General features: G+C 68.6%; 57 protein-coding genes and 1 pseudogene (2 of these 58 running past the window's edge). 32 read left to right on the forward strand and 26 right to left on the reverse strand.

Translation table 11 applies throughout. The features are described from left to right. Both G1H10_RS19485 and G1H10_RS19490 read left to right on the forward strand, forming a co-directional pair. Nucleotides 1-745, forward strand: the 3' portion of a protein-coding gene (locus G1H10_RS19485) for an ABC transporter substrate-binding protein (RefSeq protein WP_163740828.1). It extends 677 nt beyond the left edge of the window; only the last 745 of its 1,422 coding nucleotides appear in the window; its start codon lies beyond the left edge, outside the window; its stop codon occupies nucleotides 743-745. Between the two features lie 561 nt (nucleotides 746-1,306). Further along, the gene (locus G1H10_RS19490) at nucleotides 1,307-1,561 is read left to right on the forward strand and encodes a Smr/MutS family protein (RefSeq protein WP_163740830.1); all 255 of its coding nucleotides are present in this window, start codon (nucleotides 1,307-1,309) and stop codon (nucleotides 1,559-1,561) included. 141 nt (nucleotides 1,562-1,702) lie between these two features. Here G1H10_RS19490 and G1H10_RS19495 read toward each other — a convergent pair whose 3' ends face one another. Then, a complete protein-coding gene (locus G1H10_RS19495; protein ID WP_163740832.1) occupies nucleotides 1,703-2,080 on the reverse strand; it encodes a cupin domain-containing protein in 378 nt (125 codons plus the stop codon). A gap of 59 nt (nucleotides 2,081-2,139) precedes the next feature. Between G1H10_RS19495 and G1H10_RS19500 the strand changes: the two genes are divergently transcribed. Beyond that, nucleotides 2,140-2,610, forward strand: a complete 471-nt coding sequence (locus tag G1H10_RS19500) for a MarR family winged helix-turn-helix transcriptional regulator (protein WP_163740834.1) — start codon at nucleotides 2,140-2,142, stop codon at nucleotides 2,608-2,610. Nucleotides 2,611-2,628: 18 nt separating this feature from the next. Here G1H10_RS19500 and cobA read toward each other — a convergent pair whose 3' ends face one another. The 3 genes from cobA to G1H10_RS19515 all read right to left on the reverse strand — a co-directional run bounded on the left by cobA (nucleotide 2,629) and on the right by G1H10_RS19515 (nucleotide 6,653). Beyond that, on the reverse strand, nucleotides 2,629-3,867 hold the full coding sequence (cobA, locus tag G1H10_RS19505) for a uroporphyrinogen-III C-methyltransferase (RefSeq protein ID WP_163740836.1): 1,239 nt from the start codon (nucleotides 3,865-3,867) through the stop codon (nucleotides 2,629-2,631). A 277-nt stretch (nucleotides 3,868-4,144) separates the two neighbouring features. Continuing rightward, nucleotides 4,145-4,840 carry a phosphoadenylyl-sulfate reductase gene (locus tag G1H10_RS19510; protein ID WP_163740838.1) on the reverse strand — a complete coding sequence of 232 codons (696 nt, stop codon included), beginning with the start codon at nucleotides 4,838-4,840 and terminating at the stop codon, nucleotides 4,145-4,147. Between the two features lie 148 nt (nucleotides 4,841-4,988). Next, complete coding sequence (locus G1H10_RS19515) at nucleotides 4,989-6,653, reverse strand: nitrite/sulfite reductase (RefSeq protein WP_163740840.1); 1,665 nt, start codon at nucleotides 6,651-6,653, stop codon at nucleotides 4,989-4,991. Between the two features lie 602 nt (nucleotides 6,654-7,255). On the opposite strand from G1H10_RS19515, the gene G1H10_RS19520 reads away from it, so the two are divergent. Continuing rightward, nucleotides 7,256-7,642: a hypothetical protein gene (locus G1H10_RS19520; protein ID WP_163740841.1), complete on the forward strand. Its 387-nt coding sequence runs from the start codon at nucleotides 7,256-7,258 to the stop codon at nucleotides 7,640-7,642. Nucleotides 7,643-8,203: 561 nt separating this feature from the next. On the opposite strand, the gene G1H10_RS19525 is transcribed toward G1H10_RS19520, so the two are convergent. Beyond that, entirely contained in the window at nucleotides 8,204-9,853 is a 1,650-nt protein-coding gene (locus G1H10_RS19525) for an acyl-CoA dehydrogenase family protein (RefSeq protein ID WP_163740843.1), read from the reverse strand. A gap of 105 nt (nucleotides 9,854-9,958) precedes the next feature. Between G1H10_RS19525 and G1H10_RS19530 the strand changes: the two genes are divergently transcribed. The 4 genes from G1H10_RS19530 (at nucleotide 9,959) to G1H10_RS19545 (ending at nucleotide 12,396) form a co-directional block, all read left to right on the forward strand. Further along, nucleotides 9,959-10,147 carry a hydrophobic protein gene (locus tag G1H10_RS19530; RefSeq protein ID WP_163740845.1) on the forward strand — a complete coding sequence of 63 codons (189 nt, stop codon included), beginning with the start codon at nucleotides 9,959-9,961 and terminating at the stop codon, nucleotides 10,145-10,147. Nucleotides 10,148-10,248: 101 nt separating this feature from the next. Continuing rightward, nucleotides 10,249-11,130, forward strand: coding sequence for a manganese catalase (locus G1H10_RS19535; protein WP_163740847.1), 882 nt, complete (start codon nucleotides 10,249-10,251; stop codon nucleotides 11,128-11,130). 73 nt (nucleotides 11,131-11,203) lie between these two features. Continuing rightward, complete coding sequence (locus G1H10_RS19540; RefSeq protein ID WP_216853448.1) at nucleotides 11,204-11,941, forward strand: alpha/beta fold hydrolase; 738 nt, start codon at nucleotides 11,204-11,206, stop codon at nucleotides 11,939-11,941. Next, on the forward strand, nucleotides 11,938-12,396 hold the full coding sequence (locus G1H10_RS19545; protein ID WP_163740851.1) for a four-helix bundle copper-binding protein: 459 nt from the start codon (nucleotides 11,938-11,940) through the stop codon (nucleotides 12,394-12,396). The genes G1H10_RS19540 and G1H10_RS19545 overlap by 4 nt, the downstream gene beginning before the upstream one ends. A gap of 47 nt (nucleotides 12,397-12,443) precedes the next feature. On the opposite strand, the gene G1H10_RS19550 is transcribed toward G1H10_RS19545, so the two are convergent. Beyond that, complete coding sequence (locus G1H10_RS19550; protein ID WP_163740853.1) at nucleotides 12,444-13,826, reverse strand: hypothetical protein; 1,383 nt, start codon at nucleotides 13,824-13,826, stop codon at nucleotides 12,444-12,446. Between the two features lie 15 nt (nucleotides 13,827-13,841). Next, complete coding sequence (locus tag G1H10_RS19555) at nucleotides 13,842-15,107, reverse strand: SDR family oxidoreductase (protein WP_163740855.1); 1,266 nt, start codon at nucleotides 15,105-15,107, stop codon at nucleotides 13,842-13,844. A 249-nt stretch (nucleotides 15,108-15,356) separates the two neighbouring features. On the opposite strand from G1H10_RS19555, the gene putP reads away from it, so the two are divergent. Next, nucleotides 15,357-16,928 carry a sodium/proline symporter PutP gene (putP, locus tag G1H10_RS19560; RefSeq protein ID WP_163740857.1) on the forward strand — a complete coding sequence of 524 codons (1,572 nt, stop codon included), beginning with the start codon at nucleotides 15,357-15,359 and terminating at the stop codon, nucleotides 16,926-16,928. Here the strand turns inward: putP and G1H10_RS19565 are convergent, their stop codons facing one another. Beyond that, entirely contained in the window at nucleotides 16,929-18,104 is a 1,176-nt protein-coding gene (locus G1H10_RS19565; RefSeq protein ID WP_216853449.1) for a PucR family transcriptional regulator, read from the reverse strand. Between the two features lie 171 nt (nucleotides 18,105-18,275). Here G1H10_RS19565 and G1H10_RS19570 point away from each other — a divergent pair, with 171 nt between their 5' ends. The 8 genes and pseudogenes from G1H10_RS19570 to G1H10_RS19600 all read left to right on the forward strand — a co-directional run bounded on the left by G1H10_RS19570 (nucleotide 18,276) and on the right by G1H10_RS19600 (nucleotide 25,626). Beyond that, the gene (locus G1H10_RS19570; protein WP_163740861.1) at nucleotides 18,276-19,202 is read left to right on the forward strand and encodes a proline dehydrogenase family protein; all 927 of its coding nucleotides are present in this window, start codon (nucleotides 18,276-18,278) and stop codon (nucleotides 19,200-19,202) included. 111 nt (nucleotides 19,203-19,313) lie between these two features. Further along, nucleotides 19,314-20,927 carry an L-glutamate gamma-semialdehyde dehydrogenase gene (gene pruA, locus G1H10_RS19575; protein WP_163740863.1) on the forward strand — a complete coding sequence of 538 codons (1,614 nt, stop codon included), beginning with the start codon at nucleotides 19,314-19,316 and terminating at the stop codon, nucleotides 20,925-20,927. 150 nt (nucleotides 20,928-21,077) lie between these two features. Further along, complete coding sequence (locus G1H10_RS19580) at nucleotides 21,078-22,019, forward strand: pseudouridine-5'-phosphate glycosidase (RefSeq protein ID WP_163740865.1); 942 nt, start codon at nucleotides 21,078-21,080, stop codon at nucleotides 22,017-22,019. A 98-nt stretch (nucleotides 22,020-22,117) separates the two neighbouring features. Beyond that, nucleotides 22,118-22,666 (forward strand): hypothetical protein, encoded by a 549-nt coding sequence (locus G1H10_RS19585; protein WP_163740867.1) that lies wholly within the window; start codon nucleotides 22,118-22,120, stop codon nucleotides 22,664-22,666. An 857-nt stretch (nucleotides 22,667-23,523) separates the two neighbouring features. After that, nucleotides 23,524-23,961: a DUF4383 domain-containing protein gene (locus tag G1H10_RS19590; protein WP_174264510.1), complete on the forward strand. Its 438-nt coding sequence runs from the start codon at nucleotides 23,524-23,526 to the stop codon at nucleotides 23,959-23,961. A gap of 177 nt (nucleotides 23,962-24,138) precedes the next feature. Next, complete coding sequence (locus G1H10_RS19595; protein WP_216853450.1) at nucleotides 24,139-24,333, forward strand: hypothetical protein; 195 nt, start codon at nucleotides 24,139-24,141, stop codon at nucleotides 24,331-24,333. Next, a pseudogene (locus G1H10_RS35080) lies at nucleotides 24,324-24,593 on the forward strand (hypothetical protein); the annotation flags it as partial. The gene G1H10_RS19595 and the pseudogene G1H10_RS35080, both read left to right, overlap by 10 nt. Before the next feature lie 76 nt (nucleotides 24,594-24,669). After that, complete coding sequence (locus G1H10_RS19600) at nucleotides 24,670-25,626, forward strand: carbohydrate kinase family protein (RefSeq protein ID WP_163740871.1); 957 nt, start codon at nucleotides 24,670-24,672, stop codon at nucleotides 25,624-25,626. Nucleotides 25,627-25,728: 102 nt separating this feature from the next. Here the strand turns inward: G1H10_RS19600 and G1H10_RS34045 are convergent, their stop codons facing one another. Then, a complete protein-coding gene (locus tag G1H10_RS34045; protein WP_281354306.1) occupies nucleotides 25,729-26,199 on the reverse strand; it encodes a DUF5994 family protein in 471 nt (156 codons plus the stop codon). 339 nt (nucleotides 26,200-26,538) lie between these two features. Here G1H10_RS34045 and G1H10_RS19605 point away from each other — a divergent pair, with 339 nt between their 5' ends. Both G1H10_RS19605 and G1H10_RS19610 read left to right on the forward strand, forming a co-directional pair. After that, on the forward strand, nucleotides 26,539-27,120 hold the full coding sequence (locus G1H10_RS19605; protein ID WP_281354307.1) for a DUF5994 family protein: 582 nt from the start codon (nucleotides 26,539-26,541) through the stop codon (nucleotides 27,118-27,120). Nucleotides 27,121-27,256: 136 nt separating this feature from the next. Beyond that, the gene (locus G1H10_RS19610; protein ID WP_216853451.1) at nucleotides 27,257-28,183 is read left to right on the forward strand and encodes a fatty acid desaturase family protein; all 927 of its coding nucleotides are present in this window, start codon (nucleotides 27,257-27,259) and stop codon (nucleotides 28,181-28,183) included. Between the two features lie 182 nt (nucleotides 28,184-28,365). Here the strand turns inward: G1H10_RS19610 and G1H10_RS19615 are convergent, their stop codons facing one another. From G1H10_RS19615 to G1H10_RS19645, 7 genes are all read right to left on the reverse strand, one after another. Beyond that, nucleotides 28,366-29,253 (reverse strand): NAD(P)-dependent oxidoreductase, encoded by an 888-nt coding sequence (locus G1H10_RS19615; protein WP_163740876.1) that lies wholly within the window; start codon nucleotides 29,251-29,253, stop codon nucleotides 28,366-28,368. Then, complete coding sequence (locus G1H10_RS19620) at nucleotides 29,250-29,963, reverse strand: SDR family NAD(P)-dependent oxidoreductase (RefSeq protein WP_163740878.1); 714 nt, start codon at nucleotides 29,961-29,963, stop codon at nucleotides 29,250-29,252. Before G1H10_RS19620 ends, G1H10_RS19615 begins: the two co-directional genes overlap by 4 nt. Next, the gene (locus G1H10_RS19625) at nucleotides 29,964-30,881 is read right to left on the reverse strand and encodes a cupin domain-containing protein (RefSeq protein ID WP_163740879.1); all 918 of its coding nucleotides are present in this window, start codon (nucleotides 30,879-30,881) and stop codon (nucleotides 29,964-29,966) included. Then, a complete protein-coding gene (locus tag G1H10_RS19630; RefSeq protein WP_163740881.1) occupies nucleotides 30,878-32,239 on the reverse strand; it encodes an amidohydrolase family protein in 1,362 nt (453 codons plus the stop codon). Before G1H10_RS19630 ends, G1H10_RS19625 begins: the two co-directional genes overlap by 4 nt. Nucleotides 32,240-32,370: 131 nt before the next feature. Continuing rightward, nucleotides 32,371-33,351, reverse strand: a complete 981-nt coding sequence (locus G1H10_RS19635; RefSeq protein WP_163740882.1) for an alpha-ketoacid dehydrogenase subunit beta — start codon at nucleotides 33,349-33,351, stop codon at nucleotides 32,371-32,373. After that, nucleotides 33,339-34,316: a thiamine pyrophosphate-dependent dehydrogenase E1 component subunit alpha gene (locus G1H10_RS19640; RefSeq protein WP_163740884.1), complete on the reverse strand. Its 978-nt coding sequence runs from the start codon at nucleotides 34,314-34,316 to the stop codon at nucleotides 33,339-33,341. The genes G1H10_RS19635 and G1H10_RS19640 overlap by 13 nt, the downstream gene beginning before the upstream one ends. Further along, complete coding sequence (locus G1H10_RS19645) at nucleotides 34,313-35,647, reverse strand: M24 family metallopeptidase (RefSeq protein ID WP_163740886.1); 1,335 nt, start codon at nucleotides 35,645-35,647, stop codon at nucleotides 34,313-34,315. The genes G1H10_RS19640 and G1H10_RS19645 overlap by 4 nt, the downstream gene beginning before the upstream one ends. Before the next feature lie 169 nt (nucleotides 35,648-35,816). Here G1H10_RS19645 and G1H10_RS19650 point away from each other — a divergent pair, with 169 nt between their 5' ends. Beyond that, the gene (locus G1H10_RS19650; protein WP_216853452.1) at nucleotides 35,817-36,557 is read left to right on the forward strand and encodes a helix-turn-helix domain-containing protein; all 741 of its coding nucleotides are present in this window, start codon (nucleotides 35,817-35,819) and stop codon (nucleotides 36,555-36,557) included. Nucleotides 36,558-36,738: 181 nt separating this feature from the next. On the opposite strand, the gene G1H10_RS19655 is transcribed toward G1H10_RS19650, so the two are convergent. Together G1H10_RS19655 and G1H10_RS19660 are read right to left on the reverse strand one after the other, a co-directional pair. Continuing rightward, a complete protein-coding gene (locus G1H10_RS19655) occupies nucleotides 36,739-37,515 on the reverse strand; it encodes a nucleotidyl transferase AbiEii/AbiGii toxin family protein (RefSeq protein ID WP_163740887.1) in 777 nt (258 codons plus the stop codon). 94 nt (nucleotides 37,516-37,609) lie between these two features. Further along, nucleotides 37,610-38,149, reverse strand: a complete 540-nt coding sequence (locus tag G1H10_RS19660; protein ID WP_163740889.1) for a type IV toxin-antitoxin system AbiEi family antitoxin domain-containing protein — start codon at nucleotides 38,147-38,149, stop codon at nucleotides 37,610-37,612. A gap of 371 nt (nucleotides 38,150-38,520) precedes the next feature. Here G1H10_RS19660 and rsgA point away from each other — a divergent pair, with 371 nt between their 5' ends. Both rsgA and G1H10_RS19670 read left to right on the forward strand, forming a co-directional pair. Beyond that, a complete protein-coding gene (gene rsgA, locus G1H10_RS19665) occupies nucleotides 38,521-39,672 on the forward strand; it encodes a ribosome small subunit-dependent GTPase A (RefSeq protein WP_216853453.1) in 1,152 nt (383 codons plus the stop codon). A 111-nt stretch (nucleotides 39,673-39,783) separates the two neighbouring features. Further along, complete coding sequence (locus G1H10_RS19670; protein WP_376778643.1) at nucleotides 39,784-40,620, forward strand: NAD-dependent protein deacetylase; 837 nt, start codon at nucleotides 39,784-39,786, stop codon at nucleotides 40,618-40,620. Here the strand turns inward: G1H10_RS19670 and G1H10_RS19675 are convergent. The 3 genes from G1H10_RS19675 to G1H10_RS19685 all read right to left on the reverse strand — a co-directional run bounded on the left by G1H10_RS19675 (nucleotide 40,617) and on the right by G1H10_RS19685 (nucleotide 42,975). Beyond that, the gene (locus G1H10_RS19675) at nucleotides 40,617-41,312 is read right to left on the reverse strand and encodes a thiaminase II/PqqC family protein (RefSeq protein ID WP_163740893.1); all 696 of its coding nucleotides are present in this window, start codon (nucleotides 41,310-41,312) and stop codon (nucleotides 40,617-40,619) included. The two genes, G1H10_RS19670 and G1H10_RS19675, sit on opposite strands and share 4 nt — an antisense overlap. 67 nt (nucleotides 41,313-41,379) lie before the next feature. After that, nucleotides 41,380-42,342, reverse strand: a complete 963-nt coding sequence (locus tag G1H10_RS19680; protein ID WP_163740895.1) for a threonine ammonia-lyase — start codon at nucleotides 42,340-42,342, stop codon at nucleotides 41,380-41,382. A gap of 57 nt (nucleotides 42,343-42,399) precedes the next feature. Next, entirely contained in the window at nucleotides 42,400-42,975 is a 576-nt protein-coding gene (locus G1H10_RS19685; protein ID WP_163740896.1) for a DUF488 domain-containing protein, read from the reverse strand. Nucleotides 42,976-43,109: 134 nt separating this feature from the next. Here G1H10_RS19685 and G1H10_RS19690 point away from each other — a divergent pair, with 134 nt between their 5' ends. From G1H10_RS19690 to G1H10_RS19720, 7 genes are all read left to right on the forward strand, one after another. After that, nucleotides 43,110-43,946 carry an NAD-dependent epimerase/dehydratase family protein gene (locus G1H10_RS19690; RefSeq protein WP_163740899.1) on the forward strand — a complete coding sequence of 279 codons (837 nt, stop codon included), beginning with the start codon at nucleotides 43,110-43,112 and terminating at the stop codon, nucleotides 43,944-43,946. 105 nt (nucleotides 43,947-44,051) lie between these two features. Then, entirely contained in the window at nucleotides 44,052-44,873 is an 822-nt protein-coding gene (locus G1H10_RS19695) for a winged helix-turn-helix domain-containing protein (protein ID WP_163740901.1), read from the forward strand. Continuing rightward, nucleotides 44,863-45,876 carry an ABC transporter ATP-binding protein gene (locus tag G1H10_RS19700; RefSeq protein WP_174264511.1) on the forward strand — a complete coding sequence of 338 codons (1,014 nt, stop codon included), beginning with the start codon at nucleotides 44,863-44,865 and terminating at the stop codon, nucleotides 45,874-45,876. Before G1H10_RS19695 ends, G1H10_RS19700 begins: the two co-directional genes overlap by 11 nt. Further along, nucleotides 45,857-46,594 carry an ABC transporter permease gene (locus G1H10_RS19705; RefSeq protein ID WP_163740902.1) on the forward strand — a complete coding sequence of 246 codons (738 nt, stop codon included), beginning with the start codon at nucleotides 45,857-45,859 and terminating at the stop codon, nucleotides 46,592-46,594. Before G1H10_RS19700 ends, G1H10_RS19705 begins: the two co-directional genes overlap by 20 nt. A gap of 195 nt (nucleotides 46,595-46,789) precedes the next feature. Beyond that, on the forward strand, nucleotides 46,790-47,884 hold the full coding sequence (locus tag G1H10_RS19710; protein WP_163740904.1) for a M48 family metalloprotease: 1,095 nt from the start codon (nucleotides 46,790-46,792) through the stop codon (nucleotides 47,882-47,884). Nucleotides 47,885-47,986: 102 nt separating this feature from the next. Continuing rightward, nucleotides 47,987-48,715, forward strand: coding sequence for a winged helix-turn-helix domain-containing protein (locus tag G1H10_RS19715; protein WP_163740906.1), 729 nt, complete (start codon nucleotides 47,987-47,989; stop codon nucleotides 48,713-48,715). A gap of 85 nt (nucleotides 48,716-48,800) precedes the next feature. Beyond that, on the forward strand, nucleotides 48,801-49,214 hold the full coding sequence (locus G1H10_RS19720) for a GbsR/MarR family transcriptional regulator (protein ID WP_163740908.1): 414 nt from the start codon (nucleotides 48,801-48,803) through the stop codon (nucleotides 49,212-49,214). A 9-nt stretch (nucleotides 49,215-49,223) separates the two neighbouring features. Here G1H10_RS19720 and G1H10_RS19725 read toward each other — a convergent pair whose 3' ends face one another. The 5 genes from G1H10_RS19725 to G1H10_RS19745 all read right to left on the reverse strand — a co-directional run bounded on the left by G1H10_RS19725 (nucleotide 49,224) and on the right by G1H10_RS19745 (nucleotide 53,199). Next, a complete protein-coding gene (locus G1H10_RS19725) occupies nucleotides 49,224-50,498 on the reverse strand; it encodes an RNA polymerase sigma factor (RefSeq protein WP_216853455.1) in 1,275 nt (424 codons plus the stop codon). A gap of 1 nt (nucleotide 50,499) precedes the next feature. After that, a complete protein-coding gene (locus tag G1H10_RS19730; protein WP_163740910.1) occupies nucleotides 50,500-50,895 on the reverse strand; it encodes a YciI family protein in 396 nt (131 codons plus the stop codon). A gap of 38 nt (nucleotides 50,896-50,933) precedes the next feature. Further along, nucleotides 50,934-51,320, reverse strand: a complete 387-nt coding sequence (locus G1H10_RS19735; RefSeq protein WP_163740912.1) for a VOC family protein — start codon at nucleotides 51,318-51,320, stop codon at nucleotides 50,934-50,936. 299 nt (nucleotides 51,321-51,619) lie between these two features. Further along, a complete protein-coding gene (locus tag G1H10_RS19740) occupies nucleotides 51,620-52,162 on the reverse strand; it encodes a GNAT family N-acetyltransferase (protein WP_163740914.1) in 543 nt (180 codons plus the stop codon). A gap of 68 nt (nucleotides 52,163-52,230) precedes the next feature. Further along, the gene (locus tag G1H10_RS19745; protein ID WP_163740915.1) at nucleotides 52,231-53,199 is read right to left on the reverse strand and encodes a glycoside hydrolase family 113 protein; all 969 of its coding nucleotides are present in this window, start codon (nucleotides 53,197-53,199) and stop codon (nucleotides 52,231-52,233) included. A 137-nt stretch (nucleotides 53,200-53,336) separates the two neighbouring features. Between G1H10_RS19745 and G1H10_RS19750 the strand changes: the two genes are divergently transcribed. The 3 genes from G1H10_RS19750 to G1H10_RS19760 form a co-directional block, all read left to right on the forward strand. Further along, nucleotides 53,337-53,828, forward strand: a complete 492-nt coding sequence (locus G1H10_RS19750; protein WP_216853456.1) for a DUF1579 domain-containing protein — start codon at nucleotides 53,337-53,339, stop codon at nucleotides 53,826-53,828. Nucleotide 53,829: 1 nt separating this feature from the next. Continuing rightward, the gene (locus G1H10_RS19755; RefSeq protein ID WP_163740917.1) at nucleotides 53,830-54,300 is read left to right on the forward strand and encodes a pyridoxamine 5'-phosphate oxidase family protein; all 471 of its coding nucleotides are present in this window, start codon (nucleotides 53,830-53,832) and stop codon (nucleotides 54,298-54,300) included. Nucleotides 54,301-54,502: 202 nt separating this feature from the next. After that, nucleotides 54,503-54,933 carry the start of a metallophosphoesterase family protein gene (locus tag G1H10_RS19760; RefSeq protein WP_216853457.1) on the forward strand. Its footprint extends 1,240 nt past the window's final position, so the window shows 431 of its 1,671 coding nt (coding positions 1-431); it begins with the start codon at nucleotides 54,503-54,505; its stop codon lies beyond the right edge, outside the window.

Genomic DNA, 54,933 nt, shown 5'->3' on the forward strand with positions numbered 1-54,933 from the left:
CTGGGCCGGCGAGAACGTCGCGCCGCCGTCGACGGTGCTGGCCGTCGGGTATCCGGGCGACTACGGTGGCGACTCGGCCGCCGGCGTCGAGGCCTGGGCGATGGCCAACGACGCCGAGTTCGGCGGTTTCGTGGAGACCGCGCCGGACGCCGTCGTCGGATCGCAGGACGCCGCGATCGGGCAGGTTGTGGGTAGCGGTGCGGATGTGGTCGTGCTGGCGGTCGGTCCGGCCGAGGCGGCGTCGATCGTGGGAGGTTCGCTGGCCGAAGGCTACGAGGGTCTGTTCCTGGGATCGGTGCCGACCTGGGATCCGGCGTTGCTGGACTCGCCGGCCGGGGAGGCGATGGTGGCGGCGTATCGTCACATCGCGCCCTGGGAGGGCATCGACGGTGAGACGCCGGCACACGAGGCGATCCGCGAATCGCTCGGCGACGACCTGCCGGCGAACGAGGGCTACATCTTCGGCTGGGTCTGGTCGTATCCGATCAAGGCGGCGCTGGAGGCCGCCGTGGAGAACGGAGACCTGACCCGGGCCGGTGTGCGGGCTGCTGTGGACGGCTTGGAAGTCGACTACGAGGGCATCCTCCCGTCGGCGACGTTCGGCGGCGAGGCGAACGAGACCGCCGTGCGGACGGCCGTGATCAATCAGCCGGATCCGGAGGGCTCGCTGGGCGTGTCGCCGTTGCAGGTCGGCGTGACCGGTGCGACGGCGGACGCCTACGAGTACACCGCCGCCTGCGCCTAGAGCTATGCCAGCGAAGCGTCCCCTGTGATTACCACCCTTGGACCGGCCATACGGCGGCTAAGGGTTGATGATCACGGGGGGAGAGCGCCCGAGGTGAGCGGCTGGCGTGGGCCGTATCCGTCCTCGATGACGGCGGCCGGCGTCGACGGGGTCCCTGCCGAGGGTCGACGGGTCTTTGCTGGCCGCGGCCGGGCCCTTCCGGCCGTGGTCGGGTCTTGGCAGCCGTGGTCGGGTCTTTGCCCACGTCGAAAGGTGTGCCGTGTGGTCCGTTGTGTGATGTGCGGCCGTTGACTCGGGTCGTGTCGGCGGTTGTGGGGTGTACGACCGCTCAGAGCGGTCAAAACCTGCACGACTGTCGGCACGACCCGCGCGGCGGGCTCAAACACGGCTGTTCTGCACACGGCCGGCCACACGACTGTGGGGAAGCGGCCGTGTGTCGCACGGCAGGCTACACGGCTGATCACACGACGGGGTTGTGCGGCTGATATCACTACGGCAGCCCGCACGAACGCGAGCACCATGGGGTTGCGGCCGACACGGGGACGGCGTCACGATCGGGGAGTGAAGCTCAAGCTCGACCTGCATGACGTCTACAACCGTGGCGACGAGATCGATCGACAGTTGCGCGCGGTGATCGACGAGGCCGTGCAGCGCAAGGCGAAGTTGGTCGAGATCATCCCCGGTAAGGGCTCCGGTCAGCTGAAGAAGAGGGTGCTGCGGTTCCTGCAACAGAAGGAGATCAAGGCGCTGTACCACCGCGTGGAGAAGGACTCGGACAACTTCGGCCGAGTCTTCGTACACTTCCGCTGGAAGTGAGCCGCTCGCTCGCAGTCGCTGCCCCGGAGAGTTCTGTGTACTAGCGGCGGAACGTTTGTGCTGCCAGAGCAGCCACAACCTTCCGCCGCTGATCGGAGCTCGCGAGGACGGTCGGCGTGGCCGGGCACGCCGGGCCGGGTGTCACGCCATCCACGGTGGAGTGCCGCGGTCGGTCCCGTCCGGAAGGCTGGCCCGGGCCGCGCGGGCGCCGATGACGATCGCGGTGAGTCCAGGACCGTCCGGAGTGCTGACGCGTCGCTGCGCGGTTCCGGGGATGACGATCGTCTCGCCGGCTTCGACCACGGTCTCAGCGCCGTCGACCTCGAAGGACGCGCGTCCGTCGACGACGGTCCACGTCTGCTGCGTGTCGATGACGTGGACCGGACCCGCCTGGCCCGGCTGCATCTCGACCTGCCAGACCGGCGTGTCGGCGTTCCCCAAGGTCGGCGAGGCCAAGGTGGTCATGGTGGCCCCGGGGGTCTCGGTCCGGCGTGTGTCCGCGTGGCGGATGACGAACATGGCGACGCCTCCTATAATAGACAACATGGTTGTCGATATAGTTAACCAGGTTGTCCATCATGTCAAGTGACCCTCCCGGTTACGAGCTCCCGCTGCGGTTGTTCGCGGCCTTCCGCCTGCTCATCGACGGGCTACACGACGAGCTGGCACGGCAGGGTCACCCTGATGTCCGGCCGGTGCACGGCTTCGCGCTGCAGGCCGTCGGGCCGGACGGGGCGACGGCGGCGGAGATCGGCCGCCGGCTGGGGGTGTCCAAGCAGGCCGCCGGCAAGACCATCGACTCGTTGGAGCGGCTGGGCTACGTCACCCGCGAGCCCGATGTCCAGGACAGCCGCCGGAAGGTGGTCCGTCTCACCGACCGGGGCCGGGACTGCCTGGCTCGGTCGGCCGCGATCTTCGACCGGTTGCGCGACGAGTGGGAGGCGGTGTTGGGCCGGGACCGATTGCGGTCGTTCGAGGATGACCTCAGCCGGCTGACCGACGCGCGGCCCCTCCGCGTCGACGTTCCAGGCTGGCTCGGGCACACATAGGGGCCTACGCCCGGTGGTTCATCCGGAGATCTGAGCGGCGAGAGCGGCGACGTCGCCGACGACGACCACGGCCGGGGGTTTCGCGCCGACCGCGGCCGCGCGTTCCGCGATGTCCGCGAGCGTGCCCGAGGTGAGCCGCTGCCGCGGGCCGTATCCGTCTTCGATGACGGCGGCGGGCGTGGCCGGGTCCTTGCCGGCCTCGATCAGATGCGCGGCCGTGTCGGCCAGCAGTGACACGCCCATCAGCAACACCAGCGTGCCCTGGCCGGCCGCGAGCGGCTTCCAGTCCAGCCCTTCGTGGCCGGAGATGACGGTGAACTGCTTGGATACCCCGCGGTGGGTGACCGGGATGCCCACCGCGGCCGGGACGGAGACCGCACTGGTGACGCCCGGCACCACCTCGACGGGTACGCCCACCTCGCGGCAGGCGATCGCTTCCTCGCCACCGCGGCCCAGCACGAACGGGTCGCCGCCCTTGAGCCGCACGACCCGTTTGCCGGCGCGGGCATGCTCGATGAGCAGCCGATTGATCTCGTCCTGCGGGACGGGATGGTTGCCGGGCGTCTTGCCGACGTCGATCACCAGCACATCGTCATCGAGCGCGTCCAGCAGCGCGTGCGGCGCGAGCCGGTCGATCACCACGACGTCGGCCTCACCCAGCAGTTGCCGGCCGCGCGTCGTGATCAGTGACGGATCGCCTGGGCCGCCGCCCACCAGCGCGACGCTGCCGGTGGTGGCGCCGCGGTTGTGCCGCAGCGGTAGGCGGCCGGTCTCCAGCGCTGTCTGGACGGCGTTGCGGACCGTGCGCGCCCGGCCGGGGTCACCACCACCGCTGACGGCGACGATGAGGTCGCCGACGCGGGCGACCGCGGGTGTCCACGCGGCGGAGGCGGCGGCGTCGTCGGCGCGTACACACCAGATGCGGGCGGCCTCGGCATCGGTGGCCGCCGCGTCGTCGACGGCGCGGTCACCGGTGGCGGTGTGCACCAGCCACGCGTCGTCGAGGTCCTCGGCGCGATACTGCCGCGGCTGCCAACCGGCGCGGCCCTGTTCCACCAGGGCGGCGAGCGGTTCACACAGCGCGGGGGCCACGACGAGCAGGTCGGCACCGGCGTCGGCCAGCGGCTCCGCTCGCCGCGCCGCGATCGGCCCACCGCCCACCACGACGACGCGGCGGCCGGCGACGTCGAGCGTCAGCGGATATCGTGAGCTGGCTTGCGCCGAACCGGCCGTCGACGTCGCGCGATCGCTGCCCATGAGACTCCTTCAGAGCGTTGTCCACCGGCGCGACGGGAGCCGCCGCACCGACGCCATTATCTCCCGTGCGATATCCCCCCGGTGCCGAGCGTGCCCGGCGCGGCCGTGCCCGCGGCAGTTGTGCCCGTGACAGCCCGGCCGAAGCGCATCCCTCGGCGGGCTTTGCAATGCACACATATACGCAACCCTCACCGTTGCGTATATGTGTGCATTGCAAAGGCGGGCGGTGGGTCGCGTCTTCGGGCTCGTGACGGTGCACGAGCGACGACGCGCCGAGCTAGACGTTGATCCCGCACTCGGTCTTGGCGGAGCCGGACCACCGGCCGGCGCGCGGATCCTCGCCCGGTGCCACCGGGCGTGTGCACGGCTCGCAGCCGATCGACAGGTAGCCGATCTGCTTCAGCGGATTGATCAGGATGTCGTGCTTGGCGACGTACTCCTCGACATCCTCGTCGGTCCACGCCGCCAGCGGGTTGACCTTGACCTTGCGACGCTTCGGGTCCCACGCCACCACCGGCGTGTCGGCCCGGGACGGCGACTCGGCGCGACGCACGCCGGCGGCCCAGGCGTCATACGGCGCCAGCGCCCGGTCCAGCGGCCAGACCTTGCGGATCGCGCAGCACAGGTCCGGGTCGGTCTGGTACAGCTTGCCGTACTCGGCCTCGTGTTCCGGCACCCGCAGCGGATGGGTGACCGTCTCCACGTCGATGTTGTACGCCGAGGCGATGGCATCCCGGGTGCCGATCGTCTCGGCGAAGTGGTAGCCGGTGTCCAGGAAGAGCACCTTCATGCCCGGCACCGCCTGCGACGCCACGTGCGAGAGCACCCCGTCGGCCATCGACGACGTGACGACGAACTTGTCGCCGAACGTCTCGTGCGCCCAACGGATGATGGTCCCGGCCGGCGCCCCTTCCAGTTGGCGCGCGGCGTCGAGCGCGAGCTCTTCCAGCGGCTCGGCAGCGGTGACGGTCATCAAGCACCCCTTCGTGTGGACAAACCCAGCAACTTCACGGAGAAGACGCGTAGACAAGAGCGACATTCCCACGCCCCGTGTTCCTCGACCGGGAAGAGATCTTCCTCACTGCAGAACGGGCAGTGCAGGATGGCCGCTCGTGTCTCGCTCACTGCAGGTCAGCCTCCTCGGCTCGGGCCGCCCACTGGGCGAAGCGCTCGCCCTCGGAGCGCTTCTCGACGAACCGGCGGACCACCCGCTCGACGTAGTCCGGCAGCTCCGCCGCGGTGACCTTGTGGCCACGCAGCTTCCGGCCGAAACCGGCGTCCAGGCCGAGCCCACCGCCGAGGTGGACCTGGAAACCTTCCTCGCCCTTGACGATCTGGCCCTTCAGCCCGATGTCGGCGACCTGGATGCGGGCACAGGAGTTCGGGCAGCCGTTGACGTTCAGCGTGATCGGCACATCCAGCTGACCGTTCAGGTCGCTGAGCCGGCTCTCCAGCTCCGTGACGGTGTCCGCCGCCAGCCCTTTGGTCTCGACGATCGCGAGCTTGCAGTACTCCAGGCCGGTGCAGGCCATGGTGTTGCGCCGGAAGACGCTCGGCCGGGCCTGCAGGCCGAGCGCGTCCAGGTCGGCGATGAGCGGCTCGACGGCATCCGCCTCGACGTCCAGGATGACGAGCTTCTGGTGCGGGGTGGCGCGGATCCGGGCGGAGCCGTGCGCCTCCGCGGTGTCGGCGAGTTTGGCCAGGGTGGTTCCGGAGACGCGGCCCACCACCGGGGCGACGCCGATGTAATAGCGGCCGTCCTTCTGCCGGTGCACGCCGACGTGGTCGTACGGGTGGTCTGGAACCGGGGACGACGGACCGTCGATGAGCTTGCGTCCCAGGTACTGGTCGGACTCCAGGACTTCCCGGAATGTCTCCGCACCCCAGTCGTCGACCAGGAACTTCAGCCGGGCCCGGTGCCGCAGCCGGCGGTAACCGTAGTCCCGGAAGATCCCGGTGACGCCGGCCCACACCTCGGGCACCTCTTCCAGCGGGATCCACGTGCCCAGCCGGACGGCGAGCTTCGGGTTGGTGGACAGGCCGCCGCCCACCCACAGGTCCAGGCCCGGGCCGTGCTCGGGGTGGTTCACGCCGACGAACGAGATGTCGTTGGTCTCGTGCACGACGTCGGGCAGCCCGCTGATCGCGGACTTGAACTTCCGGGGGAGATTGGAGAACTCCGGCGAGCCGATGTAGCGGCGCTGGATCTCGTCGATCGCCCACTGCGGATCGAGCACCTCGGCATCGGCGATCCCGGCGACGGGCGAGCCGAGGATGACGCGCGGGGTATCACCGCATGCCTCGGTGGTGGACAACCCCACCGCCTCGAGTTTCTCCCAGATGGTGGGGACGTCCTCGATCCGGATCCAGTGCAGCTGGATGTTCTGTCGGTCGGTGACGTCGGCGGTGTCGCGCGCGTACGTGGTGGAGATGTCGGCGATGACGCGCAGCTGCTCGGTGGTCAGGGCGCCGCCGTCGATGCGGACCCGGAGCATGAAGTACTCGTCGTCCAGCTCGTGTGGCTCCAGGACGGCGGTGCGCCCGCCCGGAATTCCGGGGCGGCGCTGCGTGTACAGCCCGAACCAGCGGAACCGGCCGCGCAGATCCTGCGGGTCGATGCTGGCGAAGCCGCGCTTGCTGTAGATGTTCTCGATGCGCGCCCGGACGTTCAGGCCGTCGTCGTCCCGTTTCGTCCGCTCGTTGGGGTTGAGCGGTTCGAGGTGGCCGAACGCCCACTGCCCCTCACCGCGGGGTCGGCGCGGGATGGTTACCTGGCTCGATGGCATAAGAAGATCTCGTCCTCGAGGTCGGGGACGCACGTACGCGCGGGTCAGATCGACGGTGACCTATCAGCCGACACGTCCGAGCGCCCGGAACAGTCAACGGGCGGCGGTCAGCAGGCCAGACACATCATGCTGGAGACACGTCGGTAGTCCACGTGGCGACGGACCACGAGGTAGAGCATCGACGCGCGCAACATGTCTGTCATCCTCGCATGCCTGGATCCGTACGACGACCGTCTGTCCATCATCTGGACCGTTGTCTCACATTCTGGCGTGCCTTATGGACCTTCTGAGGCAAGCTTATGCGCCCAGTTGTCGAGGGTGTGGAAGGCGCCTCTCGTGGCGTGTGGTCGGCGGTCTCGGTAGAGGAACGCCCGTGTGGGCGCAGATCCGTCGCCATATCGGCCGCGCGGATGCGACCGCGCGCACCGCGTGTCACCTCCGGTATCGCATGTCACCTCCCGTACCGCGTTGGCGCACTTTTCGGGGCATATGCGTGACGGGAGGTGACACGCGCGACGGTAGGTGACACGGCGCGAGAAGTCGGCGGCGGTCACGAAGCGTCGACACCGGCAATCGGGACAAGATCGACTATCATCCCTCGGGTGCGTATATCTCCGCTGCTGCTCGCCATTCCTGTGCTCGCCCTCACTGCGTGTTCGGAAGTCTCCGACGCGATCTCGGATGGGATCTCGGACCGCGCGAACTCGATGGCGTCTCAGGCCCTCGAGGATGGAATCCGGGATCAACTGGCCGGCGCCGGGATCGAGCTGGCCGGCGACCCGGATTGCTCGACCGACCTCACCCAGGACAACCTCACGCTGACCGGGACGGCGGATTGCTCGGCCACGACGGCCGACGGCCAGGCGGCGACGGCGACGTTCGACGGGACCTTGTCCAGCTCCGGCTGCTCAGGCACGGTGACCATCGCGGTGGAGGGGCGGACCGTCGTCGATTCGCAACGAGTTCCGAACTGCTCGATCAGCCTGTAGGAGGACGCGGAACCGAGACCTCCTCCCGTACCGTAGGGACATGTCCGACGATCATGACGGCATGTCCGCCGCCGAGTTCGGCACGGCCTTCAAGGGTCGGCCGCCAGCGACGACGACGGCGGTGGTGGCATCGACCGCGGCGACACGCTGACAGTCACCGACCGCCACCTGGCCGATGCCCTGTATGAACTGGTGGTGGACGGCGGTGCGCTGACGCGGAGCCTACTGGGCGCGAGCGGCGTAGATGAGGGACCGCCGAGCGCGGGTAACCATGGAGCACAACCGCGGAAGCACGCCTATTCGGAGGCGTGTCCGGTGGCGGGCTCGGAGGGCCGCTCGGCGTCCTGATGCTGGCAGTCGCACCAGGACCGGTCCTTGGCCAGCGCCGGGCAGTCATCGTGCTGCCCGTTGCCGCACGCCGCGCAGATCATCTCCGTGTCACCTGTCCGTTGCGCATCCCGTCGTGTCGTTGTCCAGATCATTGTCGTCCTGAGCGCAGGTTCCGCGTGCCGGTGATTCGTCGGCGCCAGATCTTACCTACCTTCAGGACGTGTATACCCATCATGTGGCCGGGGCGGCCCGATCCACGATCACCCGGGCCTCGACCGCCGGCGGCAGCAGACCGAACACTCCGTGCGCACCGTCCAGCCGGGTGGCGCAGAAGGCGTCCGCGACCGCCGGCGGCGCATGTCGCACCAGCAGCGACGCCTGCAACAGGGCTGCCATCCGGGCCGCCAGCACCCGGGCCAGGCGGCTGGCCGTGTCCGCGTCGGCGGCCGCGCTGTGCAGCAGCGTCTCGGTGTCGGCCAGGGCGGTGCGGAGCAGGGTCGCGTTGGTCGGCCCGGCGTCGTCGGCGACGTCCACCTCGGCACGCCAGGCGGCGAGCGCCTCCGGCTCACGGGAGATCGCACGGAGCAGGTCCAGCGCCTGGATGTTCCCCGCGCCTTCCCAGATGGAGTTCAGCGGCGCCTCCCGGTACAGCCGCGGCATCCCGCTCTCCTCGACATAGCCGTTGCCGCCCAGGCACTCCAGCGCCTCGGCGACGACGTTCGGGGTGCGTTTGCAGACCCAGAACTTCGCCAACGGCAATCCGATCCGCCGCAGCGCCCGCTCGTGCGGATCGTCGGCCCGGTCGACCGACGACGCGAGACGGATGGCCAGCGCCGTGGCGGCCTCGGACTCGACGGCGAGATCGGCCAGCACGGCCTGCATCAGCGGCGCGTCGTCCAGCTTGGTGCCGAACGCGCTGCGGTGCGCCGCATGCCAGCAGGCCTCCGCGACGGCCCGGCGCATCAGGGCGGCCGAGCCGAGGGTGCAGTCCAGGCGGGTGGCCGCGACCATCTCGATGATCGTGGCGACGCCGCGTCCTTCCTCGCCGAGCCGCCGGCCCCAGGCGGCGTCGAGCTCGATCTCCGCTGATGCGTTGGCCCGATTGCCCAGCTTGTCCTTCAATCGTTGCAGCGCGATCGCGTTGCGTGTGCCGTCCTCCAGCATCCGGGGCACCACGAAGCAGGTGAGCCCGCCGGGAGCCTGCGCCAGCATGAGGAAGACGTCGTTCATCGGTGCGGAGCAGAACCATTTGTGGCCTGTCAGCCGGTACCAGCCGTCGGTCGCCGGAGCGGCCGCCGTGGTGTTGGCTCGGACGTCCGAGCCGCCCTGTTTCTCCGTCATCGCCATACCCGCCAGCGCGCCCGCCTTCGCCCCGGCGGGGCGCAACCCGAAGTCGTAGGTGGTCGACGTCAGCCGCGGCTCCCAGACGGCCGCGAGCTCCGGGTCCATGCGCAACGCGGGCACGGCCGCGTACGTCATCGATATCGGACACATATGCGCGGCCTCGACCTGGCTCCAGATCAGGAAACCGGTGGCGCGGGTGGCATGCGAGCCGGGGACTGAGCTGCCCCAGCCGCCGCTCTGCAGGTGATGGTCGACGGCGGTTTCCATCAGACGATGCCACGACGGGTGGAAGTCGACCTCGTCGATGCGGTGGCCGAAGCGATCGTGGGTGCGCAGCGCGGGTGGGTAGGCGTCGGCCTCCCGCGCCCACCGCTGCGCCTCGGCCGACCCTGCCTTGGTTCCCAACGCGTGCATGCGGACCAGCTCGTCCTGATCGCCGTGCCGGTTGAACGCCTCGACGAGCGCGGCGTCGGCGGCGAAGACGTCGTAATCGGCCAAGGGAGGCGGCTGGTTGGTGACCTGGTGGGTGGTGCGCACCTCACCACCGTAGCCCGACGGGACGCGGCCGGACAGCGTCAAACGCCAGCTGGTGGGTACCGGCGGGGGAGAACTGATCGCTCATTGAGCGGATCTGGAGGAGAGATGTTGAAGATCGCGCTGTTACTGCTTTTGCTCGCGCTGCTCATCGGCGGATTCGGGTTGGCGATCGAAGCCGTGCGCTGGATGCTCATCATCGCCGTCGTCGTGCTGCTCGCCAGTGCGGTCGCCGGCTATGTCGGGCAACGCGGAAATGCGAAGAACACCTCCGACGGGCCCGGGCCGACGCCGTAGAGGCGTCTTCGTCTCTGGGCGCAAGAACTTCGCATATGGGTCGTAGTCGGACGGCGCGGGCGGGGTAATGCTGGCGGAACGTTACGCCAGAGGAGGCAAGGATGTTCTTTCACCGGCAAGAGCTCCAGCATCGTGCCAAGCCCGACCGCCCGGACGCGGTCTATGCGCGCAAGCTACAAGAGGTGCTAGGCGGCCAGTACGGCGAGATCACCGTGGCGATGCAGTACGGGTTCCAATCCTGGAACGCGCACATTCCCGGCAAGTACCGGGACCTGCTGTTCGGTATCGGTGCCGAGGAATTCGGTCACGTGGAGATGCTCGCGACCATGATCGCGCAGCTGCTGGAGAAGGCGCCGGTCGGCGTCACCGAGGACGCCGTCCAGGACGACCCGACGGTCGCGGCCGTGGTCGGCGGCATGGACGTCCAACACGCCATCGTCGCCGGCGCCGGTGCGCGGCCGGTGGACAGCAACGGCAACCCGTGGTCGGCGGCCTATGTCACCGCGAGCGGCAACATGCTCGCGGATTTCACGGCGAATGCCAACGCGGAGATGCAAGGTCGGCTGCAGGTGTCGCGGCTGTACCACATGACCGACGACGCCGGTGTGCGCGACCTGCTGTCATTCCTGATCGCACGGGACACGATGCACCAGAACCAATGGATCGCGGCCGCGCGCGAACTGCAGGAGGAAGGCGTGGAGGAACTGCCGGTGCCGAGCAACTTTCCACGTTCCGACGAGGACAGCGAGGCGGCGTACCAGTACATCAACTTCTCGAACGGCGAGCACGCCGGTGAAGGGTCGTGGGCACGGGGTCCGACCCCGGACGGGGACGGGGAGTTCAGCTACCTGGACGAGCCGCCGGCCGGCGAGCCGATGCCGTCGCCCACCAAGCCGGATTCCCGGTTCTACGGCACCACCAACCTGCCGAACGTCGCCGAGAAGGCGGCAGGCAAGGTCCAGGACAAGCTCAATAAGGAGTAGCGAACTGCAGACGGGCATGGCGGGCGACGCGGATTGGGGCGGGCCGGAATTCACTGAGACCGCTGGAACGCGCATGCATGCAGCCGTCCTCGGACCGTCCGGTGCCGAGCCGGTGGTGTGCGTGCACGGGTTAGGGGTGTCGCACCGGTACTTCGGTCCGTTCGCGCGCAGTCTCGCGCACGAGGTGCGGGTCGTCGCTCCGGACCTGCCCGGATTCGGGCGCACGGCGGCGCCGTCACGGCACGTGCTGGATGTGCGGGAACTCTCGGAGGCACTGGCGAAGTGGCTGCGGGCGACCGGCCGCGCGGGGGCGGTGATGGTGGCCAACTCCGCGGGTTGTCAGGTGGTGGTCGATCTCGCGGCGCACGCGCCGGACCTGGTGGGGCCGGTGGTGCTCAACGGGCCCACGGTCGACCGGCACGCGCGTTCGGTGCCGCGGCAGATCGTCCGGCTGATCGCCAACGTACCGCTGGAACGTCCGTCACTCGGACTGCTCGTGGCCCGCGACTACCTCTCGTGTGGTCCACGCCGGGTGTGGGGCACGTTCCGTTGTCTCCTGGACGATCCCGTCGAGGGAAAGCTTCCGGCCGTACAGAGCCGGGCCGTCGTCGTCCGGGGTGCTCGAGATCCGGTCAGCTCGCGCGCCTGGGCCGCGGAGGTGGCCGGGCTGCTGCCACGCGGAAGCCTGGTAGAGGTTCCGGGCGCCGGGCACACGTTGAACTACTCCGCGCCGGAGGAACTCGCCCGCATCACCCGTGAGCTGATGCGTGACGCGGGTAACCAGACAACTCAGATGAAGGAGGAGTCATGACCTACACCCGACAACTGATCGACACCTACCCGGCCGAGATCAACCTGGACCGGGCTCAGCTGGCCGAGGTGATCGACGCACTCAGTGCGTGCGCGCAGGCGTGCTCGGCCTGCGCCGATGCATGCCTGTCCGAGAGCGCGGACGCGCTGCCGCGGCTTGCCCGTTGCATCCGCGACAACCTCGACTGCGCCGACATCTGTGCCGCCACCGCCGCGGTGCTGACCCGGCAGACGGGTTACGACGCGCGGGTCACGCACGCTCAGGTGCAGGCGGCCGCGCAGGCCACCAGGACGTGCGGAGACTCCTGCGCTGAGCATGGCGAGACACATGCGCACTGCCGGGTCTGCGAGCAGGCCTGCCGGGAGACGGAGCAGCTGCTCAAGGATCTGCTTCCGCAGGTCGAGCCGTCCGGACAGGGGCCGTCGCGGCCCAGCCAAGCCGCGCCGCAGACGTGAGCGTCGCGTTGCGGGGGTGAGCGTCGCGCTGCGGGGGTGAGCATCGCTCAGCGCCAGCTGACCCGGCCGTCCGCCGCATAGCCCTCGACGAACGTGTCGATGTCGTCGACCCGCAGCGGGGAGGGGATCGGGAAACGGCCGGGCAGCTCGGCGAACGCCGGCTGGAAGCGGAGGCTGCTGCCCAGATCGGCCGGATAGGACCGTTCATCGACGCCGATGATCTCGCCGTGTTCGCGCGCATGCTCCTGGATGAGCTTCCGCCAGCGGTCGATACCCACCACGCCGGGGGAGCGGAGCCCTTGCGAGAACAGGTTGAGGTGGATGGTCCGGTACGGCTCCGCGTCGGCGAGATAGCCGGCGAACTCCTGGTAGCTGGGCTCCATGTTGAATCGCAACCAGAACGGAACGACGCCCAACCGCAGGACCCACATCGGGTCCCACTGCACATAGCACTCGGCGAGCAGTCGATCGGTCGGCCGATCCAGCCGCCCGTACCACCAGCGGTGGAGATCGGCGACGAGCGGGCTGAACTCCTGTGGTTCCTCCGCCACCAGCCGCCGCACCGTGAACCCATGCGTGTCGGCGAGTTCTCGGACCTCGGCGGACAGCGCGTCGTCGAATCCCCATTCAGCCTCCGCACGGCGCGCGTCGCTCTCGGGTGGTTCCCACACCCGGTACTCCGAGCCTTCCGCGGCCAAGTACTCGGCGATGCGTCCGCCACTGTTGTGGTACTCCTCCTCGCTGACCCCGCCAAGACAGCCGAACTGGAAGTAGGCGCGCTCGCCGACCGCGCGGCTGCGCCAGGTGCGCGTACATTCCACCTGGATCACGGTGCCGCCCGGGGCGAGCCGTTCGGCGATGAACCGGCGGAGCCGGTCGCCCAATCGGGCGCGCTTGAGCCGCATATAGGCCATGCCCTGCAGCATCGGCCGGTCCTGTGCCGGATCGTGCATGTGGTAGACGCTGATGTCCGGGTTGTTCCGGGCCAGCAGCCGAGTGATCGGAGCCAGCCGGTCTATGGCGTCGGCTGGATCGTCCGGATGGGTGGCCCGGTCCCGTACCGACACCAGGGTCGTCTGCGGTAGGTAGGGTGCCCCCAGCGCCGCCGCCAGATGCAGTACGGCGCCGCTCGCGGAGCCGATGACGATGACCGGGTACGGGCCGGGTCCGTACTGCTCGGTGATCCAGTGCGCGATGTCCTCGGATCGGACGTCGTGCACCCGGTGCAGCGGTACGCCTTGCTGCAGGCCCATGCCGATGTACGCCCGGCGGCGCACGGCGTAGGGCAGCTTCGCCGCGACGTCGGCGAGCAGCGGCGAAGCGGGCCCGACCGACATGGCCCCGTGGTCCCTGCCCCGAAGGAAACGCCCGAGGGCCCGGACCATGTTCACGCCGGAATCGAAGTCGGTGTGGAATCTGGCGGCTCGCATCCGCCGCATGGCCGGCTACCCGCGTGTCCGGCTCAGCCGGCCAGGAATATCGCGGATGCGTTGGGTCACCGGCCTTCGTAGCGGCTTGCCGAGGCGCGAACGACGGAGGGCGCCGGCGCCTTCGCGTCGCGCACGATCAAGCGGCGAGCGTCCGGGCCGTATGCGATCGAGTGTCGAGCGCCCGGGGCGTATGCGATCGAGTGTCGAGCGCCCGAACCTTGAGCGGCGCAGCGGCGAGCGGCGGAGTCTGGGCGGGCTGAACGTGGAACCGTTGATGGTCCGGCCATCCAGACGGGGCCGGCCGGACTGTTGCCGGGAGGCCAGTTGCCGCACGGCCACCACGGCACCGCCCGCAGCCGCGGCCGTGGCGAGCCGCCGCACGGCCGTCCGTCGGCGGCCGTGCCATCCGCCCTCGGCATGGCCATCGCCGGGTTCGGCGTCGTACAGGTTGCCCGACGTCTCGCCCGCGGGGTTCTCGCGGGACAGATGCGCCCGATCCACCATCACACCCATGGCTCGCTCGACCGTGCCGGGCGCCACCTTGTGCTCCATCACCATGCTCCTCGGCACGGATCCGACGGTGACCTCCCTGCGCGGGAACCGGACCAGGTTCACGATCGCCCGCGCCACCCGTTGCGGCGAGTAGACCGGAGGCATGGCCACCGCCTCCCGGCCGGTGTAGTTGGCCGCGTGGTGGAACAACGGTGTGTCGATGGTCCCCGGCATCACGGTGCAGATGTGGATGCCGGAGGACCCCTCCAGCGCCAACTCTTGACGCAGGCTGGTACTCAGCGCGTTGATCGCCGCCTTGGACATCGAATAGGCGTGCGTGTACGGCTGCGGCACGGCGGCGACCACCGACGAGACGTTGACCAGCACGCCCCGCCCGGTACGCCGGAAGTGCGGCAGGGCCGCCCGAGCACCGTGCACGTAGCCCATGATGTTGACATCGAGCAGCCGCTGGATGTCCTCCAGCGGGGTCTCCGAGAACGGACCGAAGACCGTGACGGCCGCGTCGTTCACCCAGACGTCCAGCGAGCCGAACCGCTCGACGGCCGCCGCGGCGAGATCCTCCACCGCCGAGGCGTCGGCCACATCGCACGGCACGGCCAGCGCGTCCGCCCCGTGCGCTTCACACTCCGCCCTGGCCTGCTCCAGCGCGTCCGCGTTGCGCGCCGCCAGCACCACGGATGCACCGGCGCGGGCCAGTGCGATCGCCGTCGCCCGTCCGATCCCGCTGGAGGCTCCGGTCACCACGGCAACCGTGTCCTTGACCCTCATCTGCCCCCTCCTTCCGTCTCGTCGGCACCACTACCCGCCCGAGATCACGCCAAACAAGACGGCCCGTCCAGCGTGTTTGACATCTGTCACGGCACGATCCCCAGCGTTTGCGCACATGTCGGTCGTGGCCGCCGCGCCTTCTCCCTACACTCCTCGGAATGTTCGTCCGCGTCCGGACGCGGAGGACGAGTTCGTGCCCCTGCCCGTACATCGGCGCATCACAGCGGCGCCCATTCGAACGAGGCCTACATGATCAACGTCAGCGCACCGATCGTCACCACGTTCGTCGTCTACCTGGTCGCCATGGTGGCGATCGGCATCTGGGTCTATCGCCGGACCCACGATTTCACTGACTTCGCCCTCGGCGGCCGCAGGCTCAACGCACCGACCGCGGCGCTGTCCGCACAGGCCAGCGACATGTCCGGCTGGCTGCTCCTGGGGCTTCCGGGTGCGGTGTACGCCGCCGGGATCGGAGCGACCTGGATCGCCGTCGGACTCGCCGTCGGCACGTACCTGAACTGGAAGTTCGTCGCACCGCGGCTGCGCACCTACACCGAGCGTGCCCGCAACGCGGTCAGCCTCTCCGCGTATCTGGAGGAACGGTTCGAGGACCGCACCCGGCTGCTGCGCATCGTGTCGGCCGCGGTGATCGTGGTCTTCTTCACCGTGTATGTGGCCAGCGGTCTGGTCGCCGGCGGGGTGCTGTTCGAGGAGATGTTCGGGATGGACTTCGAGCTTGCGGTGACCGTCTCCGCTGTGGTGATCGTGGTCTACACGTTCCTGGGCGGTTTCCTGGCGGTCAGCCTGACCGACGCGGTTCAGGGCACGCTGATGTTCCTGGCCCTGCTGGCCATACCGATCATCGGGATCGGACTGCTGGGTGGGTTCGGAGCGCTCACCGACGCGCTCGACGACGAGAGCCCGGACCTGCTGGACATCGGGGCCGAGGCCAGCTTCGCCGACGGCACCTGGGCCGACGGCGGCTCGCTGAGCGTGGTGGCCGTCGTGTCTCTGGTGGCCTGGGGGCTCGGGTATTTCGGCCAGCCGCACATCCTGGCCCGGTTCATGGGCATCCGCAGCGTCGCCGACATCCCGGTCGCCCGGCGGATCGGCACCAGCTGGGTGGTGGTGACGCTGGCCGGCGCGTCCCTGGTCGGCCTGGTCGGCATCGCCGAGCTCGACGAGCCGCTGGCCAACCCGGAGACCGTCTTCATCGCGCTGACCGAGCAGATGCTCGACCCGTGGCTGGCCGGCATCATCCTGGCCGCGGTGCTGGCGGCGATCATGTCGACGGCGGACAGCCAGCTGGTGGTGTCCTCGACGGCGCTCACCGAGGACTTCTACCGGGCCTTCCTGAACCGGGAGGCGTCGAACACCACGCTGGTGTGGGTCGGCCGGCTGACCGTGACCGGGGTGGCGATCGTCGCCTACGTGATCGCCCTGGGCGGCGGGGCGGTGCTGGAGATCGTCTCGTACGCCTGGGCCGGCTTCGGAGCGGCGTTCGGGCCGGTGATCGTGCTGTCGCTGTTCTGGCCGCGGATGACCTGGGCAGGCGCGATGGCCGGCATGGTGGGCGGCGCGCTGACCGTGGTGCTCTGGGAGTACATCGACCCGCACACCGGACCGTTCGAGGGCATCTACGAGATCATTCCCGGCATCCTGGTGGCGACGGTGGCGGCGCTGCTGTTCGGCCACTACGTGGGTACGCCGCCGCAGCGACGCTGGGCCGGGGCGATGCAGGATCCCTCGGACGACGAGCCGGCGCGCCTCGCCATGATCATCGAGGATGTGCGGGGTCATAGCCCCGCGGATCCTCGATGATCATCGGCTCGTCAGCAGCGGGGCGAGGGTCAGCCCGAGGTGCAGCAGCAGCTGCTGATCGCCTCGGGCCAGGTCCAGCCCGGTGACCTGCTCGATGCGTTCCAGCCGGTAGTAGACGGTCTGCCGGTGCACGTTCAGCGCGGCGGCCGTCTGTTGCACGTTGCCCGCATGGTCGAGGTACGCGCGGGCGGTGGCGATCAGGTCGCCGTCGCCGTGGTCGAGCAGGCGCAGCACGGCATGGTCCAGCACCGCTCCGGCCAGCGTGGAGTCGGAGCCGCAGCCCAGCAATCGATAGACCCCGAGCTCCGGCCAGCCCGCCACCGGCCGCAGCGCCGGAACGGCCTGCGCCACCCGGGCCGCCAGCCGGGCTTCCTGCCAGGAGCCGCGCGCGTGGGCCAGGTCGGGCCTGGGCGCACCGATGCCGGCCACCAGCTCGGCGCTGCGAGCGGTCGCATGCGACTCCACTGTCGAGACGAGGAGCCGCTCGGCGACGTCGCGGGCGGGCGTGGTGCCCGTGTCCTGCGGCGAGGATCCGGGGGAGCCGACCGGGACCAGCAGCGTCGCGTGGTCGTCGGCCGTCGACACCAGCACCGACCGGGGCAGCTGGGAGAGGTTGACCGGGAACGGGCCGGCGGCGGCCACTCGGAGCTCGACGACCGCCACCGGCGTGCCGCGGGTGATCAGGCCGTCGTCGTCGATCTCACCGGCGGCGCGGTCGGCGATCTCCGGGTCCGCGGAGAGCAGGTCTCGCAGCTTGTAGCCCAGATCGTCGCGGACCCGGGCCTGCTGCGCCAGCATGGCACCGGCCCGGCCGGCCAGGTCGAGCAGCTCGGGCAGGGCGTCGTCGTCGATCTCTTCGTCCGGGTCGAGCAGCCAGAGGTATCCGTAGGTCACGCCGTGCCAGCGCGCCGGCAGGCACAGGCGGCCGAGCACGCCGTGCTCCGGCGACGACGGGATGCGGACCGGCACGTCCGAGTCGGCGATGCCGAACTGCTCGAACCAGCTGCGCACCTCGGCGGTGGACTGACGGCGCAGGATGGTGTGCTGGCGGACCTCGTCGATGCCGTCGTCGTGCGAGCCGAACGCCACCAGGTTGAAGCGCCGGTCCTCCAGCGTGGCCGGCTTCCGCAGCACCCGGGATACCTCGTCGACGATGTCCTGCAGTTCGGGTCTCATCGCCGTCCTCCAGTGCGCCATCGTGCCGGGATCCGCGCTGGCCAGCGCCCCGACGTCCAGACCAGTTGTACATCTGTACAACCCGGCGCCGCAACGCCGTGGCAGCTGTCCGCTGTGCGCACGCGCGACGGCTGCGTACGTTCGCCCTCTAGCGTCGTAGAAGGAGGTCATGTGCTCGGTCCCACGCTGCTGGCGGCATCGCGCAGCGCACGCGTGAAACGCCTGGTCACCAGCGCGCCGGTAGCGCGACAGCTGGTCGCTCGGTTCGTGGCGGGGGAGGCCGACGACGCCGCGGCGGACGCGACGCGCCGGCTGATCGGCTCCGGCCTGGCCGTCACGATCGACCGTCTCGGTGAGGACGTCCTGGACGCCGGCCATGCGCAGGAGACACAGGCCGCCTACGTCCGGCTCCTGAACCGGCTCGCCGAAGACGGGCTCGCCGCCGGCGCGGAGGTGTCGCTGAAGCTCTCCGCCGTCGGGCAGGCGCTGCCGGGCGACGGCGAGCGGGTGGCGCTGGACCATGCGCGGGCGATCTGCGCCACGGCGCAGCGTGCCGGGACGACCGTCACCGTGGACATGGAGGACCACACCACGGTGGACTCCACCCTGAGCATCGTCGGCGAGCTGCGCGCGGACTTCCCGTGGGTCGGTGCGGTGCTGCAGTCCTGCCTGCGTCGCACCGAGGCGGACTGCCGTGCGCTTGCGGTGGCGGGCTCGCGGGTACGGCTGGTCAAGGGCGCGTACGCCGAGCCGTCGTCGGTGGCGTACCCGGCCAAACACGACGTCGACCGGGCCTACGCGCGGTGCCTGCGCATCCTGATGGCTTCGCCGGCCTACCCGATGGTCGCCACGCACGACCCGCGCATGTTGCGGCTGGCGGATGCGCTGGCCAGCCGGTACGGGCGCGGGCCGGAGAACTTCGAGTACCAGATGTTGTACGGCGTCCGCCCGCGCGAGCAACGAAAGCTGGCCGCATCCGGTGCGCGGGTCCGGATCTACCTGCCCTACGGCGCCGATTGGTATGGGTACCTGATGCGCCGGCTGGCGGAGCGGCCGGCCAACGTCGCCTTCTTCGCCCGTTCGGCGCTTAGCCGCTAGCGCCGCATGCCCGGAGCTCACGCGGACCTGGAAACCGCTGGACCTGGAGCCCGCCGGGACCGTCCGAGTCTCCCTCGCACCATCCACATCCGCCGACGAAAGGAACGCCAGATGGACGCCGTCACGCATCCGCCGATGCCGGTGAACGAGCCGGTGAAAACCTACGCACCGGGAAGCGCCGAACGCACCCGGCTGGAGGCGAAGCTGAAGGAACTGGCCTCCGAGCAGCTGGAGCTGCCCGCGTCGATCGGCGGCGAGTGGCGCCCCGGCGGCGGCCCGGAACAGTCCGTCGTCCAGCCGCACGACCATACGCACGTATTGGGAACCTACCGGTCGGCCACCCACGACGATGCGCGGTCGGCGATCGCCGCGGCCGCCGAGGCGGCGCCGACGTGGCGGGCGATGAGCTTCGACGACCGCGCCGCCGTCCTGCTCAAGGCGGCCGAGCTGCTCTCCGGCCCGTGGCGGGACATGCTCAACGCCGCCACCATGCTCGGGCAGAGCAAGACGTTCGTGCAGGCGGAGATCGACTCGGCGTGCGAGTTGATCGACTTCTGGCGGTTCAACGTGCACTTCGGCCGGCAGATCCTGGCCGAGCAGCCGGCGGCCAACGCACCCGGCGTGTGGAACCGGCTCGACCACCGGCCGCTGGAGGGGTTCGTCTACGCGGTCACGCCGTTCAACTTCACCGCCATCGCCGGGAACCTGCCGACCGCGCCGGCCCTGATGGGCAACACGGTGCTGTGGAAGCCCGCGCCCACCCAGCAGTTCGCCGCCTACTGGACGATGCGGCTGCTGGAGGAGGCGGGGATGCCGCCGGGCGTGATCAACATGCTCCCCGGCGACGGTGTCGCGGTCTCCGACGTCGCGCTGGCCGACCCGTCGCTGGCCGGGATCCATTTCACCGGCTCGACGGCCACCTTCCAGCATCTGTGGCGCACGGTCGGGGAGAACCTGACGACGTACCGCTCCTACCCGCGTGTCGTCGGTGAGACCGGCGGCAAGGACTTCATCCTCGCGCACCCGTCGGCGGATCCGGCCGTGCTCCAGGCGGCGCTGATCCGGGGCGCGTTCGAGTTCCAGGGGCAGAAATGCTCGGCGGCGTCGCGGGCGTACGTGCCGCGCAGCCTCTGGCGACGGATCCGCGACGACCTGGTCGCCACCGTCGATGCGCTGCCCGTCGGCGATGTACGCGACTTCGGGAACTACCTGGGTGCGGTGATCGACGCACGCTCGTTCACCCGGCTGAAGGGCGCCATCGACCGTGCACACGCCGAGCCGTCGATCCGCGTCATCGCGGGCGGCAGGTACGACGACGAGGCGGGCTACTTCGTCCGGCCCACCATCGTGGAGTGCGACGACGCCGACGACGAGGTGTTCCGCACCGAATACTTCGGGCCGTTCCTGGCCGTGTACGTCTATGACGACGAGGACTTCGAGCGCGTCGTGGACCAGATGGAGCGGGTCGCGCCGTACGGGCTCACCGGCGCGGTGATCGCGCAGGACCGCTCCGTCATCGCGTACGCCACCGAGGTACTGCGGTTCGCCGCGGGCAACTTCTACATCAACGACAAGCCGACCGGGGCCGTCGTCGGGCAGCAGCCGTTCGGCGGCGCCCGGGCGTCCGGGACCAACGACAAGGCCGGCGCGCCACAGAACCTGCAGCGCTGGACCTCCACCCGGGCGATCAAGGAGACGTTCGTGCCGCCGACGACGCACCGCTGACCCGCGTCTGCTCGACGTCGTTGTCTCACGTAACGTTTGCGCGGCCTACGCCGCGGCTAAGCGTTACGTGAGACAACGAGGTGCGCGTGGGGCCGCGCGGCGGCGCCAGTGCGACGGGGGCCGTGGCCCGAAGAGGTAGCGTCGGTGAGCGTGAGTGAACCAAGGATTCGCGTCAGCGGCGAGGTGAACGATGCGCTGGCCGCCGGACGGCCCGTCGTCGCGCTGGAGAGCACGATCATCTCGCACGGTCTCCCGCAGCCGGACAACCTCCGGGTGGCGCGGGAGATCGAGCAGGTCGTGCGGGCGCACGGTGCGGTCCCGGCCACCGTCGGCATGGTGGCCGGGGAGATCCTGGTCGGGCTGGACGACGACGCGCTCACCCGGCTGGCCACCGGCGACGAGGTGGCGAAGCTGTCCGTGCGGGACGTGCCGATCGCGGCGGCGCGCGGTGCCGACGGTGCGACGACGGTCGCCAGCACCAGCGCTATCGCCGCGTCGGTGGGGATCGAGGTCTTCGCCACCGGCGGGCTCGGCGGCGTGCACCGGCAGGCAGGGGAGACGTTCGACGAGTCCGCCGACCTGGTCACGCTGGCGCGGATCCCGATCGTGGTCGTGTGCGCCGGGGTGAAGTCGATCCTGGACGTGGGCGCCACACTGGAGCGGCTGGAGACGCTCGGGGTCGGCGTCGTCGGCTACCGCACCGCCCGCTTTCCGGGGTTCTTCGTCACCGACAGCGGGTTCGACCTGGATTGGCGGCTCGACTCGGCCGAGGAGGTGGCGGCTGCCTGGCGGGCGCACCGGGCGTTCGGTGTGAGCCCGGGTGCGCTGGTGGTGGCGAACCCGCTGCCGGAAGACCAGCAACTCGACCGGGAGCTGCACGACCGGGTGCTGGCCGAAGGGCTGGCGATCGTAGAACGCGACGCGGTGACCGGCAAAGAGGTGACGCCCGTGCTGCTGGCGCACTTCCACAGCGCCACCGGCGGGGCGAGCCTGGCGACGAACATCCGGATCATCCTCGCCAACGCCGCCCTGGCCGCGCAGATCGCCGCCTCGGGAGCGGCCCCTGCCACGGCGGCGCCCGAGTCGCTGTGATCGTCGTCGTCGATGGCTCGACGATGTGTGCGCCTTCGGCGTTTCGAGCCCGTGATTGCGGGTATGGCCTGGCCATCCGATTCCGGTAGGGGGCTGTCATGGCACGTAACACGGTCTTACACGCACTGCACGACGTCGGGCTTGCCGCATGGTTCGGCGGAACGCTGGCTAATGCGGTCTCGCTGAACCAGGCCGCCAGTGCGGTGGATGATCCCGAAAGCACGGGTACGGTCGCGAACGTCGGCTGGAACCGTTGGACGCCGGTCAATGCCGCGGCGATCGGGGTCCACCTCGTCGGGAGCGCGGGACTACTGGCTGCGAACGCGCCTCGGCTCAAGGCGCAGCAAGGTGTCCTCGCCATGTCTGTGGCGAAGACGGTGCTGACGGCAGCGGCGCTGGGGGCCACCGCCTATGGCCGAGCCCTGGGTGCCAAGGTGTCGAAGCGACAGGACATGCCAGCGGAAAGCGGCACTGAGCCGGCCGAATCGACGCATTCTGAAGCAGCCGCCGCCCAGCGCCAGCTGTCCATGCTCCAGTGGGCTATTCCCGCGCTGACCGGCGGGATCGAGGTAATCAGCGCCTACGCGGACGAACAGCAACGAGCCACCGAGGTGCACAAGGGCCTGCTCAACCGCCTCATGGGCTGAACCGTGAGCGAGCAGACTCAAGCTGCTCAGGAGCGTGCGGCGCTCGGGGTCAGGGCGGCCGGCTCGTTGTTCGGAGCCATATTCAGGGCGGCTGGGGTTCTTCGAGGTGGTAAACCCATACACCCGAAGGGTGTCATCTTCAACGCCGCCATCCGACGTACCGGCTCGCAGGTCGCATGGGGGTGCCCCTGGCTGGACGAGCGCGGAGAGCATGGTGGAACGGCTCGACTGTCCAGATCAGTCGGCCTCCCCACACCGGTCCCGGATATCCATGGCTTGGCGGTCACGTTTATCGGCGATGACGGCGAACGCCACGATGCCCTGCTCGCCACGACAGGGGCGAGCAGGGCGGGCAGGTTCGTCCTCGTTCCCAGATCCGAGCCGTACGGGTGCACATACGGCTCATTGTTCCCGTACCGATCGCCCCGCGGGCTGGTCCTTGTAGCGGCTTCACCGTTCTCGGCCGTCAGCGCGCCGGATGCGTTGGTGGCGGTGTCATTTCGCCTTCAGGTGGCGGCAGTGGCAGGGCCGTGGCACACGTTCGGCACACTCAGGTTGACCTCCCCGGAGGACGGGCTGGCAGACGAACCGTTGCGGTTCGATCCTGTCTTGTATCCGCTGCCGGGCCTGCAATGGCCGATTGCGCTGCAGGGGCTTCGGGAGCCCGCCTATGCGGCCGCGCGCTGCACGCCCGCACAAGTTGGGTAGTGACGAGGTTGGGTAGTGACGAATTTGTACGGCGGCGGAGTGACCGCGCCGTGAATGGGTAGGGCTGCACCATTCGAACGACAACTGCGTGGGCGGGCCGGTAGGCCCGTAGGGAGGACCATGACATGTCTGACGACGTAAGAAGAGGCATGACCGCTACACCGGTGCAGGCGGCTGCCACCGTGGTCGCCGCGGTGTTCTTGGTGATCGGCGTGATGGGGTTCATCCCCGGAATTACTACCGACTTCGATGAGATGCAGTTCGCGGGTCATGAATCCGAGGCGATGCTGCTGGGAGTTTTCCAAGTTTCGATCCTGCACAACATCGTGCATCTCCTGTTCGGAGTCGTCGGATTATTCCTGGGACGCAGCTTTGCCGGAGCGCGGAACTTCCTCATCTGGGGAGGTGCGGTCTACGCCGTGCTGTGGCTGTACGGACTGTTTGTCGACGAGGAGAGTTCGGCGAACTTCGTACCGTTGAACAGCGCCGACGATTGGTTGCATCTGGTGTTGGCCCTCGGCATGGTCCTGCTGGGTGTATTTCTCGGTAGGACGCCGCGCGGCGCGGCGGGCACCGCGCAGAACTAAACGATGGACCCGGCGGACCAGGTCATTCCCGCTGACCGCAGAAGCAAGCTCCGGTCAGCGGGGAGTGGATCAGCGCTCGGGCGCAGGTGCAACCCACACGTCGAGAACAGTCGAACTGCGGTCGACAGAGATCGGTGTGAGTAGGAGAAGCGCATGCTAGTCAAGAAAATGCACGAGATGGGCGTCAGAAGTGACCACGTCTACAACGCCGCTGTGGGCTCTATTGGGCTGTCGGTCATTGCGTGGTTGACATCGAAGAAGGGCGAGAAATCCGGCTCGGCCTGCGCGGACCGCTGGGGAATCTTCGTCGGGACATGGGCGCCGACCCTGTTCGGGCTCGGCAACGCCTTGCACCAGTACGAGCAGAGATAGGCGCGAAGCTGCGGTTCGCGGCCGGCGAATTTCAGGCCAACGACAAGCCGACCGGCGCGGTCTTCGGCCAGCAGTCGTTCGGCTGGACTCGGGCGTCCGGGACGAACGATAAGGCCGGGGCGCTGGGGGGACCGGTGGCCGCCTTTGACTTCCTGACCTTAGGTTACGTTGGCAGCCGCTGGACGGTCGCCAAGCGTAACTTAGGCCCAGGAAGTGGGGCGGCGGTGAGCGCACGCGGGAAGGTAGCGTCCAGGGTGTGAGTCAACGGAGGATTCGCGCCGGCGGTGAGGTGAGCGACGCGCTGGCCTCCGGTCGGCCGGTGTTGGCGAACCCGCTGTGATCGTCGTCGTCGGGGATGTCGTCACGGATGTCCTCGCTCAGGTCGGTGGCGACGGCGGCGAGCTCGCCATCGGGTCGGACACGCCTGCCGGGATCCGGATGAGCGGTGGTGGGCAGGCAGCGAACACAGCAGCATGGCTGGCGTCTCTCGGTGTGGACGTCACCTTCGTGGGTGCCGTCGGCAATGACCGAGCGGGGGAGGACCGCGTTGCCGAGCTGCGGGATGCCGGTGTCCGCGTGCGGGTGAGTAGGCGGGACGGCATGGCGACCGGTTGCGTGATCGTCCTGGCGCACGGCGACGAGCGGACGATGATCAGCGATCGAGGCGCGAACGCGCTGCTCGACGCCGACCACGTGGCGGCCGCGATCGGGGAGATCGGACCAGAGCCGGCCGGCGGCGGCGAGACGGACGTCCGGCACCTGCACCTATCGGGCTATACCTTGCTGGATCCGGCCTCGCGAGCAGCCGGGCTGCGGGCACTGGAGCTGGCTCGCGACGCCGGTCTCACGACGAGCGTGGACGCGGCGTCGGCGGAGCCGCTGCGGGCCGCCGGTCCGGCGTTCATCGAGTGGATGCGTGGCGTGGACATCCTGTTCGCGAATACCGCCGAGGCGGAGGTGCTGGCGAGCTACATGGTGCTCCCGGATGGCGGCCGACCGGCTGATCCGGCGCAGTCGGTTGATCCGGCCCGTCAGGCGTCCGGCCTGGCGCGGCGGACGGGCGGCGAAGTGGTGGTCAAGCTCGGCGACGCCGGAGCGCTGTGGTCGGACGGCGTCCAGGTGATCAGGCATGACGCTGTTCCGGTGCGCGTCATCGACGCGACAGGTGCCGGCGACGCGTTCGCGGCGGCGTTCCTCGAGTCTTGGACGCGTACGCGCACCAGGCCCGAGACGGCGCTCGCGGTGGGTTGCGCGCTCGGGGCGGAGGCTGTCGGTCACGTTGGCGCTCGGTAGCGGCGAGATGAAGGGTGCTGACGTTCGTCGGCCCATCTCCTCCGCAGAGATGATCAGCCGATGCGAGCCAGACCGTGTGAAGACAGATCCCAGGCGGCGCGGCTATCGGACGGTTGCCGTGCCGACCAACACGTCGCTCGTCGTGCCGGCCGACACGTCGCTTGCCGTGATGCTGCCGTCCCAGTCGAGTACCCGTTCGAACGCTCGTGCCACGGTCATGCGCCGACTCCTCGGTGGCAGGACGGCGAGGACGATATGGGTCCGGCCCTGTCGACCGCTGAGAGTGACCATGCCCGAGTCGGCCAGCGGGGATGGGTCAAGTCGAATGATCCGGCCGGCTACGGGAACCTGACGTGAGGCCTTGATCCACGATGCCGGGCTGAAGGAAACCTGTTCAGTCATGAAACCTCGGCTGTCCAGGGCGTCGATCAGGGCGGGGAGCTCGGCGCTCAGGTCGAGGGATCGGGGCCACCACACGCCGCGCAAGCGTGGGTGTTGACCCGGACGGATGATTCGGTACGCGACCCGAGTCGTGGAAACGTCTGCGATGTGATAATTCGTGAACTCGCGCATATGTGCGCCTTGTCTCCGGCCTCTGCGGCCGGCCTGGATGAAATCGGCGCCGCCGTAGCTGTCTGTGTCTACGCATCAGCGCACCAGTCTCAAGTTTACACCCGGCAACACCTGAGCCCTCGGTGGCGCGGCGGGCATACCCGGCGGCTGCCTGGCGAAGTAGCCTGCGGAACGCGGTTCGGGCGGCGCCGGGTCGGCCGTGCCGGCGAGGGCGGGCCACTCGGTTTCGTTGTTAAATGATGTAGATTCGGGGTAGCGGTGTAGGACATGGAATCGCTGTTGGTTCCAGCCACACCGGCAAGAGAATGTCGGCCGTAAAGGCCGAAGATGGGCACGGTTATGCGACTGCCCGAAGTCACAACACGCCACCCCCGCGCCATCCGCGCGGTATTCAGGGCACCAAGTACCAACCATATGGCCACGCTGGACGGCGCGTGGTGGCCGCGTTCGCGCGATCTGGCCGCCGAGCTGCCGGAGCTGATCGCCACGCTGTCCCAGCGCGGCTTCACTGTGGCCCGTGTCGCCTACCACCGGGACTCATGGGATAGCGTGTCCGGGAAGCTGCCCATCGCGGGCAGGGTAGTCCGGTTGGGGTGGTTCCGCACCATCGACGCACACCTTTTGAGCCTCACCGAGCTCCGCAGCGCCGACCGACTGGACCTTCTGGTGATCCCTCCCACGAGCGACCCGCTGCTCGCCGAGCAGGCATTCGCGTGGATCCAGGACGGACATCACGACGGGCGAGCCACCGCATTCCTGACCGACGCAGACACGGCTTCTCGGCCGTCCTCGGCGTTGTCCGGGGTCCACGCAGGCAGAGTGGCCGAAAACGCGTGGGAGTCCGAGGGTGGCTCATACCCCCGCCCAAACATGAACAACGGAGATTTGCATGAACCCAACCTCGCCCAGCTTGGCAGCTGACACCAAACAGGAGCCTGTACCGGAGCGTGTGCGGTACGTCAGCACGTACACCGAGCTGTCGCGCAAGGTCCAGGCTGCCGGATTGCTCCGGAGGCGCTACGCCTACTACTGGACCAAGATCATCACGCTGGTCGCCATGTTCGCCGGTATCTGGGTGATATTCGCGTTCGTCGGCAATTCATGGTTCCAGCTGCTCCTGGCCGCTGCCCTCGGCATCGTGCTCACCCAGTTCGGGTTCCTCGGCCATGACAGCGCACACCGGCAGATCTTCGCCTCGCACCGCTGGAACGACTGGACCTCTCGGGTGGTCTCAGGCGTGTTCATGGGTCTCAGCCACGGATGGTGGACGAGCAAGCACAGCCGCCACCACGCCAATCCCAACAAGGAGGGGCGAGATCCCGACGTCGGCGCCGGCGTCTTCGCCTTCACCCCCTCTGCCGCACGAGCCAGGCGCGGGCTGCCGGCCCGCCTCACACCACGGCAGGGCTACTACTTCTTCCCGCTTCTGCTGCTGGAGGGTCTCGCCTTACATGTGGCGAGTGTCCAGACCCTCATACAACGGCGGGATCTGAAGCATCGGTGGTGGGAAGCTGCAATGCTGACCGGCCGTCTTGGCGGGTACGTCGCGGTGCTCCTGATCGTCTTGCCTCCGGGTAAAGCGGCTGCGTTCTTCGGCGTCCAGATGGGTTTGTTCGGATTGATCCTCGGCGCCGCGTTCGCGCCTAACCACATCGGCATGCCCATCGTCCCAGGGACGATGAAGATCGACTTCCTGCAGCGACAGGTGCTGATGTCCCGCAACATCCGAGGTGGATGGCTGACCAGCCTGGCCATGGGCGGCCTCAATTACCAGATTGAGCACCACCTGTTCCCGAGCATGCCGCGCCCCAGCTTGCGTAAAGCACAACGCATGGTGAAAGACCATTGCGCCAAGCACAAGATCAGCTATACAGAAACCGGCTTGTTCGAGGCATATCGCACCATTGTTCGTTACCTCAACACCGTCGAGTTCTCCGCCATCGATCCCTTCCGTTGCCCCCTCGCGTCGCAGTACCGCAACTGACTCGGTCAGCTCGCCGCCGTCGCGTCGTGGCCGTCGGCAGGGCAGTGGCACGCGTCGTGGTCACGCTTCCTGGCTCCATGTTTCGTTTAATGCCGCCGACGGGTGGTCAAGCGCAACACAGGGCCAGGAGGCGCCGCGGGTGACGACAGCGAGTGCTCGATGACGGACCGGTGGGTGCCCGGTCATTCTTTCCGCAGGAAACCGGCGATGGCGCTCATGTCCCGCTCGCCGAGCCCGGCGTCGACGGCGCCCTGGGCGACGATCCGGTTCGTCGCGGTCTGGTCCATCGCGACGCCCAGCCGCTGCGCGAGCGTGGTGATCAGGGTGAGGTCCTTGAGTACCAGGTCGAGGCTGAACGCCACCGGCGTCTCCTCCGGACGCTCGAACGCGGCCCGCTTGTACTGCACGAACGGCGACGCGATCGCGCTGGATGCGAACACTTCGTAGGCGTCGCTCCGTTGGACACCGGACGCCTCGGCGAGGACGAGCGCCTCGGACAGCACCTGGTTGACGCCCATGACGACGGCGTTGACGGCGAGCTTCATCGCCGCGCCGGCACCGGAGGCACCGACGTGCAGGACCCGTTTGGCCAGCGCCTCCAGAACTGGTTGTGCGCGGCCCAGGGGCTCGGCGTCTCCGCCGACCATGAAGGTCAGCTCGCCCTTCTCGACCAGTGCCACGCTGCCCGACACCGGAGCGTCGAGCAGGGCCGCGCCGGTCGCCTCCACCGCCGGCCGCATGTCGCGCACGGTCTGCGGGTCGATGGTGCTGGTCTCGACGATGACGGCCGCGCTGCGCAGCCCGGCGACGAGGCCGTCCGTTCCGTCGTATGTGTGGGTGACGGCGTCGTCGTCGCCCAACGAGACCACGACGACGTCGGCCCGCTCGGCCGCTTCACGTGGCGTGTCGACGACGGTGCTGCCGGTGGTTTCGGCGACGGCGTCGGCCTTGGCGCGGGTGCGGTTGAAGAGGGCGACGACGTCGTGGCCCCGTTCGCTGAGCCGCACCGCCATGGCCGCGCCCATCCGGCCGGTCCCGACGACGGCGACGCGCGACACTGCGCCGGTCATCGCAGCAGCCAGCCGCCGTCGACGTTCAGGTTCACGCCGTTGACCGCACCGTTGCGCAGCAAGAACGCCACCGCGTCGACCACCTCGGTCATCGATGCCAGCCGGCCGATCGGCGTCCGGGACCGGTACCCGTCCAGCACCTCGTCGGGCTTGCCGCTCCAGAACGGGCTGTCGCCGACGATGCCGGGGTGGATGCCGTTGACCCGGATCGGTGCCAGCTCGGTCGCGAGCGTGTGCACCATGCCGACCACGCCGCCGTTCACCGTCGACACCGTGGTGGAACCGGGATAAGGCCGGTCCTTGGCCAGCCCGCCGAAGACGACGACGGAAGCGTCGTGGCCCATCCGGGGGAGCAGGGCGTGGATGACCTCGGTGTAACCGACCAGCTTGAGCGTCACCAGGCTCAGCGCGCCGGCGGTGTCGTATTCGGCGGCGGTGTTCTGGTCCCGGTCGACGGCCGACAGCACCACGTCGTCGACGTGGTCGATGCCGGCCAGCGCGGACGGGATCCCGCCGACGTCGGTCAGCTCGAGCGCGATGCCGCGGGCCGACCCACCGGCGTCGCGGACCACGTCCTTCGCGACCGCTTCTGCCCGCTCCGGGTCACGGCCGGTCAGGACAACGTCGTCGCCGGCGGCGGCGAAGTGCCGGGCCACCTCCAGCCCGATGCCGGACGTCCCGCCGACGACGAGCACGGTGCGCGGTGCCATCTACGTCCTCCCTTGCTCGTCTTGGTCGAGCCGTTCTCGCAGGTACTCCCAGTCTCGGGCGAACCGGTACGAGTGCCGGGGCGGCGGCTGCGGCGCCTGCGTCTCCAGCCAGCGCAGCGGACCGCCGCCGATGTTGCGGAAGCTGTGCACGCAACCGACGCCCGCCCAGGCGACGTCGCCCGGGCCGAGCTCGTACCGCTCACCGTCGAACGTCGCCTCCGTCTGGCCCTCGAGGAAGTAGTACGTTTCCTCGAAGGGATGGTCGTGTGCGCCGGCCACCCCGTCCGGCTCGTATTGCACCATGAACATGGTCGCCAGTTGGGCGCCGAGGTCGGAGTCGACCATCATCTTGACGGTGATGCCGCTGTAGACCAGCAGGGCCGTGCGCATGCTCGCCGAGACGGCCAGCAGGTCCTGGCTCTGCTTGGACGGGTCCATGTGCGCGGGTGTGATCGTGCCGAACCGCCGGGTGCGCGGGTCGCGTGCGTCGACCCGCACCGGCTCGGCGGTGGGCAGTTCCGGCACGACGAGCGTGTCGCCGCTGTGCGCCGCCCGCGGCGTGGGAGCCTGCATCTCCGCCCACCGCACGGCCGTCGCCCCGTCGTTCCGCCACCGGTGCGGAACACCCACCGGAACGAGCCCGTAGTCGCCGGGCACCAGCCGGAACGCGCCGTCGGGCGTGTCGACGACGGCTTCCCCGTCCACGACGAAGAAGCTCGACTCGTACGAGTGCACGTGGGTGGGCAGGTAGCCGCCGGGGTCGAGCTCGCCGATGAAGAACCCGGTGTGCACGGCGCCCGCGTCCTCACCGACCACGGTCCAGCGCCGCAGCCCCTTGGCCGCCGCCGCCCAGCCGGACGACGGAGGGGTGAACGTCGCCTCCGACGCCCAGCGAACCAGGTGACGCGAGCCGGTCATGCGGCCGCCTCGGACTTCGCGGCGGCGCCGACCAGGTGGTGACGGGAGGCCTCGACCAGATCCCGGGCCCGCGCCACGTCGCCGACCAGCTTGCCCTCGCGCTTCCGGACCTGCCCGCCGACGATGACGGTGTCGACGTTGCTGACGTCCGCGCACAGCACCACGGCGGCCACCGGATCGATGATCGGGGCGACGTTGATCGAACGCCCGTCGATGACGACGACGTCGGCCTGCTTGCCCGGTATGAGCGAGCCGGTGCGGTCCTCCAGGCCGGCGACGTGTGCACCGTTGATGGTGGCCATCTCCAGCATCTGCCGCGCTGTCAGCATAGTCTCCGGCACACCCGTGTTCGCCTCCCAGCAGGTGGCGTTGACCCGGGCGCGCTCGCCACCGAACGCCGCCCGCATCTGGGTGAACATGTCGCCCGGCACCGTGGTGACCACGTCGACGGACAGGCTCGGCCGCAGCCCGAACTGGTAGGACTTGTTCACCGGCGGCCAGCCGTGCCCCATCTGCATCTCCACCTGCGCGGCGATCGAGATGGTGCCGCCGGTGTCCGCCACCCGCTGCCACTCGTGGTCGCTGAAGTAGCAGGAGTGGATGTAGGTGGTGTCCGGCCCGAGCAGCCCGAGCCGGTCCAGCTGTTCGACCATGGCGAACCGGCCGGCCAGCCGTCCCATCGCGACGTGCACGGTGATCGGGATCTGCAGCTCACGGGCGAGCTGCCATTCGGCGGTCACCACCTCGTCCTGGCAGAACCCGGGGCCGCGGGTCGCCAGCGCCAGCGTGAGCAGGCCGTCGTCGCCGGGGAAGTAGGTCTCGCGTACCCGCCGGACGTCGTCGCCGGGGATCACCTCGGCGCTGTTGAACCAGTACTTGGCCAGCGACGTGTTGGCGGAGCCGTACGCGTACTGCGCCCGGATGCCGGCCTCGCGCAGGCCGGCGATGGCCGCGTCCGGGTGCTCGGGTGTGTTGTTGATGTGCGACCAGTCCACCAGGGTGGTGATTCCGGCGTTCAGGCACTCCAGGGAGCCGGCGAGGTTGCTGGCGTAGACGTCGTCGGGCCGGTACACCGGTGCGAACGTGTCGAGCACCTCGACGAAGTAGTCGTCCAGCGTCGCGTTGGGCGCGCAGCCGCGGATGGCGGCCTCCCAGGTGTGCCGGTGGGTGTCGACGAAGCCCGGGATGACGATCTGCCCGGTGGCGTCGATGATCTCCGCGTCGACGTCCGCCTCGATGTGCGGCTCGACGGCGGTGATCTTGTCGTCCTCGATGAGGACGTCTGCGGTCGGCAAGTCGCCGAGCTGCGGGTCCATAGTGAGTGTGTGCCCGCCACGGAGAAGCATCCGGTGCGTCATCTGCGGTCTCCCTCTTCCTGACGTCGTCGTTGACTGGGAATCGGATGTGAGTGGTCGGTCGCCGCCGAAAGGAACGACAATGCGGCTGCTGCGGCGACCACAACGCATGTTCTTTTGTGGGGTGCGGGTCGTCAGTAGGCGGCGAGGGTGCGGACGGTGTCGGCGACGGCGTCGGCGTTCGGGATCACCTGATCCTCGAGGGCATCGGCGAACGGCAGCGGCACGCAGGCGGCGGCGATCCGTTTGATCGGCGCGTCGAGCAGGTCGAACCCCTCGTCGGCGACGATCGAGACCAGCGTGCCTCCCCATCCGCCCTGGTAGGGGTTCTCCTCGACGACGACGAGCCGCGACGTGCGTTCCAGCGACGCGAGCACCGTGGCCACGTCGAGCGGGACCAGGCAGCGCAGGTCGATCACCTCGCAGGAGATGTCGTCGGCGGCCAGCCGCTCCGCCGCCGCCAGCGCCGTCGGCACGGTGGAGGCGAGCGCGACGATCGTCACGTCGGTGCCGTCGCGGACGGTGGCGGCGCGGCCGAGTTCGACCACGTGGTCCGCCGGTGCGGGATCGCCCTTGCTGGCGAACAGGCCTTTGTGTTCGAAGACGACGACGGGATCGTCGCTGCGGATCGCGGCCGCCATCAACCCGACGACGTCGGCCGGCGTCGACGGCGCGGCGATCTTGAGCCCGGGCACGGCGAACGCCCAGTTCTCCACCGCCTGCGAGTGCTGGGCGCCGAAGCCGAGTCCGCCGCCGTTCGCGGTGCGGACGACGAGCGGGACGGTGACCTGGCCGCCGGTCATGTACCTGACCTTGGGGATCTCGTTGGCGAGGTAATCCCAGCAGCAGGCCAGGAAGTCGCTGAACATGATCTCCGCGACCGGACGGATACCGGTCATCGCCGCACCCATGGCGGCGCCGACGATGGCCTGCTCGGAGATCGGTGTGTTCCAGATCCGTTCCGGTCCGAACTCGTCGAGCAACCCGACGGTGGTCTTGAAGACCCCACCGGCCTCGGCGATGTCTTCGCCGAGGCAGACCACGGTGTCGTCGCGGCGCATCTCGCGGGCGATACCCTCCGCGACGGCTTCCCGGTAGGTGACTACGTCCGCCATGCGCTGCCTCCATCGGCCCATACGTCGGTGAACGCCTCAGCCGGGTCTGCATCCGGCGCGTTCTTGGCCGCGTCGACGGCGGCGGCCACGGTCTGCTCGGCGCGCTGCTCGGCGGCGTCCAGGTCGGCGGCGTCGACGCCGAGCTCGGTGAACCGGCTGTGGGCGAGCGGAAGCGGGTCGCGTGCGAGCCAGTGCTCCACTTCTTCGGCCGGCCGGTACGTGGCGGGATCGGATCGGCTGTGTCCGTAGTGCCGGTAGGTCTGCGCCTCGATCACGGTGGGGCCGTCGCCGGCACGGGCCCGATCCGCCGCGCCGGCGACGGCGTCGTGGACGGCCAGCACGTCGTTGCCGTCGATGACGTGTCCGGGGAGGCCGTAGGCACCGGCCCGGTCCGCGGCCGGGTTCGGTACCGACGTGACGGTGCCGATCGGCGTGTACTCCATGTAGAGGTTGTTCTCGCAGACGAAGAGCACCGGCAGCTTCCACACCGCCGCCAGGTTGAGTGTCTCGTGGAAGGCGCCGATGTTGGTCGCCCCGTCGCCGAAGAACGCCACGGCCACCTGACCGGTACCGCGCAGCTGGGCGGACCAGGCGGCGCCGGCGGCCATCGGCAGGTGCGATCCGACGATGGCGTACGAGCCGAGCATGCCGGACGATGCCTTGGTCAGGTGCATCGAGCCGCCCTTGCCCTGGCACAGTCCGGTGGCCTTGCTCATCAGCTCGGCGAGGCATTCTTCGGGCGCGGCCCCGCGGGCGATGGCGTGGTGGTGGCCGCGGTAGGTGGCGAAGACGTAGTCGTCGGGACGCAACGCCGCACTGGCACCGACGGCGACCGCCTCGTGCCCGGAGGCGAGATGCGTCGTCCCCTTGACCAGGCCGGCCATGAACAGGTCATGCGCGGCCTTCTCGGTCTTGCGGATCACGTGCATCTGTTCGTACATCGCGAGCAGGTCGGGTTCGGTCATCGGGCACCACCGCCGTCGCCGGAGGGCGTGGCGTTGCCGGTGTTCAGGTGGGATTGGGACTCCCTGGCGGTGTTCAGCGCCCCGCCGGCGGTCCAGTACTTGCGGCCGGCGACGAGCAGCTCCTCGGCCGGGAACTTGGTGATGACCTCGCATCCGTCGGCGGTCACCACCACCTCCTCCTCGATCCGGGCGGCGGACCATCCGTCGGCGGCGGGCCAGTAGGTCTCCAGGGCGAACACCATGCCTTCCTCGAGCGTCTCCGGTTGGTCGAGGGAGACCAGCCGGCTGAAGATCGGCTTCTCCCAGATGGACAGGCCCACGCCGTGCCCGTACTGCAGTGCGAACGCCGCCATCTCGTCCGCGAAGCCGAACTCTTCGGCCCGCGGCCAGACCGAGACGATGTCGGCCGTCGTCGCCCCGGGCTTGACCAGCGCGATCGCGCGATCCATGTACTCGCGGCAGCGGGTGTAGGCGTCGCGCTGGGCCACCGACGCGCTGCCGACGGCGAACGTGCGGTAGTAACAGGTGCGGTAGCCGAGGTGGCTGTGCAGGATGTCGAAGAACGCCGGGTCGCCGGGGCGGATGAGGCGGTCGCTGTACACGTGCGGGTGCGGGGAACAGCGTTCGCCGGAGATCGCGTTGACCCCTTCGACGTACTCGCTGCCGAGGTCGTAGAGCGTCTTGCTGACGACGCCGACGCACTCGTTCTCCTTCACGCCGGGGCGCAGGAACATGTACAGCTCTTCGTAGGCGGCGTCGACCATGGAGCAGGCTTGTGTGAGCAGCGCGATCTCGTCCGGGGTCTTGATCCGTCGCGCTTCCAGGAAGACCTGCTGCCCGTCGACGACGTCGATCCCTTCCGCCTGCAGCGCGGCCAGGATGGGCATCTCGACGACGTCGACGCCGAGCGGTTCGGCGTCCAGGCCGTGTTCGCGGAGGACGGTGGCGACCTTTCCGGCGACGTCGGCGGCGATGCCGGCGGCCGGGTGGAACGCGCCGCGCAGCGTCGAGATGCCGGCCCGGGCGCGGTTCTCGCCGTCCAGCCAGGGGTTGTACAGCTGGTGGTGTTTGGCGGCCGAGCCGAAGTCCCAGACGATCGGTTCGCCGCCGCGGGGGAGCAGCGCGAACCGGATGAGTTTGTCCATCGCCCAGGTGCCGATGTGGGTGGAGGACATGTAGCGGATGTTGGAGAAGTCGAATGAGAGCACCGCGCCGAGCTCCGAGCGGTCGAGGGCGGTGTTCAACCGGGCGAAGCGCTCGGCCCGCAGCCGGTCCAGGTCGACGCGCTTCTCCCAGTCCACGGCGTTGGGGCCAAAGGTGCGGACCGTCATGGGCCGTCACTCCTCACACGAACACGTCAAGGCGACTGTTCAGTATTGCTAATCATCATTGAACACATGCCGTCACGCGTCAATACCGTGTTACCTGCTGCTTCATCGAGATTCCGGTGGGCGCTGGTCGGGCGTGTTAAGTTATGTTGACTGGCGAAGGAGGAGTGCCGTGGTGGCTGGTCATTCGGTGCTCGATATCGGTGCTCGGCTCCGATCCGAGCGGTCGAGGCGGGGGATCAGCGCCCGAGCGCTGGCACGCGAGATCGGCGTGTCGCCGAGCCTGATCTCGCAGATCGAGACCGGCAAGAGCCGGCCGTCGGTGAGCACGCTCTACGCGATCACCAACGCCCTGGGTGTGCCGATCGAGACCCTGTTCGACCGCGCCGATCACGTGCCGTCGGCGGTGAACGTCGTCGACCAGGTCGCACGTCCGCACGACGCGGAGCTGGCCGCGCTGGCGGCGGCCATCCACGGCGGGACGGAGCGGCCGGAGACGGCCGGCGACGCGGAGGAGCCCACGTCGTCCGGACCAGGGCTGCGGATCCTCGGGCCGGATCGGGAACGCGAAGTCGGCCCTGTCGTGCAGCCGGCCGAACGCGAGGTGCTGACGCTGGACTCCGGCGTCACCTGGGAACGCCTCGGCCAGGTGCCCGGCACCCATGTCGATTTCTTGCGCATCACCTACGAACCGGGTAGCACGTCGGCCAGCAACGGCCGGTTGATGCGCCACCCCGGGTTCGAGTACGGCTACGTCGTGGGCGGCGAGCTGATCCTGACTCTCGGGTTCGACGAGTACCGGCTGGGCGTCGGCGACGCGGTGTCCTTCGACTCCACGACGCCGCACGGCTACCGCAACGACGGCATCGAACCTGCTGTCGGCATCTGGTTCGTGCTCGAGACCGATCAGTGACGCGCGCGCCGTAGTGGATGGCTTGACGAAGTCGGGTCTTGCCGTGCTCGCGTGTTAAGGCCCGTCATATGCGTGCAGGTTCGGTCCCTCAGGTAGTCAGTCTGGCTCCGCAGGGCATCGAGGGCGCATGGCCGATGGACCTCACAGTGTGAACGACGATTGGCGGTGATGTCATGTTCGTCTATCGGGTGGGGACATTGTCGATACGGTGAATGAAGTCGGTGAGGTACCGGATGGCTTCGTCCAGATCGGCCGGAGCCTCCGGGTGTTCACGCACGAGTAGTGGATAGTCGTGCGCCCACGAGGGCGACGGTTTGACTATCGGCGGCCAGGCGTGGCTCGCTCGACGGCTGAAGGTCTCGATCGCCGCGTCACGCACAGCCTGCAGATCGTCGGCAGCAAGCAACCCTTCCAACAGCCAGATGTCGATCAGATCGCGGACCCTGTCATTGCCGTCCGGGTGTGGCTCGGTGCAGGCATGCAGCTTCTGAGCGATCTGATACGGCACGTCCAGACATGGCACTAGGCGAGGCGGGTCAATGTCGAACTCGGCGAGCACAATTCCTTGCGGTTGTACGAGCGTATGCCGCTTTCCTGTGCGCTCGTCGATGGCAACCTCGAGGCTTGTGGAGCCGAAATCCCGGCCCTCATAGCGTATTTGGAGCGCCACCCGCCATGGCCGATACCCAAGCCCCGGCACATCGATTTCCAAAGGTGGGGCCTTACGCTCGACTGTGAAGCCGTTCCACGTGCGCTCAGCGATCGCCTCATCGAACCGATGTAGCCACGTGTCCATGTGACCTCGAAAGATCACGTCAAGATCAGTTGTGGCGCGTGCACGGATGCCCAGACGTAGCTGCATCGCAGTGCCGCCCTTGACGATGAACAGATGCCCGCCGTCGTCGTGGCGGACCGCATCCAGCATGGCGCATACAACGGCGACCCGTACCAGATGCATGACTCGTTGTGGTAGTTGTCCGATCTGAGCAGAATGACGCTGCAACAGGCGTTGGAACTGTTTGGCGCCAGCGGGTCGACCCATCTCGAGCCCCTTACGTGGTCAGTTGTGCGAGCAGCGCTTCGCGTTCATCGACACGGATCGCCCCGCGTTCAGCGGCTGTGGTGATGGCCTGCCGGACCAGGGCAATAGGAACTGTACTGAGCGCATCTGTCAATGTCCGCCTGATTGTTGTCACCACCACGGCCTCGATCTGGGTCACCTCATCGCGGCGGAGATCGGCGCGGTGCACGACGTACATCTCTCCGCCAGATCGGTTGATCCGGTACGCGCGCGGTACGGTGAGATGCACGTGGGCGGGGTTGATGTCACAGAGCTGGTGAATCAGAAGCGCCGAATCGTGCGAGATGACACCACGTCCTCGGGTGAACAAGCGTGCCAGGATGAACTCGTCGAACGGCTCTCGTGGTAAGGCGGGTACCCGGTACACGCCGTGCCCGACTCGCTCTAGCGTGCCCCGTGACGCCATCTTGCGAAGTTCAACCGGCGGTACGTCCGGTACCAGCGCAGGTGTGACGTATCCGCCTTGCTCGACAGCGACGTCCATCACCGCGTTCCAATACTTGCCTGGCATGTAAAAACAGTACCAAAAGGGTACTCTTTTTGTGAGTTCCGCTCATGACGAGCCGACTTCCTGAGGGGAGGTAACGCTTGGACGCTCCTGAGCAACGCTAAGCGTTACCTACCCTCAGAAAGTCGGGTCTTGCCGTGCTCGCGCGTTAATCGGTGGCGCCGATTCGGACCGTGCGGATAGCGTGTCGGTCAAGCACGGGCCGTGGAGGGAAGGCAGTGGCGCGGTCGCCGACCGGCTACTGCGACAAGTGAGGAGGTGAGGGCCATGACTGTGAGATTCGCATGCCTGATGCCCGTTCACCTCGAGGCGCCTCCACGCTGATCGATCCTCCGATCACGTCGGGTGGGGCCTCGATCACCAGGAAGGTCCCCATGATGTCTCATCCACGCGAAAACAACTCGCACGCCCAATCACACGATGGCAACCCGCACAACGGTGCCCAGATCATCCCGTTCCCTACCGGTCATGTCCCGGCGACCGAGGCCGCTGAGGCGTTCCGTCCCTACGCCGGATCGCACGCCCTGGGCCGGGTCAGCCGGGTCGAGCGCGGCGGCGCCGAGGTGCTGACCGCCGATGGCGAGCTGCTGGCGACCTACGGCGGCGATGTGCTGGCGGCGGCCGCCACTGACCGGTCCCGCTTCCCGGCCGCCGGCGACTGGGCCGCGGTGCGGCGGTGGCCGGATGGACGCATCACGCTCGACGCCGTGCTGCCGAGGCGAACCGCCCTGGTCCGAGACGGTGTCGACCGGACATCGCACGGCCAGGTGGTGGCGGCGAACATCGACCTGGTCGTCATCGTCGAACATCTCGACCCGGAACCGGACGTGGGTCGGATCGAGCGGCTGCTGGTGCTGGCCTGGGGGAGCGGCGCCACTCCGCTCGTCGTGCTGACCAAGGCGGACCTGGTGCCCGATGCGGAAGGCATGCGTGCGGAGGTCGCACGGAACGTCTTCGGGGTGGACGTCCTCGCGGTCAGCGTGACCGAGGGCGACGGGATGGACGAGCTGAGCCGACGACTGACACCGGAGATGACGATGACGCTGGTCGGCCCGTCCGGTGCGGGCAAGTCCACGCTGGTGAATACATTGGCCGGAGCCGAGGTGATGCCCATCGGCGACGTCCGCGAGCGCGACGGCAAAGGCAGGCACACCACCACCCACCGGGAGCTGATCACGCTCCCCGGCGGCGGTGTCGTCATCGATACACCCGGCGTGCGAGCCGTGGGCCTCGTCGCCGACGACGAGGCGATAGCCGAGGTGTTCCAGGACATCGAGGAACTCGCCGCCGAGTGCCGGTTCCGCGACTGCTCGCACATGTCCGAGCCGGGCTGCGCCGTGCTGGAGGCGATCGACGACGGCGAACTCGGCGAGGATCGGTTGCTGCGCTGGCGCAAGCTCGGCCGGGAGGCCGCCTATCAGGCCCGACGCGCCGACGCGCGGCTGCGGCAGCAGGAACGGAACCTGTGGAAGCAACGCGAGAAGGCGCTTCGCCAGCATTACCAACACAAGGGCCGCCGCCGCTGAACTTCGGTGCCGCTGCGTGGGAAGGAGCATGCATTGTGGTCGCGATCACGACCGCGACGCATGCTCCTTCTCCTGGACGAGACCGCATACCCTCGAGGTGTGACGATCAGCATGGTGGAGGTCGACGACGCGGCGACCGCGGCGATGGAGATGGTGGACGTGCTCGGTGCCGGGCCGGTGGCGGTGCTCACCGGGGCCGGGATCTCCACGGACTCGGGCATCCCGGACTATCGCGGGCCGGACTCTCCGCCGCGCAATCCGATGACGTATCAGCAGTTCGTCGGCGATTTCGCGTTTCGCCGTCACTATTGGGCGCGCAACCACGTCGGCTGGCGGCACATCGCGCGCACCGAACCCAACGACGGGCACCGCGCCCTGGCGAAGCTGGAGGCCGAGGGGTTGGTGACCGGGCTGATCACCCAGAACGTCGACATCCTCCACGAGGTCGCGGGAAGCCGGCGGGTGATCGACCTGCACGGCCGGTATGACCGGGTGATCTGCCTGTCCTGCCGTCGGGCGATCACCCGGGAGCATCTCGCCGAGCGCCTGACGGCACTCAACCCGGACTACGCCGCCGAGGTCTCGGACATCGAGATCGCGCCGGACGCCGACGCGGTGATCGCCGCCACCGAAGGGTTCCAGGTGGCGGACTGCGAGTACTGCGGCGGCATGCTCAAACCGGACATCGTCTACTTCGGGGAGAACGTGCCCAAGGACCGCGTGCTGGAGGCCTACGCCTATGTCGACCAGGCCGAGGCACTCCTGGTGGCGGGTTCGTCGCTGACTGTCATGTCCGGACTGCGGTTCGTGCGGCACGCCGCCAAGACCGGCACACCGGTGGTCATCCTCAACCGCGGCGAGACCAGGGGTGACGACCTGGCCACGCTGAAAGTGGACGGGGGCTGCTCGCCGGTGCTGACCTCACTGGCCGAGATCTATACCGGCTAGCGCGCGGCGGCGTCGCCCTCCAAGCTGCGGGCCATGGTGTCCCAGAACATCAGCTCGTAGGCCTGCAGGAGCCGGGCGGCGGACTTCGCCCTGGCCGGGGAGGCGCCGGCGCGCAGGTCGGCGTCGATGACGCGCAGCGCGTGGTCGTCGAAACCTGGCGCGGGCGTGGCGAAGAAGTCGAAGAACGCGACGGCCGCGTCGTCGGCACCGTAGGCGGTCCGCAGCGCATCGGCGACTCCGCCGCAGTTGGCGCCCCACGCGGCGAGATTCGCCAGGAACGCCACCGCCACGTCGGCCGCCGAGCCGTTCAACGCCAGCCACGCGACATAGGCGGTGTAGGCGTGCGCGCCCGGTGTGGGCTGGTAGTCGCCCAGGCTGCGCGGGTCGAGGCCGGTCCATCGGGCGAAACCGTCGAGATGCCCCAGGGCGACACTCTCGCCCTGGGCGAGGTCGAGAAAGAAGCCGGCCGCGTCCGAGTCGCCATACCGGGCCGCCAGGTGGGCGAAGCTTCGCCGGTCGCTGGTGATGATCCAATGCTGTTCGCCGGCGAAACGCTCCAGCGTGCTGCGCGGAACATGGCCGGCGGCCAGCGTGGCGACGAACGGATGGCCGGAGAGCCGCTCCTCGATCGGGGCCAGTTCGGCACGGACCTCGTCAACGAGTTCCGCGGCTGTGGGCGTGTTCGACGTCATGGGGACCTCCGCGTGGGCGATGGCGGCCGGTGGTCTGTGATGCCGGTTCCTTGCACAGATTCAATGATCAACCGGCGGACAGGATCTCGGCGAGCATGGCGGGGTCGGCGTTGCCGCCGCTGGCGATGGCGACCGTCCGGGCCGACTCGGGCAGCTGATCGCGGATCGACAGGTACGCGGCCGTCGCCGCGGCGCCGCTGGGCTCGACGACGAGCCGGCCCTGGACCACGAGTGCGCGCATAGCCGCCCGGATCTCGTCCTCCGTTACGGTCACGATGTCGTCCACGTGGGCGCGGATGTGTTCCCAGGGCAGCACCCCGACCGAGACCGTGCGCAGCCCGTCGGCGATCGTGCGGTGGGTCTGCTCCGGATGCCAGGCGATGCGTCGTCCGGTGCGAAAACTCTCGCTGGCGTCGGCGGCGAGCTGTGGCTCCACGCCGACGACGCGCGCCTCGGGCCGCAGCGCCTTGACGGCTGCCGCGATCCCGGAGATGAGTCCGCCGCCGCTCACCGGCACCAGGACGAGATCGACGTCTGGCAGGTCGTCGGCGATCTCCGCTCCGATGGTGCCCTGGCCGGCGATGATGGCGCCGTCGTCGAACGGTGGGACGAGGATGTATCCGCGCTCCTCGACGAGCTGGCGGGGGAGGATGTCGCGCTCGGCCGGCGGCACCAGCAGGACCTCGGCGCCCAGCGCCCTGGTGGCGGCGACCTTGTGATCCGGTGCGGTGTCCGGGATGACGATGGTGGCCTTGGCATCGAACATGCGTGCCGCGTACGCCACCGCCTGGGCGTGATTGCCGCTGGACGAGGCGACGAGTCCGCGGGCACGTTCGTCCGCGGTCAGGCCGGCGATCTTGTTGTACGCGCCGCGGATCTTGAACGCGCCGATGGGCTGCAGCATCTCCGGTTTGACGAAGAGCTCGCCGGGACCGGGTGCCCACGGCGCGGGGATGAGCGGGGTCCGGACAGCGACGCCGGCGACGCGATCCTGCGCTGCCCGGACGTCGGCGATGGTGACGAGCTCCACGCCCTGACCTTATCCGATTCGTCTGTCGGCCCGGCCGGGTCTCAGCCGCTCGCCGGACTACGCCTCGTCCAGGGGGAGCGTGTCCGGCACGTCGTACACCGGCCAGCCGTCGTCGTCGGAACAGCGCAGGGTGGGCCGGGCCCGGTGCGACTCGCGGCGGCCGACATCGAGCAGGTGGACGACGTCTCGTCCGTGGCAGGCGACCGCATCGGCGATGAACGAACGATGACAGCGCCACCACAGCGTTTCGGCGCACAGAACCGCCAGCTGCTCGCCCTCGCCGGTGCGGGTGATCAGCTCCGCGACCGCGGTCCGGAACCCGGGCGTGTCCATGTGATCGGCGTACCCGCCGAATGAGGCGTTGACCAGGGCGGTGTGCCGAGTGTCCGGGCGTCGGCCGCGTCGGCCGCCGAGCTCGTCGCCGTGCCATTCATAGCGGATTCCGTGCCCGGTGAGCTCGGCGGCGAGCGCGTCGCGGCCGAACTGCGGGTGCCTGCGCGAACCCGGAAACCGTCGCACGTCCACCAGCACGTCGATGCCAGGCTCGGTGAGCACGGCGACGAAGGCCTCTATCGTGCGCGCGCCGTGCCCGAGGGTGTAGAGGGGTGCGGGCGCGGTGTCCGATCCGTCCACACCAGCGAGCGTAATCAGCGGCGCCGTCCGGCGGCGAACGCGATGACCTGAACAGCGAGCCCGGCTGTATCTGCATCACCTCGACGGCGCGTCCGGGTGCGTGGGTGATGCCGACGCGGTCTACGCTCGCGACCATGCGGATACTGGTGACCGGAGCTGCCGGGCGGATCGGACGTGCTGTTCTGCAGCTGCTCGCGGATGAGGGGATCGAGGCCAGCGCGCTGGTCATGAACAAGGCGGACGCGGACGACTTGCCGGCGGACCGGATCACAGTCGGTGACGCCACCGAACGGGCAACCGTGGCCGCTGCGGTGCAGGAGGTGGACGCCGTCATTCACCTGGCGGCGATCCCGAACCCGCTGCACGATCCGCCGGAGCGGGTGTTCGCGGTGAACACCCAGGCGACGTTCGCGGTCTTGGAGGAGGCTGCGCACGCTGGAGTCCGCCGGGCGGTGTTCGCCAGCAGCCTGTCGGCTACCGGGCTGCCGTTCGCCCCGCACGAACTGCATCCGCTCTACCTGCCCCTCGATGAGGACCATCCGGACCAGGCCGCGGATGCCTATGCGCTGTCCAAGCAGGTGGACGAGGCCACGGCGGCGATGATGGCGCGTCGGCACGGCATGACCATCGTCGCGTTGCGCTACCCGTACGTCGCATCTGCGGAGCAGCTGCGGGAGCGTGCCGAGCAGCTGGCGGGCGACCCCAGCGGAGGCGCTGGAGACCTGTGGTCCTACTTGGATGTTCGGGATGCGGCTCGCGCTGCTCTGGACGGGGTCCGGGCGTCGTGCACGGGTATGCACAGGCTCTATGTGGCCGCATCGGAGATCCTCGCGCCTGGACCGACCGAGGAGCTGCTGCGCAGGTACCACCCGTCGGCGGAGCTGCGGCGGCCGCTGCCAGGACGGACCGGGACGATCGACACTGCTGCAGCCACGCGCGTCCTCGGCTTCACCCCTCGCCACTCCCCATGATCATGAACACTTCCCGTGCTATGTGAACGGTAAGTGTTCATGATCATGGGGATTTCTCGAAAGGGGTCTTGCGAAAGAGGTCGCTCGAAAGATAGCTTTTCAAGCGTGTCGAGCGATGAGATCGTGGACGGCGGTGCCAGCGCGGACAAGCGCGCCACCAGCGCACCAGTCGGTGATGCACAGTCCAGTGCCGCGCCGGTCCGTGATGCGGCGACGGGAGACGAGACGACCGGCGACGAGGCGGTGCGCGAGCATGGCGTGCCGCATCGTGACCTGCGCGATCCGGCCGCGCTGCGCGCGCTGGCGCATCCGGTGCGGCTGTCGATCCTGGAACAGTTGATGCAGCTCGGATCCGGGACCGCGACGGAGCTGGCCGAGCTCTTGGAAGGCGAATCGCCGGCGAACTGCTCATGGCATCTGCGGCAGCTGGCCCGATACGGGTTCGTCGAGGTCGCCGGTACCGGCCCGGGGCGCCAGCGACGGTGGAAGCCGGTGATCGAGAGCACCACGTTCGGCGGCAGCGACGAGACGCCAGCGCTGGCCCGCGCCGTCGACGCGGTAGACGAGGTGATCCTGGACCGCGAAGTGGAACGGATGCAGGCGTGGCGGCGGGCCAGGAGAGACGAGACGGATCGATGGCGGGACGGCTCGGTTGAGGCGTACGCGTGGGCGTGGATGACCGCGGAGGAGCTGGCCGCGTTCAAGGACGACTTCCGGGCGCTGATCGAGCGGCACATCATGCCCCGCCTGGAACAGCGAGCCGACCCGGCGCGGCGGCCGCGTGGAGCGCGACCGGTGCGATTGGTCACCTGGCTCATCCCGACCGGACCGGACGACGACGCGGCCGACGACGACGCGGCGGACGACGACGCGGGCGATGGCGACGCGCGCGATGGCGACGGCGAGGAGGAGAGCAATGGGCGGTGAGCCTGCGGTGCTCGAGGTCGAGCGGGTGATCAAGGAATACCGCAAGGGCGTCCGGGCGAACGACGACGTCTCGCTGAGCGTGTCGGCCGGCGAGGTCTACGGGCTGCTCGGGCACAACGGAGCCGGCAAGACCACGCTGCTCAACCAGGTTGTAGGCATCGCCAAACCGACCGCCGGAACGATCCGTGTCACCGGCCGGGACGCGGTCGCCGACCCGGCGATGGCGCGGCGGATGTGCTCGATGCAGCCACAGGCGCAAGCGCCACTGGACGGGGTATCGCCGGCGGAGGCGATCGAGTTGATGGCGCGGATCCGTGGGGCGAACCGTCGCCGGGCGAAGCAGCGTACGGCGGAGCTGGTCGACGCGCTCGACATCGGTGAATGGGCGAAGACCACCGGAGAGCGGCTCTCCGGCGGAGTGCGCAGGTTGACGGCCTTCGCGATGGCGGCGGCCGAGCCGGGTCGGCTGGTGATGTTCGACGAGCCCACCAACGACGTCGACCCGGTACGTCGTCGGCTGTTGTGGGCAGAGGTCCGTGCCCTGGCGGAGAACGGATGCGCGGTGCTCCTGGTCACCCACAACGTGATCGAGGCCGAGCGGGCGGTGGACCGGCTGGCTATCCTAGACCGGGGCCGCGTCGTCGCGCAGGGATCGCCGGCCGACTTGCGCGGCGAGAACGCGGACCGGCTCCGGCTCGAGGTCACGGCGGTGGACAGCGCGGTCGCGCGGGATCTGGCCGCACAGTTCGGCGGTCAGGACAGAGGGGAGAACGGAGCGGGGGGCGGACGAGAGGATGCCGTCGTCGTCGGGCGGCGGATGATGGCGACGGTGAACGCCGCCGAATGCGCCTCCGCGCTGGCATGGGCGCAGAACGAGCGCACTGCGGGACGGGTGGATGAGTTCTCGTTCAACCCGGTGAGCCTGGAAGACATCTATGTGCGACTCGTCGGTTCCGACGGCGGCAACAATGAGGGAGATCGGGATGCGGCATTGGTTGCGTAGCTTCGCGCTGCTGCTGAAGTGGAACATGTTGCGGGTGCGGACGGAGCTGCCGACCTTCCTGGCCATCCAGACGCTGATCTCAGCGGGGATCGTCGTGGGATTCTCCCTGCTCATCCCGGAGATCGATGCCGAGGCGGCGCTGTATCTGACCTCTGGCGCGATGACGGTGTCGCTGATCACCGTGGGTATGGTCGTGGCGCCGCAGATCGTGGCCCAGCGCAAGGAGAAGGGTCTGCTGGACTACCAGCGCTCGATGCCGGTTTCCCGGCTGGCCATGATGGCCGCCGACGCGGTGATCTGGGTGGTGGTGGCGCTGCCCGGGCTGGCCGTGACGCTGCTTGTCGCCGTCGTGCGGTTCGACCTTGAGCTGTCGATCAGTCCGTGGCTGTTGCCGGCGGTTCTGCTGGTCAGTGCGGGAGCGGCGGGTGTCGGATACTGCATCGCGTACGTGGTGCGGCCGGTGCTGGTCGGCCTGGTCACCAACCTCGTCATCATCGTCGCGCTAATGTTCGCACCGATCAACTACCCGGCGGAGCGGCTGCCGGATTGGGCCGCGGCGGTGCACGAATGGCTGCCGTTCCAGTACATGGCCCAGGCCGTGCGGGAGACGATCGACGCACCCGACACCGGCGTCGCGATGCTTCCCTTTGTCATCATCACCGCGTGGACGGTGCTTGGCCTGGGCGTCACCTCGCGCGTCATGACTCGTCGGGCGTGACCCCCCGATTCGTCCCGGACCATGACCCGGACGATGACCCGGACGATGATCATGAACACTAACCGTGCTATGTGAACGGTAAGTGTTCATGATCATGGGTCGAAAGCGTTGGCCGGCTGCAAGCGCGGCTGTACCGCGGATCGGTACGCTGCCGCGGTCCGACGATCGAGCGCGGAGCGTGGGGAGCAACAGCAGGTGGACGAGGATGTCGCGATCCGGTGGCTGTGGCCGGTGCTGCTCGCGTGGCTGGTCATACTGGTCGTCTCGACCGGATACGCCGTTCTCGCGTGCTGGGTGGCCTGGGCGATGGGTCTGCCGTGGTGGCTGGGGCTTCTGTTGCCGGCGATCACGCTCGTCGGGGCGGAGAGCATCCGGTGGATGGTCAAGGGCGGACCGTTGGGCGTGGATCCGGTGCGGTGCGGGCCGGAGGATCAGCCGACGCTGCATGCGATCCTCGACCGGCTGTGCGCCGTCGCCGGTCAAGATAAGCCCGAGGTCCGGATCATCGACATCGACGCACCCAACAGTCTTGTGTACGTCGAGCCGGGCAAGCGGCCGACCCTGTGCGTCACCAAGGGCTTGGTGGAGACGCTCGACAATGACCGTCTCGAGGCGGTGCTGGCCCATGAGATCGCCCACATCGCACACCGTGACACCCGGGTGATGGCGTTCGCGGAGGGGATGGCGGGATGGGCGGTGCTGCTGCCGGGTGCGATCTTCATGCTGATGGGCCGGTTGGATGTGCGCATGTGCGCGGCTGCGCGAGCGTGTGGCAGGTCGTGGCGGCCGTCCTTCGTCGAGATGGAAAAGTCCGGCCTGCCGACGACGGCACCGGTGGCCGAGGTCACCGGCGGTGCGGCGACCAGGCGCCTCGTCGCTCTGGGATTCGGCCGCGCGGCGAACGCGGTCGCCGCGATGTTCGTGATCATCCCGGCGATCGTCCTGGGTGTGCTGGTCGCGGCGCCGGCGTTCGTGCTGTCCACGCCGCTGGCTCGTCGTCGGGAGCTCGCTGCTGATCGGACGGCTGCCCGGATCACGGGAGCACCGGCGACCCTCGCCGCCGCGCTCGTGGAGATGTCGGGCGCCCAGCAGCGCGTCCCGGATGAAGACCTCCGCGCCAGGCGACTGGCGTCCGCGCTGGCGATCGTCCCGTTCGATGCTTCTGTCGAGATCGACGGCACGCCGCAGAAGCAGGGTGGGGCGGCCCGGATGTTCGAGCCGCATCCGTCGATGAAGGCGCGACTCGCCCAGCTCGAGCGGATGTCCCGGGAGCTCGGCACCGACTCGTGACCGGCCCCGCACCCGGCATCCGCGTCGCATACCGGAGGTAGCATCGAACGACTTCTCGAAAGAGAATTGCGAAAGGCCCTTTCGAGAGGTATACCCTTCAGTGTGAGCACAAAGAACGGCGACCCGTCGCGTGAAGGGCCCGAGTCCATCGCGGCGGCGCCACATCGGCAGTACTCGTTGCCGTCGCGGGTCGTGGACGATCCGAACGAGTTGCGCGCCTACAGCCACCCGGTACGTGTGGCATTGACCGAACAGCTCTATCTGCGCGCGTCCGCCACTGCGACCGAGTTGGCTGAACTGATCCATGAATCGCCGGCCAACTGCTCATGGCATCTGCGACAGCTCGCCAAGCACGGGATTATCGAGGAAGCGGGCATAGGCCCGGGACGGCAGCGGCGATGGCGGATGGTTCCCGAGGTCACGTTGACCCCGAAAGCGAAAGAACAGTCAACGGAGCTCGCTCGTGCGGCCGTGGCCGCCAACGCCATGCGGCTCGACCGAGACCTGGCCGGGTTGCGGGCATGGTGGGCCATGCGGGAGGGGGAACCGCCCGAGTGGCAAGACGCGAGCATGGGGATTGTGCAGAGCTGGGCCTGGTTGACCGCGGAGGAGCTGGAACAGTTCCGAGCCGAGTTCCTGGCGCTGATGGATCGGCACCTCTTCCGGACTACCGCTCAGCGCCGCGATCCAGAGCGGCGGCCGCCGGATGCGCGACCCGTCCGCGTCGTCGCATGGACGATTCCGTGGGACACGAAAGCCGTCGCGGCAGGCGAAGGTGCCACGGACCACAGTATGGGAGGGCCAGATGAGCGACGGTCCACCAGGGAATGACGATGACAGCCATCCGCGCGACGATGTACGGGCTCGATACATCGAAGAATTGGGCATGTTGCTGGCAAGAAGCGGCTGGAGTCGTATGGCGGGACGGGTCCTCGCGTTCCTCATGCTCAGCACCGCAAGCCAGGTGTCGAGCGGCGACATCGCCCGCGCCTTGCGGGTCAGTGCGGGCTCCGTCTCCACCGCGACGCGTGAGCTGGCCGAGGCTGGTTGTATCCGGCAGATCGCAGTTCCGGGCTCGCGCGGTCACTACTTCCGGTCTGCGGACGACGTGTGTGGTGCCTTCCTGGTGGCTGAGCAGCGACGGCACCATGTCAACGTCGCGTTCGCCGAAGAGCTGATGGGCATTCTCGACCCCGATGAGACCAAGCCGTTGAAGCGCCTAGCGAACATGCGCGACTATCACGCTTTCCTCGACCGGTCCCACCTTCGCCTGCGGCACGAATGGGAGGAGCTCAAGCGTCGTCGCGACGCCGCCCGGCACCACGAGTAGACCGCGTGATCACAATGTGTTCATGTCCAGCCGCGACGCACGTCCGCGTAGGTAAGCCTGCTCCGGGACGCTGGTGGTCAGCCGCGCCGCCAGCGTGTAACAGGCACGTGCGTCGTCGGTCTGGCCGGCCATCTCCAACAGGTGCGCACGGACCGCGTGCAGCCGGTGATGCCGGGAGAGCCGTGCGTCGTGCTCGAGCGGTTCCAGGAACATCAGGCCGGCACGCGGGCCGTGTGCCATGGCCAGCGCTACGGCGTGATTCAAGGTGACCATCGGGCCGGGCGCCAGATCTTGAAGCATCCGGTAGAGGTGGAGAATCTGCGGCCAGTCGGTGTCCTGGGCGCGTTCCGCCTCGGCATGCAGCGCAGCGATCGAGGCTTGCACCTGGTACGGGCCGATCGGCGAACGGGCGAGTGCGTCGGTGATCAGGTCGACGCCCTCCTTGATGGAACGCTGGTCCCAACGGGAACGGTCCTGCTCGGCGAGAGGGACCAGGCCGCCGTCCGGGCCGGTGCGAGCGCCGCGCCGCGCGTCGATGAGCAGCATCAGCGCCAGTAGGCCGGCGGCCTCGCCGTCGTGCGGCAACAGGTGGTGGACGGTCCGCGTGATCCGGATCGCCTCCTGGGTGAGGTCCGTGCGCTGTAGGTGCGGACCGGAACTGGACGTGTAACCCTCGTTGAAGATCAGATACAGCACGTGCAGCACGGACCGGAGACGTTCGGGGTCCGGCGTGGCCGGCATGGTGAACCGGGCGCCGCCGGCCCTGATGCGCTGCTTGGCCCGGCTGATGCGCTGCGCCATGGTCGCCTCGGGGACGAGGAAGGCGTGGGCGATCTCGGCGGTGGTCAGACCGCCGACGGCGCGCAACGTCAGGGCGACCTGGGATGGTGCGGTCAAGCACGGATGGCAACAGAGGAGCAGCAATGTCAGGGTGTCGTCGCCGCCGTCGAGCATCTCGGTTTCGGCGGCCGGGGCGACGAGCGCGTCGTCCGGCACCAGCGTGACGGAGCGCTCGTCCCGGCGGCGGTCGGCCGCCTCCTTGCGGAGCAGATCGGTCATGCGACGGGACGCGACCGTCACCAGCCAGGCAGGCGGGTCGTCCGGCAGGCCCTGCTCGGGCCACTGTGTCGCGGCTGCCAGCAGTGCTTCCTGGACGGCGTCCTCCGCGGTCTCGAAGTTGCCGTAGCGACGCACGAGCGCCGCGAGGACCTGCGGCGCCGCCCGGCGCAGCAGGTCCTCGGCGTGCAGATCCTCGACGTGCAGGTCCAGGAGATGGAGGTCCACCTCACATCTCCTGGCCGGACATCTCCATGATCGGGCGTACCTCGATCGGTGAGAACCGGGTGTCGGGGAAGCGCCCCGCGATCTCGGCCGCCCGTTCCGGCGTTTCGCAGTCGACGACGAAGAACCCCGCGAGTTGCTCTTTGGCCTCCATGTAGGGTCCGTCGGTGGTCATCGGTGCGCCGTCGCGGCGCTGGACGGTCATGGTGTTCATCGGGTCCGCCAGCGCGCCGGCGGTGACCAGCTCGCCGGACTCGTGGATCTCCCGGATCACCTCGTCGTCCTCGCGGAGAAGCCGTTCGCGCTCGTCGTCGGGGAGGGCGAGGAACTCGGGCGTCTGGGCGAAGATCGGATGCTCCCAGTTCTTGGCGTTGGTGTAAATCAAGATCACGTACTTCATCTCGTCTTCTTTCTCGATGTGGGGGGAGTGCCGGATGGTCAAGCGGTGCCGGCGACGCCGATGAGGTTGCCTTCGGGATCGGTGATATGTCCGACGACGAGCGGCCCGTCGGCGGAGCGCACCGGTCCCATGACGCGCCGGCCGCCCAGGGCCTCGGCCTGCTGCAGCGCGGCCTCGACGTCCGGCACGCCGACGTAGAACAGCACGCGAGGCCGGTGGCCGTCGCCGCCGCACACGCCGCCGTTGATGCCGGTCCCGTCGCCGGTCGTGCTCCCGTCCACGAACCCGTACTGGCCGGGTGCGGAGATGTCCGTCGTCGCCGCGTCGCCGAGGTCGTATTCCCAGCCGAACAGGTCGGCGTAGTAGCGGCGGAGCGCCGGCGGGTCGCTGCCGACGATCTCGAAGTGCACGACTGCATGTCCCATGTGACTCCTCCCTGCGCCGGTGCACCGGCGTCTGCGTTCAGGTGCGCCCGTCCGGGCCTGTCACAGCAGAGGTCGAAGCAGAGCACTGCCGTCTCGACGCCGCGCCGAGTCTTCTTTTCGATCCGTGTCTACATGTGTGGCCGCACAGATATCGGCGGCCAGGGTCCTGCATGTCTTGACCCTTCGACACCGAGAAATTCATCGGTATGGCGTCGTACATGTCGCGAGAATGCGCGCGGTGTCATCGGGGAGGTGGACCAGCGAACCAGTAGGCGCGATGCCGACGCGTGGCGGGCTGTTCAGGGGCGATTGAGGCGCTGCATCCACAACGAGCTGATGTACTGGCCGTTCTTGACGGCGTACTCGCGGAAGACACCGACGTCGGAGAATCCGAACTTGCGGTGCAGCGCGACCGAGGCATCGTTGGGCAAGGCAATGCCGGCAAGCATGACGTGCACGCGTTCGGCGGAGAGACTGTCGAACAGCGCACGGTATAGGGCGGTGCCGACGCCCTTGCCGCGAAACGCGGGGTTGAGCGCGATGCTCACTTCGACGGTCTCGCGGAAGGCTTCAAGCTGCCTATACGGCTGACTACATGCATAACCCAGCACGTGTTCGCCGCGGCGCGCGACGAGAATACGGTGCGGCCCGGTCGATGCGAACTGCTCGAACCAGGGGATTCGGTCGCGCACGGCGATCGGCGTCGTAGTGAAGGTGGCCATCGAGTGCGCCGCGACATCGTTGATGATCTCGACGATCCCTGGGAGATCGCGTGCGGTCGCTGGAATCGCGTCACGCAGGTGGCGGGCGGCCGACGTTTGCCCGTCGGCGCCGCTACTCATGTCGTCCTGCAATCCTCGCCATCCCGATACCTTAGATCAGCACTCCATGAATGCACATCGGCTCGGACTCAGCCGCTGGAGTAGCGCCGCGCGACCTCGTGGAACGCTTCCTTCGGCTCCCAGTGTGACGGGTCGTCGGCGGACGTCTTCACCACGCCGAAGCCCGCCATGTCCAGGTCGTGGCGGGGGTCCTCGGTGTGCGGAAAGTCGTGCATGGAGAAGGTGTAGACGAAGCAGCCGTGAACGTTGTGCCGGGCATAGAGTTCGATCAGCTCACTCAGGTACGTGGCCTGCGTCTGCTCGTCTCGCACATGCCCGTCCTTGACATGCGGCGGATCGGCGAACCAGTTCACGATCCGGAACGATCCGGGTCCGCGCAGTTCTGCACCGATGTGCGCGCCGCAGCCGAACTCCGTGATGACGACGGGCTTGTCGGTCGTGTTGAGTAGATCGCGCAGGCGCTGCTCGTATGTGTCGAGGTCGGCGCCGATCCGATAGAGATTGACGCCGACGAGGTCGAAGCGGGACCAGTCGACGTTCTCCCAATGTCCGGCGGCGTAGGTGATCGGCCCGCGGAAATGTCGGCGCGCGGTAGCGACACCGTCTGTCAGCAGGGCATTCAGCTTGCGGGTGATCCGTCGATCGAAGAATCGTCGCCACCGCAACAGGACCTGCAGGCGGATGAAGAGCTTCGGCCCCGGGATCATGCCGGGCGAGGTGAGGGAGAACTCGGCGCCCAGCACGAGGGTGACGCGGTCCGGTTGCGATTCGCGCAGCTTCTCGGCTTCGGTCGCCGTTGTGGCCAGGTGAGCGAGCAGCTCGCGGCGCGGGCGGTCCTCCAGGTAGGGCCGGATGTAGACATCGAGGCCAGCCTCGAGAGCGAGCTGGGCCGCTTCCATTTGCCGCGCCGTGTCGGTGCCGATCAGCATCACCGTGGTGCAGTGCAGGTCGTTCCTGATGGCGCTCAGGTCGCGGCGTACGTCGTCTGTGCTGATGTCGCCGACCACGTAGGAGATCCCCTTGACCTGCGGGTTCATTAATCCCTCACGCGCCCTCGGGTCGGCCGATGGAACACGACGACGGGTGGCGAGAGAACGACGGCGTCATGAGCCGCGATGAGTTCAGCGGATGCCGGCGGTCTACCTGGTGAGAACGACGCCCGGAACCTACTGGAATGGACGTGAAGGCCGTGGTCGAGAACAGATCGGAAGCGTTGTCGCGCCTGGACGCATTCGTCGGTGAATGGGAGTTGGAGGTCCGATTCCCGCCGGGCCACCCTGCAGCGGCCACCGTGACGGATGACGCGAAAGCGCGCAGTCGGTTCGAATGGGCCCTGAACGGGCAGTTTCTGCTCCAACACACCGAGATCACGATACCCGAGGCACCTGACAGCTTGACGATCATCAGCGTCGACCCGAACACCGGCGCGTACACGCAGCATTACTACGACACCCGCGGCGTTGTACGGGTGTATGCGATGGAATTTGCGGCTGGGGTGTGGACTCTGCTCCGGGAGACGCCCGACTTCTCGCCGCTGGACTTCCGGCAGCGCTTCGCCGGCACGTTCAGCGACGACGGTCGAGTGATCAGCGGTGCGTGGGAGATCGGCTCCGACGGCGCGGACTGGGAGCTCGACTTCGACCTGATCTACCGGAGGGCCGGCTGAGATGATGGCCGCCGACCTTGCCGTTCGGGCCGTAAAGGACATCGTCGAGGGTAACCTTTACCTCGTTCTCGCCACCGCCGACGCGACTGGTCGACCATGGAGCTCGCCGGTCTATTTCGCGCACATCGGTTTCACCGAGTTCCTATGGGTGTCGAACCCGGACGTGACGCATTCCCGTAACATCGCGGGCCGTCCAGAGGTGGGCATCGTGATCTTCGATTCGCGGGCGGAGATCGGCACTGGACAGGGTGTCTACATGTCCGCCGTCGGCGAGTTGCTCGAGGGTGATGACGTGCGAGAGGGCATAGACGCGTACTCTCGTCGTTCCGTCGCGCACGGTGGACGTGAATGGACGAGCGACGACGTGCGACCGGGCGGCGACCTGCGCCTCTATCGTGCCGTCGCCGACTCGCACTGGATCCTTGCGAAGGACGGACAGCCGGATCACCGCATCCCGGTGACGCTCGCCTGAGTCGGTCCGTCGCGGTGGATCCGACGGCAGGATCCCGCACGCTTCTGCGACGGCGACGGGCAGCATTCCGCTGACGGGACGCGTACGGTGGGCGGCTGCGGGATCGCTCGTGCCTTCGGCCACTGACCGGTTATCGCGATGATTACCTCGGGTTCACCGCGTACGCCTGGAATGGCTGTGTTGGCTGCTTAGCGTACGGGCCATGAGTCCACGATTTCATCGACGCGCCGGTGTCGGCGCGGTCGCCACGTTCATGGCTGTCGTCGTAGCGGCGCCGGTCATGGCCGCCGTGCCGTCGACGGCAGACGCCGACGCCCACGCCCACGCAGTCCATTCCCGCCCAGGCGGTCACACGCTGTGGCGAGAGAGCTTCAACAGTCTTGCGGACGACATCGAGGGCGGCGAAGGTTTCACCCACGACGGTCCTGACGGCTGGTCGGTGGAGATCGACCCGGTCATGGAAGGCGTCGGCGTTGACGACTGGCGGGGTTGGAGTTTCACGACACGTGACTTCTGGGTCGCTGCCGAGGACCAGATGCGTGCCCGCTTCGGTCGCTCCGATCAGGTCATAGCGGTCGCCGACTCGGACGAGTACGACGACCGTGCCGACTCGCCCGACCGGTTCGACACCAC

Source organism: Phytoactinopolyspora halotolerans, from assembly GCF_010550675.1.
Classification (GTDB): domain Bacteria; phylum Actinomycetota; class Actinomycetes; order Jiangellales; family Jiangellaceae; genus Phytoactinopolyspora; species Phytoactinopolyspora halotolerans.

Excerpts from the sequence above, each read along its gene's own strand:
- G1H10_RS19495 (WP_163740832.1), bottom strand. The coding sequence starts at position 2,080 with ATGTTCGTCATCCGCCACGCGGACACACGCCGGACCGAGACCCCCGGG.
- G1H10_RS19500 (WP_163740834.1), top strand. The coding sequence starts at position 2,140 with ATGTCAAGTGACCCTCCCGGTTACGAGCTCCCGCTGCGGTTGTTCGCG.
- cobA (WP_163740836.1), bottom strand. The coding sequence starts at position 3,867 with ATGGGCAGCGATCGCGCGACGTCGACGGCCGGTTCGGCGCAAGCCAGC.
- G1H10_RS19510 (WP_163740838.1), bottom strand. The coding sequence starts at position 4,840 with ATGACCGTCACCGCTGCCGAGCCGCTGGAAGAGCTCGCGCTCGACGCC.
- G1H10_RS19515 (WP_163740840.1), bottom strand. The coding sequence starts at position 6,653 with ATGCCATCGAGCCAGGTAACCATCCCGCGCCGACCCCGCGGTGAGGGG.
- G1H10_RS19530 (WP_163740845.1), top strand. The coding sequence starts at position 9,959 with ATGTTGAAGATCGCGCTGTTACTGCTTTTGCTCGCGCTGCTCATCGGC.
- G1H10_RS19535 (WP_163740847.1), top strand. The coding sequence starts at position 10,249 with ATGTTCTTTCACCGGCAAGAGCTCCAGCATCGTGCCAAGCCCGACCGC.
- G1H10_RS19540 (WP_216853448.1), top strand. The coding sequence starts at position 11,204 with ATGCATGCAGCCGTCCTCGGACCGTCCGGTGCCGAGCCGGTGGTGTGC.
- G1H10_RS19545 (WP_163740851.1), top strand. The coding sequence starts at position 11,938 with ATGACCTACACCCGACAACTGATCGACACCTACCCGGCCGAGATCAAC.
- G1H10_RS19550 (WP_163740853.1), bottom strand. The coding sequence starts at position 13,826 with ATGCGAGCCGCCAGATTCCACACCGACTTCGATTCCGGCGTGAACATG.
- G1H10_RS19555 (WP_163740855.1), bottom strand. The coding sequence starts at position 15,107 with ATGAGGGTCAAGGACACGGTTGCCGTGGTGACCGGAGCCTCCAGCGGG.
- putP (WP_163740857.1), top strand. The coding sequence starts at position 15,357 with ATGATCAACGTCAGCGCACCGATCGTCACCACGTTCGTCGTCTACCTG.
- G1H10_RS19565 (WP_216853449.1), bottom strand. The coding sequence starts at position 18,104 with ATGAGACCCGAACTGCAGGACATCGTCGACGAGGTATCCCGGGTGCTG.
- pruA (WP_163740863.1), top strand. The coding sequence starts at position 19,314 with ATGGACGCCGTCACGCATCCGCCGATGCCGGTGAACGAGCCGGTGAAA.
- G1H10_RS19585 (WP_163740867.1), top strand. The coding sequence starts at position 22,118 with ATGGCACGTAACACGGTCTTACACGCACTGCACGACGTCGGGCTTGCC.
- G1H10_RS19590 (WP_174264510.1), top strand. The coding sequence starts at position 23,524 with ATGACCGCTACACCGGTGCAGGCGGCTGCCACCGTGGTCGCCGCGGTG.
- G1H10_RS19595 (WP_216853450.1), top strand. The coding sequence starts at position 24,139 with ATGGGCGTCAGAAGTGACCACGTCTACAACGCCGCTGTGGGCTCTATT.
- G1H10_RS34045 (WP_281354306.1), bottom strand. The coding sequence starts at position 26,199 with ATGCGCGAGTTCACGAATTATCACATCGCAGACGTTTCCACGACTCGG.
- G1H10_RS19605 (WP_281354307.1), top strand. The coding sequence starts at position 26,539 with ATGCGACTGCCCGAAGTCACAACACGCCACCCCCGCGCCATCCGCGCG.
- G1H10_RS19610 (WP_216853451.1), top strand. The coding sequence starts at position 27,257 with ATGTTCGCCGGTATCTGGGTGATATTCGCGTTCGTCGGCAATTCATGG.
- G1H10_RS19615 (WP_163740876.1), bottom strand. The coding sequence starts at position 29,253 with ATGACCGGCGCAGTGTCGCGCGTCGCCGTCGTCGGGACCGGCCGGATG.
- G1H10_RS19620 (WP_163740878.1), bottom strand. The coding sequence starts at position 29,963 with ATGGCACCGCGCACCGTGCTCGTCGTCGGCGGGACGTCCGGCATCGGG.
- G1H10_RS19625 (WP_163740879.1), bottom strand. The coding sequence starts at position 30,881 with ATGACCGGCTCGCGTCACCTGGTTCGCTGGGCGTCGGAGGCGACGTTC.
- G1H10_RS19630 (WP_163740881.1), bottom strand. The coding sequence starts at position 32,239 with ATGACGCACCGGATGCTTCTCCGTGGCGGGCACACACTCACTATGGAC.
- G1H10_RS19635 (WP_163740882.1), bottom strand. The coding sequence starts at position 33,351 with ATGGCGGACGTAGTCACCTACCGGGAAGCCGTCGCGGAGGGTATCGCC.
- G1H10_RS19640 (WP_163740884.1), bottom strand. The coding sequence starts at position 34,316 with ATGACCGAACCCGACCTGCTCGCGATGTACGAACAGATGCACGTGATC.
- G1H10_RS19645 (WP_163740886.1), bottom strand. The coding sequence starts at position 35,647 with ATGACGGTCCGCACCTTTGGCCCCAACGCCGTGGACTGGGAGAAGCGC.
- G1H10_RS19655 (WP_163740887.1), bottom strand. The coding sequence starts at position 37,515 with ATGCATCTGGTACGGGTCGCCGTTGTATGCGCCATGCTGGATGCGGTC.
- G1H10_RS19660 (WP_163740889.1), bottom strand. The coding sequence starts at position 38,149 with ATGCCAGGCAAGTATTGGAACGCGGTGATGGACGTCGCTGTCGAGCAA.
- rsgA (WP_216853453.1), top strand. The coding sequence starts at position 38,521 with ATGATGTCTCATCCACGCGAAAACAACTCGCACGCCCAATCACACGAT.
- G1H10_RS19670 (WP_376778643.1), top strand. The coding sequence starts at position 39,784 with ATGGTGGAGGTCGACGACGCGGCGACCGCGGCGATGGAGATGGTGGAC.
- G1H10_RS19675 (WP_163740893.1), bottom strand. The coding sequence starts at position 41,312 with ATGACGTCGAACACGCCCACAGCCGCGGAACTCGTTGACGAGGTCCGT.
- G1H10_RS19690 (WP_163740899.1), top strand. The coding sequence starts at position 43,110 with ATGCGGATACTGGTGACCGGAGCTGCCGGGCGGATCGGACGTGCTGTT.
- G1H10_RS19700 (WP_174264511.1), top strand. The coding sequence starts at position 44,863 with ATGGGCGGTGAGCCTGCGGTGCTCGAGGTCGAGCGGGTGATCAAGGAA.
- G1H10_RS19705 (WP_163740902.1), top strand. The coding sequence starts at position 45,857 with ATGCGGCATTGGTTGCGTAGCTTCGCGCTGCTGCTGAAGTGGAACATG.
- G1H10_RS19720 (WP_163740908.1), top strand. The coding sequence starts at position 48,801 with ATGGCGGGACGGGTCCTCGCGTTCCTCATGCTCAGCACCGCAAGCCAG.
- G1H10_RS19730 (WP_163740910.1), bottom strand. The coding sequence starts at position 50,895 with ATGAAGTACGTGATCTTGATTTACACCAACGCCAAGAACTGGGAGCAT.
- G1H10_RS19735 (WP_163740912.1), bottom strand. The coding sequence starts at position 51,320 with ATGGGACATGCAGTCGTGCACTTCGAGATCGTCGGCAGCGACCCGCCG.
- G1H10_RS19740 (WP_163740914.1), bottom strand. The coding sequence starts at position 52,162 with ATGAGTAGCGGCGCCGACGGGCAAACGTCGGCCGCCCGCCACCTGCGT.
- G1H10_RS19745 (WP_163740915.1), bottom strand. The coding sequence starts at position 53,199 with ATGAACCCGCAGGTCAAGGGGATCTCCTACGTGGTCGGCGACATCAGC.
- G1H10_RS19750 (WP_216853456.1), top strand. The coding sequence starts at position 53,337 with ATGGACGTGAAGGCCGTGGTCGAGAACAGATCGGAAGCGTTGTCGCGC.
- G1H10_RS19755 (WP_163740917.1), top strand. The coding sequence starts at position 53,830 with ATGATGGCCGCCGACCTTGCCGTTCGGGCCGTAAAGGACATCGTCGAG.